The following is a 48174-nucleotide window of genomic DNA, read 5'->3' on the forward strand; positions in this document are numbered from 1 at the left end:
TCGTCCGGAGTCAGCCGCACCGGCAGGGTCGCGGTGCCACCGGACGAGGCCCGGCGCCGGACCGCGTTACCGATGGTGCGGACCACGTCGAGCGGCTGCTCGTCGCCGTACTCCCAGCGGCGGGACGAGCCGATCAGGTCGCCGGCCGCGCCGGCGTCGCGCAGGTCGTGCTGGCCCTGCCGCTTGCCGGACAGCTCGTCGAAGACCTTGGCCAGGGCGGTGCGGCCGAGCCGGCGCAACGCCTTGGGCGAAAGCGTCAGGCCGTCCTCGTCGCGGCTGACCCAGCCCTGCCGGGACAGTTCGCGTTCGAGGTCGCGCAGCCGGCGCACGTCGTCGGCGGCACCGCGGCCGAGCTGCCGCTCCACCATCTCGACGTCGATGTCGTCGAGGGTCGCCCCGGGATGCTCCTGGCTCAGCTGTTCGAGCAGTTCGTCGAGGTCACCGATCTCGCCGAGAGCGGCGGCCGCGTCGCCGTAGCCCAGGTCGTTCGGGCCGCGTACCCGTTCGCCGCGGCCCCAGTTGAGCTGGGGGCGCAGTGCGCGCAGGTTGTCGGTCATCTCGCCGAGCTGCCCGCGCAGCCCACTGTCGCCGAGGGCCTGGTCCATCAGCCGGGAGAGCTCTTCCTGCTGCTGCGGGGAGAGCGAGCGCATCAGCCGCTCGGCCGCCGCTGCCCGCCGGGCCAGGGAGTCGATCAGTTCCTCGACGTTGGCCGGGTTCTCGGGGAAGAACTGGCCGTGCTTGGACATGAACTGCTGAAAGGCGTCGTTGGTGTCCTCGCCCCGGGCGTGTCGCCGCAGCAGGTCGTTGAGGTCCTCGACCATTTCCGAGACGCCGTCGAAGTTGCCGTTCTCCAGGGCCTGCTTCATCCCGGCGAACCGCTGCTCGACCACCTCGCGCTTAAGGCCATCGAGAATCTGCTGGTAGAGCCCCCGAGCTTCGTCCGATGTCCAGTTATATTCGGACAATTCCTCGACGGCTCGGGACGTCGAGCGGGGCAGGTTGTCCAGCACCGCCTCGGCGAACCGCGCGTCGTCGTCGTTCGAGGCCCGCAGAGCGTCCCGCTCGGCCGCGAGGGCCTGGTCGAGGAGCTGCTGGGCCCGGGTCACCGCGCCGTCGAGATTGCCCCGGCGCAGCGCCTCCCGGCGCATCCGCCGGGCCCGGTCGCGCAGCTCGTCGAGCCCGCGGCCGTCCTGCGGGCCGCGCCGGACCAGCTCGCGCAGCACGTCACGCAGGCTGTCGCCGGCCAGCACCCGCTCGCCCACCTCGTCGACGGCCGCGCGCACGTCGTAGGGCGGCGCGAGCGGATCGGGCCCGTCGCGCCACGCCCCGTATCGGAAGGTATTGCCCGCCACGCTGTCAGCTCCCGTAGAGAGTGCGTCCGTCGTCGGTGAGTTCCTTGGCGAGCCGCCGGGTCAGGTGCAGCCCCTCCAGGACGAACTCGATGCCCGACGCTGCCTGCCCCGGGCTGGGCGCGTCGCCGAGCCCGAGCCGGTCGAGCACCTTGGCCAGCCCCGGAACCGTGCCGATCTGCCCCAGCAGTTCCTCGGCCGAGACCAGGTCACCGGTCTCGACGATGGCCCCCTCGGCGACCAGGTCGGTGAACCCGGACAGGTCGAGCCCGCCCAGCCGGTCGCGGAACGTCTCGGCGGTGGCGACCCGCAGCAGGTGCGCGAGGACCTCGGTCTCCCGGCCCTCCTCACCGCTCTCGAACTCGACCTTGCCGCGCAGCGTGGAGGTGACCGAGACGGTGTCGCAGACCCGGGCGACCGCCTCTCGCTCGCCGCGCAGGCCGGCCCGGCGCAGCGCCGAGGCGGCCACGGTCTCGGCGGCCGCGATCGCGAACCGGGCCGAGATGCCCGACCGCGAGTCGACCGACGGCGATTCGCGCACCGCCCGGGTGTAGCGGGCCAGCACGTCGACCAGGTGGTCGGGCACGCTGGCGACCAGACCCGCTTCCTGCCGGATCAGCGCCGTCTCGAGGGCCAGGTCGACCGGGTAGTGGGTGCGGATCTCGGCGCCGAAGCGGTCCTTGAGCGGGGTGATGATGCGGCCGCGGTTGGTGTAGTCCTCCGGGTTGGCCGACGCCACCAGCAGCAGGTCGAGCGGCAGCCGCAGCTGGTAGCCGCGCACCTGGATGTCGCGCTCCTCCAGCACGTTGAGCAGCGAGACCTGGATGCGCTCGGCCAGGTCGGGAAGCTCGTTGACCGCGAAGATGCCCCGGTTGGTGCGCGGCACCAGCCCGAAGTGGATGGTCTCCGGGTCGCCGAGCGCGCGGCCCTCGGCCACCTTGATCGGGTCGACGTCACCGATCAGGTCACCCACGCTGGTGTCGGGGGTGGCGAGTTTCTCGCCGTAGCGCTCCGACCGGTGCAGCCAGGACACCGGCAGCAGATCGCCGGTCTCGCCGGCCAGCCGCCGGGACGCCGGGGTGATCGGCGCATAGGGGTGTTCGTGCAGCTCGGAGCCGGTGATGAACGGGGTCCACTCGTCGAGCAGGTCGACCAGGCCGCGGATGAGCCGGGTCTTGCCCTGCCCCCGCTCCCCCAGCAGCACCATGTCGTGCCCGGCCAGCAGCGCCCGCTCGACCTCCGGGAGCACCGTGTCGTCATAACCGACGATGCCCGGGAACCGCGGCGCGCCCGCCCGCAGCCGCTCCAGCAGATTGCCCCGGAGCTCTTCCTTGACCGTGCGGTATTCATGCCCCGCGGCCCGCAACTCGCCCACCGTGCGCGGCAGGTCAGCGGGCGGAACCGGAGTGATCGCGATAACAGCGTCTGTCACGGCAGGAACGCTACTCCGCCGGTGTGACAGGAAAATGAGATCAACGTGGCACTCCGAATCGGGAATAACGGCGCGCCGGTCGGAGCTGGTGTGACACGCGTCGGTCTGGCGCCCGGGCGGCCGGTGCGGGCAGGCTGTCAGCATGGCGGACATCCAGCGGTACGCGGCGTTCACGGACGACCCCAAAGGCGGCAACCCGGCGGGTGTCGTGCTCGACGCCTCGGGTCTCGGTGACGACGAGATGCTGGCCATCGCGGCCGAGGTCGGCTACTCGGAGACCGCGTTCCGGGTCTCGGTCGACGGTGATCGGCACCGGGTCCGCTACTTCGCGCCGCTGGCCGAGGTGCCGTTCTGCGGGCACGCGACGGTGGCCACCGCGGTCGCGCTCGGGCCGGGCGAGCACGTCTTCGTGACCAACGCCGGCGAGGTGCCGGTGACCGTCGACGACGCCGGCCGGGCCACCCTGACCAGCGTGCCGGCCACCGTCGCCGACCTGCCCGAGGCCGATCTCGCGGCGCTGCTGGCCGCGCTGCGCTGGAACGCCTTCGACCTCGACGAGTCACTGCCGCCGCGGGTCGCCTACGCCGGGGCGTACCACCCGATCCTCGCCGTCGGCAGCCGGCAGCGCCTCGCCGACCTGGACTACGACGTGCCGGCGTTGAAAGCGCTGATGGAGGCGCGCGGCTGGACCACCGTGCAGCTGGTCTTCCGGGCCACCGACGACACCTACGACGTGCGGGACCCGTTCCCGGTCGGCGGCGTCTACGAAGATCCGGCCACCGGGGCGGCCGCCGCTGCCTTCGGCGCCTACCTGCGCGAACTGTGGATCGCCTCGGACGACGACACCCTGCTGCTGCGCCAGGGCGACGACATGGGCCGGCCCAGCCGGATCACCGTGCGGCTGCACCCGGGCGAGGCCGGCGTGCGGGTCAGCGGCACCGCGGTCCCGATCCCCGGCTGAGTCGGGCGGGGCCATAGGATTCGTGGCGATATGAGCGCCACGATGATCGGCCGGGAACTCGCCGCAGGCCACGGCGACCGCGTTCTCTTCTCGGGGCTCGACCTGGTGGTCGCCCCGGGAGACGTGATCGGGCTGGTGGGGGTGAACGGGGCCGGGAAGACGACGCTGCTGCGCACCCTGGCCGGACTCGTACCCCTCGAGGGCGGAACCGTCACGCTCAGCCCGCCCACCGCGAACGTCGGATATCTGCCGCAGGAGCGGGAGCGGCGCGCCGGGGAGACCGTGCGTGACTTCCTCGCCCGCCGCACCGGGGTCGGGCCGGCCCAGGAGGCCATGGACGCCGCCGCCGAACGGCTCGGCGAGGGAGCGGCCGGGGCCGACGACGAGTACGCGGTCGCGCTCGAGCGCTGGCTCGACCTCGGCGGGGCCGACCTGGACGAACGCGCGGCCCAGGTGGCCGGGGAGCTCGGGCTCACCGTGGCCCTCGACCATCCGATGACAGCGCTGTCCGGTGGGCAGGCGGCTCGGGCGGGGATGGCGTCGCTGCTGCTCAGCCGGTACGACATCTTTCTGCTCGACGAGCCCACCAACGACCTCGACCTGGACGGGCTGCGGCGGCTCGAGGAGTTCGTCCGCGGGCTGCGGGCGGGGACGGTGCTGGTCAGCCACGATCGGGAGTTTCTTACCCGTACGGTCAGCAAGGTCTTGGAATTGGATCTTGCGCAGCAGCAGGTGAATTTGTTCGGTGGCGGGTACGGGGCCTACCTCGAAGAGCGCGAGCGGGCGCGGCGGCATGCGCGGGAGCAGTTCGACGAGTACGCGGGGAAGAAGGACGATCTGCTCGAACGGGCTCGGATGCAGCGGGCCTGGATGGAGAAAGGGGTCCGGAACGCGCGCCGCAAGGTTCCGGACAACGACAAGATCGGCAAGAACCTCCGCGGGGAGAGCAGCGAGAAGCAAGCCGCCAAAGCCCGGCAGACGGAGCGGATGATCGAGCGGCTTGACGTGGTTGAGGAACCCCGCAAGGAGTGGGAACTGCGGATGGAGATCGCCGCGGCTCCTCGGGCCGGGGCGGTGGTGGCTACGCTGCGGGACGCCGTCGTGCGGCGCGGTTCCTTCACTCTCGGGCCGGTCACGCTGCAGATCGACTGGGCCGATCGGGTGGCGATCACCGGGGCCAACGGGTCGGGGAAGTCCACTCTCCTGGGGGCGCTGCTCGGGCGGATTCCGCTCTCCTCGGGGAGTGCCAGCCTGGGGTCGGGGGTGGTGGTCGGGGAGATCGACCAAGCTCGGGGGCTGTTTCTCGGGGAGCAGTCGCTGATGACGGCGTTCGGGGCTGAGGTTCCGTCGTGGGCGGACGCGGACGTGCGGACTCTGCTGGCCAAGTTCGGGCTGCGGTCCGCGCATGTGCCTAGGCCGGCTGCCTCGCTCTCGCCTGGGGAACGGACACGGGCCGCACTTGCCCTGTTGCAGGCCCGTGGGGTCAATCTGCTCGTGTTGGACGAGCCCACCAACCATCTCGACCTGGCCGCCATCGAGCAGCTCGAATCGGCGCTGTCCTCCTATACCGGCACACTGCTGCTGGTCACCCACGACCGGCGGATGCTGGACGCAGTGGACACCAACCGGCATGTCGAGGTCACCGACGGGAAAGTTGCCGGCTGACCAGCCCTCGGTCCCACCCGGGCGACGGGACCGAAGAGCTACCTGTCCATCACCTTGTGCTACCTTTATTTTTCCCTCGCCCGATCCCCGCCTTGGCCCCTCCGCCTGGAGCTGCGGGAGCATGCAATGCCTGATCCGAAGCCTGATCCGAAGCGACGTGGAATTCTCGAGATCGTGGTTGTCGACGTCGATCGACGGCCGGTCCCGGACGCCCTGATCCGCATCGCCGGAGTGCGGCCGGAGAACGCGGGACCGGGTCACTTCCTCGCCCATGACATGCCGCCGGGCACGGTCGAGATCGTGGTCGAGGCCGCCGAAATGGCCTTTTACCAGCGCGTGGTCGAGGTCCTACCGGGCCGCAACAGGATCGACGTCGTGCTGGCGACGCCGGACCTGCCCTCGTTCAAGCGGCGCGGCGGCCGGGTGCCGTTCCGCAGCCCGGACGACGTCCTCGCGGTCGCCACGCGCGGGCAGGACGGGGCCCGGGAACTGGCGGTGTGGGCGGCCCAGCGCGATCTCCGGGTTGATCACCCGCATGGCCCGACGCTCGCCGTCGTCCACGTGGATCCGAGCGCCCTGGTGGAGTTGTCGGCGGCCATCCGTGCCCTCAGCGGAGTCCGGAACGTCGGGCGGCTGGTCAACCCCGGGCCGCGGGGCACGGGCATGCTTACCGATCGGGTCGTCGTACAGAGCGTTCCGGACGCGAAGGAGGAGACGGTGCGCGCCGCGGTCGACGCGGCCGGAGCCTCGCTGTCGCGCAGACTCGTTCTCCAGGACCGCTGGGTGGTCACCGTTCGCCACCCCGACGGGTTCGGTGTGCTCGAAGCCGCCGAGCGGCTCGAACTACAGAAGGCAATCGTCTCGGCCGAGCCGGACATCGCCTTCACCTACGAGACGGACGCGATCAATCCGACCGACCGGTTGTACGCCTCCCAATGGCACCTCGCGCGAGTCGGCGCGCCCGGGGCCTGGCAGCGACTGCGCGACGCCAACCCGGTGGGCGTCAATCCCGGCGATCCGGCGGACCGCACGTTCGGCGCCGCCGACACCGTGATCGGCGTCATGGACACCGGTGTGGAATCCGTGACGGGCGCCGGTGGCGTCGTGACTGCGGCGCATCCGGAATTCCAGGGCACCGTCACCGACGGGCAGAGCAAGGTCGTGCAGTTCTTCGACTTCGGAGCGATGGTCGCCAACAACGACGATCCGGCGGCTGCCTTCGGCGACGGCTATCACGGCACGGCCTGCGCCGGCGTCGCCGCCGCCAAGGCAAACAACGCCTCGGTGACGCCCGGTGAGCAGGAGGGTGGATCGGGCGCCGCGCCCAACTGCCGCATCCTCGCCGTGCAGGGGGTCAACCCGATCGCCGAGACCGAGTTCTCGGACATATATCTGTGGATGGCAGGTATCGATCCGGGCAGCCCCGACCCCGCCTTTCCCGCTCAGCTCGCCCACGGCGCCGACGTCATCACGAACAGTTGGGGCGGCTACAACCCCGCCACGTGGCCGATCTCGGCTCTGATGGACAGCACGTTCACGCAGGTCGCCGATGACGGCCGCGGTGGACTCGGCACGCTCATGTTCTTCTCGACCGGCAACGGTTCCAGCGACGACTTCTGGACCCTGCGCCCGTTCGCCGCGCACGCGCGGACATTCGGGATCGCCGCGGTGACGAACGGCGACGTCAAGGCCGGCTATTCCAACTGGGGCGACGGCGTTGACCTGGCCGCGCCGTCGAGCGGCGGAACCGTCGGCATCACGACCACCACCCTGCTGGGCGCGGGCACACTGGCGGGACACACCGGGGGCGGCCTCGAGTACATCGACAACTTCGGCGGGACCTCGTCGGCCACCCCACTGGTGAGCGGCGTCGCCGCGCTGCTGCTCTCGATGGATCCCACGCTCACCGAGGCAGAAGCGCGGACGATCCTCACCCGAACGGCCGAGCGCGTCGACTACTCGAACACCGACACCGACGGACGGTGGCGCGACAACGACGGCGACGGGGTCAACGAGTACAGCTGGTGGTACGGCTTCGGGATGATCAACGCCGAGCGGGCTGTGTGCGTGACCCGCAATACGATCAGCGTCGATCCCACCGTCGCGTTCATCGACGTGCCCGAGCACGAACCGACGCTGATGCCGGTGACCATCCGCGTGCACGGCTGGCGACCTCGGACCTTCACCGTGACGAACGGTCCCACCACGACCACGGGTCCGGCCGGCTCGTTCGTCCTGCACCTCGGGCCCTCGGCGACCTGGCCGGGGAGTTTCGAATGCGCCGAGGACCAGCTCCATATCTGGCTGCGCTACACGGGTACGGTCGCCGGCGACGCCGCACTCGGCAATGTCACGATCACCTGCGTCGAGACCGGCGAGCAGTTCGTGGTGAGCCTGTCCGCGAACACCGTGGCTCGCGTGAAGACCGCTCTCGTCCTGTCGCTGGACCGGTCCGGCAGCATGAACGACCCGGCCGGCGACGGCCGGCTGAAGATCCAACTTGTCCGCGACAGCGCGGCGGTCGTCCCCCTCCTCGCCGATCACGGCACTGGTCTCGGCGCGGTCCGCTGGGACACCGATGCCGATCTCGCCGGGGCGATGGCCGTCCAAGACGCCGGACCGGAGGTCGGCGGCACCGGGCGTTTCGACCTCGCCTCGTTCGTGGCCAACCATGCCACCAACGTGTTCGGGCTGACCGCGATCGGAGATGCGGTGGAGGCTGCACAGACGCTGCTCGACGGGTCCGCCGGCTATGACGCGCAGGCGATGGTCGTACTGACCGACGGCAACGAGACCGCGTCGAAGTATCTCAGCCAGCTGACCCCCGACCAGTTGCACTCTCGCATCTACGCCATCGGGGTCGGTACCGCGGAGAACATCCAGCCCGCGAGTCTCGCCACACTCACCGGGCAGCGGAACGGCTACCTCCTGATGACCGGCGCGATGGACACCGACGACTGGTTCCTGCTCACGAAGTACTTCCAGCAGATCCTCGCCGGTGTCACGAACACCGAGATCGTCGTCGACCCGCAGGGTGTCCTCGCTCCCGGGACCATCGTGCGCATTCCGTTTCCGGTCAACGAGACCGACCGCGAGATCGACGTCATCCTGCACTCGCCGGCGCCGTTCCTGGTCGACCTCCGGGTGCAGGCACCGGACGGGCAGATAATCAGCTCCGGGCTCGCAAACGGGCCGGGAGCCCGGTTCGTCTCGGGCCCGGGAACCTCGTTCTACCGCCTCGTGCTCCCGTCGCCGATCGTCGGACCGCAGGACCCCACGCAGTCCTGGCACGCCCTGCTCGAGCTCAACCGTAAACGCTGGCTGGAATGGCTCAAGGAAACCGAGCAGACCGGCGTGGGCAGCATCGTGCACGGCCTGCGCTACGCGGTCACGACGCAGGCACGCTCGTCGCTGCGGATGGATGCCGCCGTCACGCAGTCCGGGCGTGAGCCGGGGGCGACGGCTTGGCTGCGCGCGTCGCTGACGGAGTACGGCCGCCCCCTGACCGGGCCGGCCCGAGTCATCGCCGAGGTCACGCGCCCGGACGGGTCGGGCTTCGGCGTACCGCTGGCGAGCAGTCCCGGCGCCCAGTTCGACGGCAGCTTCCTCGTCACCACCTCCGGCGTCTGGCGGATCGCGATCCGCGCCACCGGCGATACCTCGTACGGCGCGCCGTTCGCGCGCGAAGCGCTGCGCACGGTAGTCGCCTGGCCCGGCGGAAACCGGCCGGGACCGACAAACGATCCCGTGGGCGACCTGGTGGAGTGCGTTTGCCGGGGCGGCGTGCTCGACCCCGGCCGCGCCCGGGAATGGGGCCTAGACCTCGAGGCGCTCTGCCGGTGCCTGCGCCACGCCGCGGGGCGGGACAAACATGATCACTGACGTCGTGGGCGGGCTCGGGGCCGGCGTCGGGGTGGATCTGGCACCGGACGGATCGATCGCGTATGTCGTGGAGTGGTCCAACGGCGAGCTCATCCGCGTCGAGATCCGCACCGGCGAGGTCGAGACAGTGCTGACCGGGCTGTCCTTTCCGCAGGACGTGATCCGGCACTGGGACAGCGGGCGGATGTTCGTCTCGGAGCGGACCGGTTCGATCCGAGAGGTCTTCGGCCCGAACGAGTCCACCACGATCGACAACTCCGGCGGTGCGCCGCACCAGCTCGCCCTCTCGCCCAAGGCGGACCGGCTGTACGTGGTGTGCTACGACTCCGGCGAACTGCGCATGATCGACCTGGCCACCAAGGTGTCCACCGTCCTGTACTCCGGACTCGGGCATCCGGTCGGGCTGCTGGTGGACGATGCAGAGCGGACGGCCTGGGTCACCGAGCAGGACACCGCCCGGATCAGCGTCATCGATCTCGCCGCCCCGGCCATCGTGGAGACGATCGGCGGCCGCACCGCACCCTTCTTCCTCGCCTTCGATGCGGCACGGGCCGGCCTCCACTGCGTACAGCGGGACCCGTCGAACAGCCTGCAGGGACTCACCTTCGGGCCACTGGTGCCGGCGAGCGTGACGACCGGCCTGGCGTGGCGCCCCTCCGGCGTCGGCCCCAACCAGGACGACAGCCTCATCGCGATCGCCACCGACCAGAAGCTGCAGGTGATCAGCGCGGGCCCGCTGCCGCCGATCGTCCCGCCCCCGGCACCGTTCAGCGTCGAGACAGTTCGTTTCGACGACGACCGGAGGACGGCGATCCCGCTGAGCCTCGACGCGACGACGCCGGTCAGTACCCCCGAATGGGTGGCCGGGGTCCGGTCCCATCCGGCGGCCTACGAAATGGGCACGCTGGTCCGGGTCCAGGTGACGCTGCGCCGCGGCCTGGGGTGGACCCCCGGCGCCGCCTACGCACTCGGGGCGGTCGGTACCCTCGGCGGGGTGCGCCGGGCAACCGTGACACCGGTGTTCGGGCCGTCCGGCATCAGCGCGCCGATCGACATGGAGTTCATGTACCCACTGCCGAGATCGGTGCAGGCACTGTCGATCTCGCTCGACTGGTACGCCCGCGACACCCCTGGGGCGGGCGTGCCGGTCACGGTCGGGTCGAGCTGGCATCGAATCTTCACGGTGCTGCGCCGCCCGGTGGCCGAGCCGTGGATCAGCCGACGGCCATGGGCGTCCGCACTCGACCGCGCGTGCGGCTACGCTTCCGGGGCCGTGGACGAGGTCACCGCCGCAGCCGCGGTCACCCAGGCCTACAACGCCAGCGGCGTAATCAGCTACGACACGGTCAGCGGTAACACCATGTACGGCTGGGCACCCTTCCAGCTCACCGAGATGCTGGAGCGGCTTGCCGGCGGCGTCGGCCTGGGCGGCAAGGTGAACTGCACCGACAGCGCCAACACCGTGTCCACCCTGGCTAACGTGCTCGGCTGCGAGCTCTGGCAGTCGCGGATGGCGAGCTCCTTCGATCTGAACCCGCTGCTGGCCATCGGCACCGGAGCTTGGGCGGTACCGTTCAACGGCGGCTTCAGCTATCACGAGGTCGCCTGGACCAACGGTGCGACCGACACCGATCTGGTCTACGACGGCTGCCTGCACGTGGACGGCGACGCCGATCCGGGCACGGCACCGCACACGCCGCTGCTGCCGATCAACATGGTGTTCGGCGACTGCACGTCGCTGACCTACCGGCGGCGGCTCTGCCCACCGACACCCAGCGGATGCGCCCAGTGCCAGCCACAGCCCGGCACCCGGCAACGCCGGTCGATCGCCTGAAACCATTGCGGCAGAGCAGAGGGAGCTGGGAATGACCGATCCGAACGCAGGCGATACCCGGCGGCGCCCGGTCTTCAACGCCGGCGTCCGGTTGCACCCGGTCGACCTCGCCGGTTGGCATTCGCTCAAGCTGGTACCGATGGGCGAGACCGGCGAGACGGCCTCGGTCTGGGAGCGCGGCGCGGCGTGGGTCCGCGTCTCGCTGGCCGAGTTGCCCAGCGATCGGGAAGCGCTCGGCCAGCTGCAGACCACTCTCGAGCACGTCATGCGCCCCGACCTGCCGCCGGCCGTGGAACATGGCCTCGACGTGGGCGACATCAGCCGGGCCGTGGTCGACGACGCCGGAGTCGGCGGCGCCGTCTGGTTCGTGCGCGGTAACAGTTGCGTCGCGGTCAACCGGGCCAACGACGCACCCGCGGACACCTTCGCGGTGGCAAAGGCAATCGATCTGTTCCTCGTCGTGCCGCCATTCCGGCGATCGCAGCTCATTGAGCATCTGGGCGCCGGGCCGGCGATCGTCGTCGAAAGCCTGGCCCGGCTCGCGGGGCGTCGCCTGCACGTCACCGCTCCCGCCGGCCGCTTCGTGACCGAGGCGGATGCCGTCCTGTACTACCCGCCGGTCGACGATTCGCGCATGGACGCCACCTTGCCCATCCCGGTCGCGGTCACCATCGGTGACTACTAGGTCCGGCCCTAGCTGACGGCCCAAAGACGGACGTCGCCGTCCCACGCTCCCGAGGCCAGCAGACGTCCGTCGGGCGAGAAGGCGACCGAGGAAACGCCGGCGGTATGGCCGGTCAGAACCTGCAGCGCCGCGCCCGTCGAGCTGTGCCACAGCCGTACGGTGTGATCGTCGGCGCCGGAGGCCAGCACCGAGCCGTCCGGTGAGTAACCCACCGCGCGGACGCCGCCCATCATCGGCACCTGTTCACCAAGACCGAGTCCCCTCGCAAGCCGCAGAGCCGACATGACGTCGCGATCGTGCCCCTCGATCGCCAGGACAGCGGCGCCGTCGCCGGCCCGCCAGACGCGGACGAACCCGTTGCCCGAGGCGGTGGCAAGGAACCGGCCGTCGGGTGAGAATCGGACGGCGCTGACCGCCCAGGACGGTCCGAGGTGGTGGGCAACCTCGATGCCCGGCCGCGGATCGGGCAGACCCGGGTCGGTGAGCTTCAGCACGGTAGAGCCGTCGCCGACACTACGGATCAGCACCGTGCCGTCCCAGCTCGCCGAGGCCAGCAGCCGGCCGTCCGGGGAGAAATCCAGGCCGGTGACGCGGTCGTGGTGACCGGATCGTTTACGGAACTCGTCGTTGCCCAGCCACCAGAGGCGCACGGCACCGTCACCCTGGCCGGACGCGATGACATCCCCGGCGGGAGAGACGGCCAGCGCGAACACCACCTCCAGGACGCCGCCGGCGAACTTGCGGTGGGCCCAGGCGACCCACTTCGGGCTGCCGTCGAGTTGCCGCCGCGCCGCTCCGTTCCCGGCGTTCCAGATGCGCACCATCGGATCGGTCGAGGCCGTGGCGACGGTCAGCCCGTCCCGGGCGATCGCGAGAGCGGAGATCCGGTCGGAGTGGGCGTGGATGGAACGGCTCACCGTCCCGTCGTTGATCCGCATGACACGGACGGTTCCGTCGAAGCCTCCGGCCAACACGGTCTGACCGTCGGGCCCGAAGGCGAGCGAGGTCACCGCGGGCCCACCGGTCGGGATCCGGCGGGCGAGGCGAACCCGGCCGCCGTTCGCCGCCGCGATCGCCGGACGGTCCGCCGTCAGGCCCGCCAAGATCTCGGCCAGGTGGTCGAGGTCCCTCGTCCACGCCTCCTCCCGGAGGATCTCGTGATTGCGGCCCGCCAGTGGCGCGAGCTCGTCGGGGAGGTCGCCCGCCGATGGCATGGTGGCGCCCTGCACCAGCACCGGAATCACCCGGACGCCGCGCCTCAGGGCGGTCGCCACCTCGGTGCGCACGGGATCCGCCCATGCGGTCCAGCCGCGGTCGACGAGCACGATCATCGCATCGCAGTGGGGCAGATCCGCAGGGCCGTCGTCGTCCCGCAGTTGCACGTGGCTGTCGCCGAGTCGCTCACGAAACGCGTCCAGCAGTGGATAGGCGTATCCCGAGGCCCCGGACCAGTGACTGATATAGACATCGGTCATGGGGGTGGCTCCGCTCGCAGAAGGTAGGCGTTGGTGTTCCACACCGCGGCGGCGAGAGTGCTGCCGTCCGCCGAGAAGGCGAGCCGATCGATCTGCCCGCCGATGTCCAGAATCCGCAACGGCTCGTCCGACGCGGACGGCCACAGCCGCAGAGTGCCGGTGCTGGAGCCGGAGGCGAGCAGGCCACCGTCCGGGGTGTATGCCAAGCTGCAGGCCCAGCCGGCCGGGTGTCTCAGGGCGGGCAGATCGCTGCCGTCGTTCACCCGCCACCTGCGGATCTGTCCGTCCTCGCAGGCAGCGGCCAGGACGCTGCCGTCCGGCGCGAAGGTGACGTCGCGGACGGCGGCGGAAGCGTGCAACTTCCTGGACCGGGCCCAGTCCGGTGATCGCCGCACGCGGACAACCCGGTCTCTCGAACCCGAGGCCAGCGTCGCGCCGTCCACGGCGAAGGCAAGTGAGGTCACCGCTTCGCGGTGTTCCGTGCTGGTGTGCAACACGGCGTCGTCAGGCACCCGCCGGATGGTCACCGCGCCGTCGCCGTGGCCGGCGGCGAGCAGACCACCTCCCGGTGCGAAGGCCAGGGCCGTGCACCGGCCCGGGAACGTGCGTTTCCGGGTTCCGGCCCGCAGATCCCACAGCCGCGTTGACTCGCCGTCGCCGGTGGCCAGCGTCGCCCCGTCCGGCGCGACGGCGACCGCGACGGCCCAGCCGTCGTGGCCGAGCATGTGGACCACGCCGCCGTCGGCGATCCGCCAGACCCGCACGTTGCGGTCACCCAGGGAGGGAACGTCGTCCGCGTCCCGGAGACGGCCGAACGATGACATCGACGGACCGCCACCGGCCGTGACGACCCATCGGCCATCAGCGGTGAACGCGACATCGCTCACACCACCGGTATGACCGCCCAGGCGCCTCACCACGGTGAGGTAGTTGACCGTTTGCGGCCCGATCCGCCCCAGCTGACGGCGCACTCCGAGGCCCTCCAGCGTGGCGACGAGTGCTTCCATGTCGTCGGGCCACCGGTCCGCCCGCAACCGGACCGGTGGCTTTCCGGCGAGTTCCTGCAGGTCTTCCGGGAGAACGGAGCGCGATGGCATCGCCGCGCCGGGCATCAGGACCGGTATCACCGGGATGTCGCCGGACAGAGCCAGGGAGATCTCCGCGCGAACGAAATCCTGCGGATCCATCAACCGTCGGCGGCCGCTGCCGTCGGTCAGGTCCGCCCAGTTCGGTCCGATGATGGCGAGCAGGGCGTCGGCGCTGCTGACGGCCGCGCGGAGCCGGCGGGCGAAGTCGTCGCCCGGCCGGAGGCTGTCGGTGTCCTTGAACGGCTGCGAGCCGAAGTGCGTGCGGAGCCACTGGTACAGCCGCCGCGCGTAGCCGCCGGGATCGGCCCGGCGATAGCTCATGAATATTCCCGCCGTCGTCTTCGGCATCCTCGCAGCGTGGTCCGCCCCGACCGGACAGTTACAGGCTTGTGCTGGTTTCCGACAACGGTTGGCATCCGCGGTCCTCATGGACCTCGACCCCCACGGTCGGCAGCAACCGTACGGGGTGAGCGTTAGCCCAGTTCAGATCCGGGCCGCCGGCTCAGTCAGCGGCGGCCGGTCGCCAGGGCCACCAAGAACTGGCCGCCGCCGGCGTCCACGGTTGCGGTCACCGGCAGGCCGGGGGCCAGGCGGGAGAAGCGGTCTACCAGCCAGTCCGCCGCCTCTTGGGCGTCCTTCTTGCTGGGGCAGCGGGCTACCAGCTCGCGGCCGCCCTTGCGTTCCAGGCGGTCGGCTACCGCGATCAGCGGGGCCGGCTCGATCACGTGTAGGCGGTCGGGCCAGGCGATGACCACCTTGACCGCGCCCTTGCGGGTGTTGCAGGCGCGGTGCGCGAGCCGCTCGGCGACCTTGGCCTTCTTGTCGGCAGTGCGGCTGTCGACGCTGGGGCCACGCGGGTCGTTCACCGACATGTCGGCGTCGACCGGCTCGTCGCACACCCAGCATCGCCAGCCGTCACGCTTCGCCACGTCATCGAGAAGACTCATCCGAGCAAAGTAGCCTCTCCGCCGGCCGGCTCGGCGACGACGGGCCGCTCAGCGCTTGCCGATGGCGGTGGGACGCACCACGAAGACCATGCGGTCGGCGGCGGCGATCAGGTCGGCGAGATGGGCGATCAGCCGGTGGACAAGCGGCGAGCTGGCACCGCCCTGGACCAGCAGAACGGGTGGGCGCAAGTGCGCGAGGGCGGCCGGTTCCGGTGCCCAGGCGCTGATGGCTGCAGCTGACCGACCTGTGCGAGTGGACCCCAGCCGAGTGGGAGAAGCGAATCACCGGCGTCCTGGCCGCGGCACTTCTGGCCCCAGCGCACGCTCGAGCAGCGCGTTGAGTTTGGCGGCGCGGGAGGGGTGGGCCTGGGACATCCAGGCGACTCGGCCGGCCAGGTGGGCGGCGAAGTCGGGGTGGCCGTCCCGGTTTGCGTCGGCCAGGCCGTGGGTGGCCGCGTTGTGCAGGATGGCACGCAGGCGGTCGTAGTCCTCTCGGGGCACCGCGGGGTTTGCGTTGACCACCAGGCCGGTCAGGGACTGGCGCTGGGAGCTGGTGCGGACCCGGGTCTTGCCTGGGTGGGTGCGGAAGCCCTCCTCGTGGACGATCTGGGTGGCCAGCGTGACCAGCCGGTCGATGCGGGTGCGGCTCAGCGTGCCGGAGAAGGCCAGGTCGTCGGCGTAGCGCGCGTAGGTCAGGCCGAAGCGGTCGGCCAGGCCGGTCAGGCGGCGGTCCAGGCGGAAGGCGCACAGGTTGGCCAGCGCGGGGGACGTCGGCGCGCCCTGCGGCAGGTGCGGGCGGCGCAGCAGGGCGGCCAGGTACGGGTCGGGCGCCGCTCGCAGCACGCGGGCCGGTGTTCGGGTGGTGGTCAGGGCGGTCAGGGCGTGCGCTGCCGGCTCGGGGTAGCCGATGCCACGGAACAGGCCGTAGATACGGGCCGCGGTGATGCTGGAGAAGAACGCGCGCAGGTCCATGCTCACCAGCACGGGGGCGCCGGCATGCAGCTGGGCGAAGGTGTGTGTTCCGCGGCCGGGCACGAAACCGTGCACGCGGTCGTGGACCGGCACCGCCGACAGGATCCGGTCGAGCAGACGTCGTTGCAGGGCGCGCAGGCGGGGCTTCGGGGCCTCGATCAGGCGGTGCGGAAGCCACCCGTACCGGTAATGGCGCAGTTTTTGGTCGTTGGCCTTGCGGTTTATCTCGCGGCGGTCGGCGAACCAGTCCAAGGCGTCGCCGTCCAGGCCGAAAAAATCGGCCAGGTCGGCCAGGTCGCTCAGGGCGGGAGCATTCCACCGCAGGTGTACGACCTGGGTCGGCACCGCCAGCCGATGGCGGATGACGGCTCGGCGCACCGTCGTGCGCGGCTTGGTGGGCAGGGCGGCCAGGAACCGGCGCAGTTCCCGGGGGCGGTCGGCGGGGGCGCGCGGATAGGCCTGCAGCACCGCCTCGACCAGGCGCCGGGCCCGGATCGGACGGCCGCCGGCCACCGACCGGACCACCGCGACCATGTCGTCGGGCTGCCAGCTCGTGGTGAGCAGGGCGTCGGCCAGAGCGCCCGCGACCTGGGCGGCGGGAGCAGCGTGCCCCGACGATTCCCGGTCGTGCCTGCGCCGAGCCGCGCGAAGCGCGGACGTGCGCCGGCGATGCGGTGCGGTAGTCAAACCTGCTTCCTCGGGGTTACCCCGAAGAGCCACCGGAGTGCGGCGGCCAGCTCGGGACACGCTGCCACCCGGCCAGCATAGATACCCCGATCTAGGCCGGTCGGCGGTATTCGCGGGGGGACTGGCCGGTGACCCGCTTGAACGCGGTGCTCAGGGCGCTCTCCGAGCCGTACCCGACGGCTCTGGCGATGGCCGCTACCGTGCCGTCGCCGCGCCGCAAGCGGGCGGCGGCCAGTTCGATGCGCCAACCCGTCAGGTAGTCGAGTGGGCCCTGGCCGACCGCCTGTTTGAAGCGGGCGGCCAGGGTGGAGCGGGACACCGCGGCGACCGCGGCCAGGTCGGCTACCGTCCAGGCGCGGGCCGGGTCGGCGTGCAGGGCGCGCAGCGCGGGGGCCACCACCGGGTCGGCCAGGCCGCCCAGCCAGCCGGGGCCGGCCCCGGGAGCCTCGGCCAGGTGCAGCCGCAGCATGTGGATCAGCATGACCAGGGCCAGGTGCTCGGCGACCAGGCCGGACGCTACCGGGCGGTCGCGCAGTTCGGCCTCGATCTGGGTCAGGGACCAGCTCAAGGCGGCAGCGGCCGGCGACGAAGCGGGCACGTGCAGGACCGGGGGCAGGGCGTCCAGGAGCAGCTCGCGGGCTCGGGCGCCGAAGTCGAAGCGGCCGCCCAGCAGGAACACGTCGTCGCCGGTGCCGGTGCGGGCGAAGCCATCGGGGCCGGCGGCGGCGAAGACCGGGCCGGCCGGGGCGGGTGGCACGTCGGGGCCGCTGGCCAGCACGAACCGCTGGGAGCGGGTGAGCAGGAAGCAGTCGCCGGTGGCCAGCGGATAGACGACCCCGTCGACGATCAGCAGGCAGTGGCCGCGCCGCACGGCGTTGAACTTCACGGCCGGCGGCGGGTCGAAGTCGAGGGCCCAGGCGCCGCCGGCGATCAGGCCGGTGGAGAGGCTGCTGCTGGTGCCGACGAGGGCGAGCACGTCTTCGAGCGGGTCCTGGACGTTCACGCAACTATCCTGGACTCAGAACCATTCCGCGTCCAGCGCAAATCCATAAGCTGAGCATATGACACGAGTAACCACCCCTTACACCGTCCGCACTACCGCCGCCGAGGTCCTGGCCGGCGTCGATCTGACCGGGAAGCGGTTCCTGGTCACCGGCGGCGGTTCGGGGCTCGGCGCGGCGGCCGGTAAAGCGCTCGCCGACGTCGGAGCCGAGGTCGTCGCGACCACCCGCAAGCAGCTCGACCTCAGTGACCTGGCGAGCATCAAAGCCTTCACGGACGCCTGGCGCGGGCCGCTGCACGGGATCGTCGCGAACGCCGGGATCATGGCGCTGCCCGAGCTGACCCTCGCCGCCAACGGCTGGGAGATGCAGCTGGCGACCAACTTCCTCGGGCACTTCGCGCTGATCACCGGCCTGCACGGCCACCTGCACAACAGTGCCCGAATTGTCCTGGTCAGCTCCGGCGCCCAGATGGGGTCGCCCGTCCACTTCGACGACCCCCACTTCGAGCACCGCCCCTATGACCCGTGGGCCGCGTACAGCCAGTCCAAGACCGCCGACGTGCTGCTCGCGGTGGCGATCGGGAACCGCTGGGCCGCCGACGGGATCACCGCGAACGCGATGGCCCCGGGCCGCATCCACACCGCCCTGCAGCGGCACCTCGACACCGGCACGATGCGGTCGATGGGCGCGATGGCCGACGACGGCACGCTGCTGCACCCGGACAACTTCAAGACCGTCGAGCAGGGTGCCGCCACCGAGGTGCTGCTGGCCGCGTCGCCGCTGCTCGACGGGGTGACCGGCCGCTACTTCGACGAGGACAACCAGGAGGCGGTCGTCGGGCAGAACGTGGCCGCCTGGTCGCTCGACCCGGAGGCCGCCGACCGGCTGTGGGACCTCGCCGCTCAGGCCGTGAACGGCGCGCTGGCCGGCCCCTCGTTGCCGGACCGGTCGAGCCCGGTCAGGCAGTAGGTGGCCTTCGCCACCGGAGCCGGATCGGCGACCTGCGCGCCGGTGTGCCCAGTGGCGACCAATGCGGCCGCGCCGCCCGAGACCCGGTAGAGCGCCCAGCTGGAGGCCGGCGGGCCGGCGGCGGCCTGCGCGTCGAGCTTCAGCACCGAACCGGACCGCTGGGCGCCGGTCAGCGCCGGCGCTCCGGGCGGTGCGGACGGCAACTGCTTCATCACCGGGACCAGGGCGGGTGCGGCGTAGTGGGCGTCGAAATAACGCTTGGTCGCGCCGAGCCGATTCGTCCGCACCGATTTCGCGCTGAAGTGGACCTCGCCCTGCACCCCGGCCTTCTCGTCGAGGTCGAGGTGCCGGTCGAGCTCGGCCGGGTTGCTCCAGGCGCCCGTCTCCCCCACCCGGTAGTCGCCCTGCCCGATCCACAGCTGCACCTTGCTGCCCTTGACCAGGTTGGTCCACCAGGGCAGCAACTTCGCGTAGTCTGCCTTGGCGAAACCGATGTTCCAGTACAGCTGCGGGACGATGTAGTCGAGCCAGCCCTCGCGCACCCACTTGCGGGTGTCGGCGTAGATCGCGTCGTACGCCTCAAGGCCGTGGGAATTTGATCCGGCCGGGTCGGTCTCGGCGTTGCGCCAGATGCCGAACGGGCTGATCCCGAACTTGACCCACGGCTTGAGCTGCTTGATTTTGGTGTTCATCTCGCGGACCAGGGTGTCCACGTTGGCCCGCCGCCAGTCGCCGCGCGACTTGCCCTTGCCGTACTTGGCGTAGCTGGCGCCGTCCGGGAAGTCCTGGCCGGCCTCCGGATAGGGGTAGAAGAAGTCGTCGAAGTGCACGCCGTCGATGTCGTACTTCCGGACGGCCTCGAGCATCGCGTCCTCGACGAAGGCGCGCGCGGCCGGGTTGCCCGGGTCGAAGTAGAGCCGGCCGGTCTTGCCCTTGGGGTAGGCGATCGCCCAGTCGCGATGCGCGAGAAGCGGATGGTTGGGGGCGAGCTTGGCGAAATCGGCGCCGGGCCCGTCCGGGCCGGGCTGCGTCCCCCGGTACGGGTTGAGCCAGGCGTGGAACTCCAGATTCCGGGCGTGCGCCCGCTCGATCATGTACGCCATCGGGTCCCAGCCGGGCGATTTCCCGTCCCGCTTGCCGGTGAGCCACTCCGACCAGGGCGCGTAGTCGGACTGCCAGAACGCGTCGCCGCTGGGCCGCACGTGCACGAAGATCGCGTTGTGGTTTTGCGCCACGGCCACGTCGAGCCAGCCGTCATATTCGGCCTTGACCTGCGCCTGGGACAGCCCGGGCCGGCTCGGGAAGTCGATGTTCATGACCGTGGTGAGCCAGAAGCCTCGGACCTGCCGGGTCGCCTTCAGCGGCAAGCCGCCGCATTTGCCGGCGACGACCGGGCCGTCGGTCGGGACCGCGATCGGCGCCGCCGACACCCGGCTGTCCACCGGGTCGGGCTGGTAGATCGCGGCGCGGAGCAGGCCGAGGCCGAGAACCGAGACCGCGAAGAACACCGACACCAGCGTGAGGGTCAGCCGAACGGGGGGACGACGGCGGTGGCGCATGGGGAACAGTCTGCCTCGCCGGTGCGAACGGCCCGGCCGCCGTAAGTTCTCAGGCATGACCGTCGTTGTCGTCGGAGCCGGGATCGCCGGTCTCGCCTGTGCCCGTGAGCTGGTCGATGCCGGACTTCCGGCCCGGGTGATCGAACGAAGTGACCTTGTCGGCGGCCGTTTGGCCAGTGAGCACCTGGACGGCCGCTGGGTGGACACCGGCGCCGCCTACCTGACCGCCGACGACCCGGCCTTCCTCGGCCGGCTCCAATCCTGGCGGATCGCCGGTCTGGCCCATCCGTGGACCGACACGCTGCGTGGCCAGCAGGGGCCGCCGACGACCCGCTGGGCGGCCCCCGGCGGCCTGAACAGCCTGGCCCGGGACCTGGCCCGGGGACTCGAGATCACGCTGAACACCGAGGTCACCGAGCTGCCGGACGCCGCCACGGTGGTCCTGGCGATGCCCGGCCCGCAGGCCGCCGCGATCTTCCCCGAAACAGCGGAACAGACCTGGTCACCGGTGGTGACGGCGATCCTGACGTACGCCGAGCGCACCTGGCCGGATTTCGCCGGGGCGTTCGTCAACGACGATCCGGTGCTGGCCACCGTGATCGACGACGGCGACCGCCGCGGTGACCGGGCCCCGGTGCTTGTCGCGCACTCGACCGCCGGTTACGCCCGCGAGCACCGGACCGGCCAGAAGCTGGCCGAGGCCGTCGGCGACCTGCTGAACATCAAGGACAACCCGGAGATCAAGACCCGCTTCTGGCCGTACGCCCAACCGCGCCCGGGAAGTGGCGACTTCGCCCGGTACGGCAACGTGTACGTCTGTGGTGACGCCTTCGGCCGGCCCCGCGTGCAGACCGCCTGGCTCAGCGGCCGGGCGGCCGCCCGGGCCATCTTGGGTGAACAGAGCGTTCAGAGCACCGAGTTGTAGACCTCGAGGGTGTCCACCGCGATCCGGGACCAGCTGAACTTCTCCACCGCCCGGCGCCGGCCGGCCAGCCCCATCGTGGCGGCCCGCTGCGGATCCCGGATCAGTGTGGTCATCGCCGAGGCCAGGTCGGCCACGAATTTCTCGGGCGACACCGGCGTACCCGTACCGTCGGAAAGTTGTTCGATCGGCACCAGCAGGCCCGTCTCGCCGTCCGCGACCACCTCGGGGATTCCGCCCGTCGCGGTAGCGACGACGGCGGTCTCGCAGGCCATCGCCTCGAGATTGACGATGCCCATCGGCTCGTAGATGGACGGGCAGACGAACACGGTCGCGTGCGTGAGCACCTGGACAACCTCGTGCTTGGGCAGCATCTCCTGCACCCAGATCACGCCCTGCGGGTCGCGGGCCTTGCGCAGCTCGTCGGCCAGCCCGGCCACCTCGGCGGCGATCTCCGGGGTGTCGGGGGCGCCGGCCAGCAGCACGATCTGGGTCTCCGGCGGCAGGTCGTGGCAGGCCCGCATCAGATAGGGCAGGCCCTTCTGCCGGGTGATCCGGCCGACGAACACGACGCTGGGCCGGTTGAGGTCGATGCCGAGCCGCTCGATCACGTCGGTGCCACGGTCCGGCGCGTACTGCGTGGTGTCGATGCCGTTGTAGACGACGCGTACCTTGTCCGGGTTGACCGAGGGATAGGCGGTGAGCACGTCGCGCCGCATGCCGCCGGAGACCGCGATGATCGCGTCGGCGTGCTCGATCGCGACCCGCTCGCAGAACGAGGACAGCGCGTAACCGCCGCCGAGCTGCTCGGCCTTCCACGGGCGCAGCGGTTCGAGGCTGTGCGTGGTGACCACGTGCGGGACGCCGTGCAGGAGCTTGGCGGTGTGCCCGGCGAAGTTCGCGTACCAGGTGTGACTGTGCACGATGTTCGTGCCCTCGCAGCCGGCCGCCATCGCCAGGTCGACCCCCATCGTGCGCAGCGCCGCGTTGGCCCCGGACAGTTCGCCGAGGTCGGGGTAGGCGGTCACGCCCGGCTCGGTGCGCGGCGCGCCGAAGCAGTGCACCCGGACGTCGGCCAGGGGCCGCAGGTCACGCGCGAGATATTCCAGGTGGACACCGGCCCCGCCGTACACCTCCGGCGGGTATTCCCTGGTGATGAGGTCGACGCGCAGCGATGTGGTCACGCCTGCGAGCCTAGTGCGTAACCAAGGAACCGGCGCGCCGCCGCGCAAGATCAGGTAGCCTGTCACTCGCCGAGTTGCCTTCTTCGGCTGGCATTAGTGCTGGCGGAAAGTTAGCGTCCTTCCATGGCTGTCAAGGTGCTTGCGATCGTTCTGGCCGGTGGTGAGGGTAAGCGCCTGATGCCCCTGACGGCGGACCGGGCCAAACCCGGTGTGCCCTTCGGCGGCATCTACCGCATGATCGACTTCGTGCTGTCGAATCTGGCGAACGGCGGCTATCTCAAGATCGTCGTGCTGACCCAGTACAAGTCGCATTCCCTCGACCGGCACATCACCAAAACGTGGCGGATGTCCACGCTGCTCGGCAACTACGTCACCCCGGTGCCGGCCCAGCAGCGTCTCGGTCCGCGTTGGTTCGCCGGGTCGGCCGACGCGATCTACCAGAGCCTCAACCTGATCAACGACGAGTCGCCCGACTACGTGATCGTGTTCGGCGCCGACCACATCTACCGCATGGACCCGAAGCAGATGGTCGAGGACCACATCGCCTCGGGCGCCGCGGTCACGGTGGCAGGCATCCGGCAGCCCAAGTCGGACGCCTGGCAGTTCGGCGTGATCGACGTGGATTCCGACGGTAAGAAGATTCGCGCCTTCCGGGAGAAGCCGCGCGACGCCGAGGGCCTGCCCGACTCCCCCGACGAGGTGTACGCCTCGATGGGCAACTATGTGTTCACCACCCGCGCCCTGTGCGAGGCGGTGACCAAGGACGCGCAGAACCCCGACAGCAAGCACGACATGGGCGGCAACATCATCCCGATGCTGGTCGAGCGGGGCGAGGCCAACGTCTACGACTTCCGCGACAACAACGTGCCCGGCAGCAGCGAGCGCGACCTCGGCTACTGGCGCGACGTGGGCACGCTCGACTCGTTCTACGAGGCCCACATGGACCTCATCGCCACGCTGCCGATCTTCAACCTCTACAACCACGAGTGGCCGATCTTCACCAACTACGGCTCATGGCCGCCGGCCAAGTTCGTGCACGGCTTCGACGACCGCCAGGGCCGCGCCATCGAATCGATGATCTCCCCCGGCGTCGTGGTCTCCGGCTCCCTGGTGGAACGCTCGGTGGTCTCCCCCAACGTGCGCATCAATTCCTGGGCGCACGTCGAGGGCTCGGTGCTGATGGAGGGCGTCTCGGTGGGCCGCCGAGCCATCCTGCGCAACACCATCATCGACAAGAACGTGGTCATCCCCGAGGGCGCCCAGATCGGCGTAGACCTGGATCGGGACCGCAAGCTCTACACCGTCTCCGACAACGGCATCGTCGTGATAGGCAAGGGCCAAAAAGTAGAACTCTGACCCGGCTTCCCGACGGCCCTCCTTTCAGGACGGGTGAAGCGGTGGCGGGAACGTACGCATTTGTGCGTTCCCGGGTGTGCATCCGGCCGGCGATGACGGCAAACTACCGTGGTGAACGCAGAACCTGAGGACGACGGGTTCGGCCGGTACCACCATCCGACCTGGACGCCGGTCGAAGGCGACCTGCTCGGCGGGCGTTACCGCATGGTCCGCCCGGCCGGTGAGGGCGGCATGGCCGTCGTCTGGGAGGCCCGCGACGAGGTGCTCGCCCGTACCGTTGCGATCAAGGTGCTGGCGCCGGAATGGGCCGGCGATCCGGAGTTCCGCGACCGGGTCCGGCTCGAGGCGCGGGCGGCCGCCGCGATCACCCACCCGAACATCGCGCAGGTGCATGACTACGGCGAGGCGAACGACGTGCCGTACGTCGTGATGGAGTTCGTGCCCGGCGGGACGTTGCTGGGGCGTCTCAGCCAAGGCCTGCCGCAACCCCGGTTCGCCATGCGGGTCGGTGCGGAGGTGGCGGCCGCGCTCGCGGCCGCCCACGCCGAGGGCCTCGTGCACCGCGACGTCAAACCCGCCAACGTGATGCTCTCGGCGACCGGGGCCAAGGTGGTCGACTTCGGCATCGCGGCGGCGATCGCCCCCGCCGGGGTCGGCACCGAGGACGAGATGATCTACGGAACCGCGGCCTATCTGGCCCCGGAGCGTCTCCGCGACGACGCCGTCGAGCCGGCGTCCGACGTGTACGCCCTCGGGCTGTTGCTCCATCTCATGCTGATCGGGCGCTCACCGTGGACGATCGAGGACACCACCGAGATGCTGTCGGAGCACACCTACTTCGAGCCGCCGCTGCTGCCGTCCGTGCCCGGCGTCCCCGACTACGTCATCAAGCTGGGCAACCGGTGCTTGCAGACGGACCCTTCGATGCGGCCGAGCGCGCGGGAGGCCGCCGCGCTACTGGCCCGGGGCGCCGGCAGACACATGGCGACCGGCGAGCCCGACCGCTTACCCGCGTCTGCAACGGCCGGCGGCGAGGCCACCGGGCAGGGCCTTTCCGCGTCCGTCCGGCCGACGAAGGTCGCCGCGCCGGCCGGACGCCGGTGGCTTCTGATCGCCGGGGTCACCGCCGCGCTCCTCGGCGCCGCCGGCACGGCATGGCTCCTTCAGCGGGACGGACAGGCTGCCGTTCCACAGGTGCTGCCCTCGGGGGCGACGTCCACGCCGGCGTCCGCGACACCCACGTTCACGGCGTCCGCGGCGTCCGCCGCCGGCGAACCGGCCGCGACCAGCGGCGCGGCGGTCGCGGTCGCGGCGCTGGGCGCGGCGGCCGAGCCGGCTACGTCGCCTCCGCGCGGGGCGGCGGCCGGGCCTGCGGCAGATTCTGCCACCGCTGATGCGGAGCCGACCGCCACACCGACGGCCACCTCCGCTCCCGAGGAGCGCACGTTCACCTCCGACGCCGGCTGGATACGCGCGATCTGTCCGGAACCGTCGACCGCCGAGATCCTCTCCTGGGGCACCACCAAGCCCTACAAAGTCGACGACACCGATATCGGCCCGGCCGAAGAACCGTCGGTCACCTTCCGGCACGGAAACACTTTCGTCAAAATGACGGTGAGCTGCGCCGGGAGCGAACCCACAGTGGCTACCGGCTGACGGGCCTCAGCGTCGTTCGCGCAGGGTCTGGGACGGGGAGACGCCGTAGCGGTCGCGGTAGGCGCCGGCGAAGCGGCCCAGGTGGGTGAAGCCCCAGCGGTAGGCGACCTCGCTGACGTTCACCTGCCAGGCGTCCGAGCGGGACAACTCGGCGTGCACGCCGTCCAGGCGCACCCGCCGCAGGTAGGCCAGTGGGGACATGCCGACGTGCTGGCGGAACGCCTCCTGCAGCACCCGCACCCCGACCCCGGCCGACGAGGCCAGGTCGCCGGCGGTGAACTGCCGCCACGGCTCGGCGTGGATGGCGTCGAGGGCGCGTTTCACGGTGCGGGGGCGGCGCGGGCCCTGCAGGCCGGCCGGTTCGTCGACGCCGTAGGGGTGCTCGACGGTCAGGGCCAGGCCGCTCACCACCATGTCGCGCCAGCGGGCTGCCATCCGGGGCTGCCGGATCAGGCCGTCGTCGGCGCACAGCTCGGAGTGCAGCAGTCGCACCAGCGCCGCCCAGGTGCGGCCCGGCCCGTCGACCATGTCGAAGCTCTCGCCCAGCAGCAACGGCGACACGATCCGCTGGTCGAGGGTGGCGTCGAGTTCCCGTTCCAGGGCGGCCCGGTCCACCTTGACCGACATCAGCCGGCAGTCGCCGGGCCAGTCCAGGTCGATCGCGCCGACCGGGCGGTAGACGGCGGCGCGGGTCGCGTCGGCCAGTACCGTGGTGCCGCGGTGCCGGGAGCGCAGCGTGCCGGTCAGCGGGGCGAGCACGTGGTAGGCGGTCTCGAGGTCGGCGATGTTGACGTGGATGTCGGAGCCGTAGCTGATCTTGCCGACGGTGACCGAGCCCAGCATCACCACGTCGCCGTCAAAAGCAAACCCGCTGAGGTCACCGACGGGGGTGACCTCAAGCGGGCCGTAGAACAACTTGCGGCAGAACGCTCGGGCTTCGTCCACGTCGCTCGTGTGCAGCGCGACGTGGACCGGCGTGTCCGGGGCCGCGGCTGAGCCGACCATGCCGTCCACCCTAGACCGAAGTCGGGTGGACGGCGGGGGTCAGGCGGCCGCGACCTCGGCGGGCCAGGAGAACTCGGCGACCCCGGCGTCGGGCACGTCAACCTCGGCGAGCGCGGTCACCGGGTCCTGCCAAACCGTGTACCGGCCGGCCGGGAGGCTGTCGATGACGACGCTCCAGATCACCCCGGAACGCACGTACCGAGCTCGAACCGCAGCGTGCGTACGGTGTGCCGGGTCGTTGACCGGGCTGACCTCGATCTCGTGTCCGTGCAGGCGGCCGGGGGTGTGAATCACCAGGGCCCCGATGCCGGCACCGATGTTGAGGACGACCGTGCCCTGTCCGGACGGGGCCATCGTGTGATGGTGGTGGTGATCGTGACTGATCATGGATTGTTGAACCCATCGAACGGCGTACCCAGGAAGGGGAATTTCTTCAGCAGGGGGGCACTGGCGTCCTTGATGCTCAGGCCCTGCTCGACCAGACCCGACGCGGCGTCCGGCTTGAACGTGTCGTCGACCAGCGCGAAGGTCGCTCCGGCCACCGCCTTGATCGAGATCGACACCACGTCGTCCTCGATCCGGCGCCCGTTCGGGAAACCGGCCAGGTCGCCGTCGAGGATGCCGAACTTCTTCGGCGCCTTCACCGGCGGGATCGCGGTGTTCAGCCGCAGCATGTCGGCCTTGGTGTCGCCGGTCGCGTTCTGGAAGCCGTCGATCAGCCCGTCCGGGATGCCGGTGAGCAGGATCGCGACCAGGTCGGCGCGGGGCGTCTTGGCCTTGTTGAGCGCGGCCAGGTTGTCGAACAGGCCCGGGTAGAGCACCGGCAGCAGCCCGGCGAGCTCCGGCTGCTCGACGAACTTGGAGAACCGCTTGTCCTCCTTGGGCTCCAGGCTGTTGAACAGGTCCTTCTGCGCCATCGGGATGACGACCTCGTTGACCAGCGGGTTGCCCAGCCGGGAGACCTGCACCTGGGGGCCGACCTCGACGTCCGCGTTCTTCTTGTCGCCCTGGCGCACCTGCACCTGGCGGCGGCTCGCCGACGTCCACACGCCGATCACGGCGCCCGGGTCGCTCGCGCGGACCTTCTTCTTGCCGTCCCGGCGCACCATGTGCAGCGGGATCTGCAGGGCGATCGAGTGCACGTTCAGCTTGTCCAGGGCGTTGACCGCCTTGCCCGCGTAGTTGAACAGGCTCGCGCCGACCAGGTGCTTGTCCTGGAACGGGCGCAGGGTGCCGAGGTCGAAGATCGAGCCCAGGTCGACGAAGAAGGCGTCGGCGCGCTGGCCGGCGAAGACCTTCTCACCGGTCTTCAGGCTGGCCACCGCGTCGGAGGCGAGCTTCGCGTAGTCCGGGATCGAGATCTTGCCGACGTTGCAGGGCGGGCAGGGCAGCTTCGAGTGCAGCACCGTGCTCTTGCCGTGCGCGTCGACCTTGGTCACCGAGAAGAACTGCCGGCGGTTCCAGTTCTCGTCGTCGAGCGACTTGATCTGGCCGGTGTTGTACAGGAACGTGTTGTTGTTGCGCAGCTCGGTGCGGAACCGGAACTGGTACGTGATGTCCGGTCGCGCGTCACCGTTGGCGTCGATGTGAATCTCGTACAGAACGTCGTCACCGAACTCGAAGAAGTTCGGGCCACTGGCCGGCAGCTGCATCGGAACGTAGTTCGCGATGATCGTCACAGTGTCCGGGTCGTCCGGGCTGACGAACGCGTAGAGGTCCGACGAGTCGGCAACCGGGTCCTTGCTGATTTCCGGAGCTTCACGGTGCGAAGACATTTAGTAAAGCTCCCCTTCAGGCTTTCGCGGCTTTGACGAGTTCGGCGGCAAGCTTCTTGTTCGTGACCGTCTTTTTCGATCCGCCCTTGAAAATGTCGATGGTGCCCTTCGACGCATCCCGCACCGAGATCACCAACGCCTGGCCATCGTCCTTCGCCTCGCTCTCACCTGCGAGGCTGAGCCCGGCAACACCGGCAACCGAGACGCCCACGCCGGCTGTTGCGGCGATGGTGAGAACCTTGCGGCGGGACAGGCGGCTTTGCGCCCGGCTGCCGTAACGAACACGACTCATGGTCGGCCTTTCGTCATTTCGCTTCGGTTGGACTGGAACGGCTTACAGCGTCGACGACCATCAGTACGAAGGCCGAGCCGTTGCGGTTCAACGGTTTTCGCGACGCCTGCGCAGAAGTCCTCCGATGACCGCCCAGGCGAGGAATCCGCCGCCCAGCAGGACGGCGCCCAGGATGATCTGATGACCCAGGGTGACCTGCTTGTCCTCACTCACGGTGGTGATGGCCTGGGGTGCCGCTGAGGTCGTCTCCACCGTTTCCGGAATTTCCGAAGTTTCCGCCGGGGCCGGCGCGGCTGTGGTGGTGACAGCCGGCTTGGCGGTCGGCTTCGCGGTCGCCTTCACCACGGCCGGGGACGGCGACGCGGCCACGGTCTTGAACACCAGATCCGAACAGGAGTAGTAGGTGTCCGCCGTGCTGGAGGTCTGCCAGACGATGTAGAGGATCTGCCGCCCGGTCCGGTCCTTGGGCAGCTTGACGCTCATCGAGTAGGACCCGCTGGTCAGCGGCGGATCCTTGATCTCGGTGAGTTCGCTCAGGGCGCCCCAGGTGAGCTTCTGGGTGGGAGTGAACCCCTGCTTGGTCAGATAGATCCGGAAACTCCCCTGGTGCGGCAGCGTCGCCCGGTACTTGATCGGCAAAGTCTTCCCACCGGTCACCGTGGTCGACGGAAAGTCGTCCCGGGCGATGTCGAGCCCCTTGAACTGCGACAACCCGCCACTGCACAGCTCCCCGTCGGGCACGAACTTCTTGTCGTTCCCGTTCACGTTCGCCACCCGAAGGTTGTCGAACGTGCCGAACGCCCCGCCGTTGGCCTTCAGCGCCGCCTTGCAAGCCGCCGTATCGGTAGCCGTCCCACCGCCGGCCGCACAGGCCGCGGTCCGGCTGATCGGCGAGGTGGGTGCGCCGTGTGCGAACGCGGGCAGCGCGGGCATCAATGGCACGAGCGCCGCAACAGCGGCGACGGCGGCGAGTCGGCGGATCATGACGTACTCCAGAATCTCGGCGGCGGGGCCGGGCAGGCTCCGCACGGAGAAGTACGCAGATGCCCGGTCAGCCGTTCACCTTTCAACCCGGTGTGATTGCATGGCGAGGTTCGTATCCAACCCGGAGGAGAGTTATGGAAAAGCCCGAGATCGGCCCGATCCAGGGCGACCCGCCCGCCGACCTGGTCATCGAGGACATCACGGTTGGCGACGGCCCCGAGGCGTCCGCCGGCCAGACGGTGATCGTGCACTACGTGGGCGTCTCCCACTCGACCGGCGCCCAGTTCGACGCCTCGTGGGACCGCGGTGACACGTTCGACTTCCCGCTGGGTGCCGGCCACGTCATCGGCGGCTGGGACCAGGGCGTCCAGGGCATGAAGGTGGGCGGCCGCCGCAAGCTGACCATCCCGCCGCACCTGGGCTACGGCGCCCGCGGCGCCGGCGGCGTCATCAAGCCCAACGAGACGCTGATCTTCGTAGTCGACCTGATCGGCGTGAAGTAGGTCTCAGGCAGGACGGGAGGGAGGCGGGCTCAGCGGCCCGCCTCCCTCCGGCGTTCCGGCATGGTTGACGTGTTGATCGTCAATGTTGATGCAGTCGAGTCAACATGACCGCGTCAACACGTCAACATGACGCGTTCCGCGCTTCGCACAGCCCGCGTCGGCACTCAACCTGGCCAGCGCATCGACCGGCCGCCGCCACAGGCCGTACCGCCCGGTCGCTGGCGCAGGCCGCACCACCAGGTGGCCGGCGCAGGGCCGGGCGGCCGCCGCAGGCCGCACCGCCAGGTGGCCGCCGCAAGCCGCACCGGCGGGTGGGTGGCGCCGGTCGTCAGCTGAACAGGCGCAGGTCGATTGAGTCGGCCATGGCGCGCTGGCCGGCGATGTTCGGGTGCAGGTGGTCGGCCTGGTAGGCCGGTAGCACCTGGGCCGGGTTCTCCGGATCGCGGATCGCCGCGTCGAAGTCGGCCACCCCGTCAAAGCTGCGGCTGGTCCGCACCCAGGCGTTGACCTGCTGGCGGACCGCCTCCTGCGCCGGGCTGAAGCAGCCGGAATCGCAGCCGTAGGGCGTAATGGTCGCCCCGATCACCCGGATCCCCGCCGCCCGCGAACGCTGAGCGATCGTCCGCAGCCCGGCGATCAGGTCCTCGGCCGTAGCGTTGTAGCCGATGTCGTTGATCCCGTCGGCCAGGATCAGATAGCGCGCCCCGGTCTGCAGCCGAACGTCCGCCTTCTCCCGCGCGAGCCCCGAGATGCTGGTCCCGGCCCCGCAGCAGTCGGTCCGGTCGGTGAGCACCTGATTGCCACCGATCCCCTGGTTGAGCACCCCGTACCGCCCATCGAGCCGCCCGGCCAGCACGTCGGTCCAGCGGTCGTTGCCGTTCCAGGTCGTGTAGGCCCCGTCGGTGATCGAGTCGCCGAGCGCCACGATGCTCCCGCGCACCGCCCGCCCCGCCCGCACGTCGACCCCGTCCAGCCAGAACCACGAACTGAGATAGCCGGTGAACGCCGCGGCGTCCCCGCGTACCTGGTTCCCGGCCGCCACGAACTGCGTCCCCTGGGCGGCGTCATGTCCGGTGATCGCGGCCGCATCACCGCCGGCCGTGACGTAGACGTCGACCGCGAGATCCTGTCCGTAGGCGACGCTCAAGTCGACCGGATCGCTCACCACCGAGGCGCCGACCGGGATCGTGACCGAGCCGCGCCCGCGGAAGGTGACCGCGCGCGAGGTGCCGGGCACGAGGCCGGCCGACCCGGAGGCCGCCGCCCGGGCCACGCCGACGGTGCCGAACGTCACGTCGGCGGCGCCGAAGGTGTTGGACAACCGCACCCGCAGCGATGAGCCACCTACGGTGGGATGAACGAGCATGCGCAGCGTCTGCTCGTGGAAGGCCGGGCCGGCCTCACGTTGCGGGCTGGTCGCCCACCCGCCGGTCCAGGACGGCGAGGCCTCGGCGGCGGGTGCGGACAGCACGGTCAGGACGGCGGCCAGGGCCAACCCCAAGGCGACGGCACGACGGCGCGGCCTCATGAGGTCAGATCCATAAGTATCAATGTTTTGGGCATGTTGCCGATAGTTGTCGAATCGCTTCGACGAAGCAACCCCGTCCCACCCCGGTCTTCACCCCCGGAGGGATCAGCCGGACTCCAGCAGCGCGGCCAGCGACTCGGGCTCCAGGCGGGCCACCGCGGACAGGTACAGCCACCAGGCCTCGGACGTCAACGCCTCGCCGAGCAGATGACGGGCGGGCGGCTCCCGGCCGGCCCGGCACAGGACGTCGGCGATGCGCAGGCGCACGTCCGCGTGCTGGCTCGATCCGTATCCGGCGAGCGGTTCGGTGGCCAAGGCCAGCACCCGATCCACCCGCTCGCCGTCGTGCCCCGCCGCGATCAGGGCGAGGGCCAGGCCGGCGGCGGCCAAGGCCCGCTCGCGCACACTGCCGATGACCTGGATATCGGCCTCGGCCTTCTCGAACGCGACCGCGGCGCAGCGGGTGCCAGGCGGGCACGTCGTCGGGGATCGGCGGGTTCGGGCGGCCGGCCACGACGACCCGCATTCCGTCCGGCGGGTTGGCCGGGAGCAGCGCGGCGATGCTGTAGGAGTTCGGGCCGGCGGTCACGCCCCGGTCCTCGTCCAGCCCGTCGACCAGCAGGATCAGCCGCCGGTCGGAGGCTCGGCAGAGCTTGGCGGCGCGGTCGAGCAGGCCCAGCACGTGGGCGTCCCGGGTGGCCTCGGTCAGCAGCGGCGGGAGGTCGTCGTCGAGCAGCGCGGTGAGCTGTTCCAGCAGCACGTCGGTGAAAGCGTGCCGGTCGTCCTGGGCGGCGAGCCGGGCGGTGATGAAGAACGGCACGACCACCATGCCGGCCGGTGGGTGCAGGGCGAACGTCGACATCAGCGCCGACTTGCCCGCCCACGCGGCGGCCCGCCACCACACGTAGGCGGGACCGTCGGGGCGCAGGCAGAAGTCGGCCAGCTCGGCGAGTTCCGCCTCCCGGCCGACCAGTTCGGGTGGCGCGATGCGCGCGATCTGCTGCCGGTAGGCGGACCGCACGGCCACCCGGCCGGCACCGAGCTGGATCACGTTCATCAGCCCGGCGGCGACGCCACCCCGGTCGGCGGAGATCGTCGCGGCGGCGGAACCGGGGTCGGAGCCGGCCGCGGGGTCCGGTGGCGAGTTCATCGTCACCGAGCCGATGGACCAACCTGCCACCGCACCGTTGCGGGCGCTGATGCTGACACCACCGGCGCTGAGCAGCGCGGCGAGCTTCACCGCGAAGTCGTGGTCGGACTCGGCGGCGTCCTCCAGGGACAGCGCGGCCCGCCGCCGGGTGCGCTCGCCGGCCACTCCGGCCGTAGCCTCGGCTCGCAGGGCGGCCAGCGCGGAGTCGTCACCGAGTTTCGTCGCTACCAGATCGTGCAACTGCCCGGCCGTACCGTCCGCGGGCCGGCCCGAAGCGAGCCAGGCGGCGAGGAAACCCGATGGCCGCATCGGTTTCCGCCGACACCGCGTCACCTCGCAATCCACGCCGTGCGATCGAGTTTCGCACGGCGTGGCGAAGCCGCAAGCACGGCGTGGCGAAGCCGCAAAAGACGGGTCAGCGGCGCGGGTAACCGGATCCCAGGCTGCCTACCGACGGGCGGCAGGGCGGACGGGCCGTAACCGGGTGGTCCAGTTGCGGCCCGTCCTCCTCACCCCCGGTGCGTTGCTCGAACCGGTCGTCCTCTCCCGGTTCGAGCGGCTCCCCGATCGGCGTCACTGCGCTCCCTTCAAGGCGGCGCAGCTCTTCTCCTCGGGAAGCAGCGGGCGGAAGGTGATCGACCACTTCGCGTTGCCGCTCGTCCACGGGGTGATCGCGGTGGCGGTCTTGGCGGCGGTCAGCACCTTCGCGGTGTCGGCTCCGGTCACGTCCACGCAGCCGATGCCCAGGCCGGGGTTCATCGACGTGCCGGGCAGCGCGGGGCCGGGCCAGGCCGTTTCGGGGCTCTTCGGCTGGTCGGCGGTCGGCTCCACGTAGACGCGGGCCAGGGCGGCGATCGCGGTCGGCTGGTAGGCGACGGCCTGGGCCACGCCGGGGGCGGCCGACAACTCGCGCAGCGTTTTCACGTACGCCGCAAGTTTTGTCCGGGCTGTTCGTTGTGCCGCCGTCAGGCGGGGGTCGTTGGTCTGGGCCTCGCTCAGCGCGACCACGCTCACCGACTGGTCGCCGGCGATGACCCTGGTCGAGGGGGCGTCGGCGATGTTGGGGAAGCCGAAGTCGGCACCGTTCGTCACCCCGGCCGCTTTGCCCTTGGTGACCAGGTCCTGCACCAGTTCCGGAGTCAGCAGCTGTTCCTGCAGGTTGGGCAGGGCCGGGCCCGGATAGATCATGGTGGTCGGGCCTTCGGAGATCATCCGGCCGTCGGCATAGATGCTCACCGCGGGGATGCGGCCGATGTTCTGCTCGGCCGGCACGAAGCCGCCGAACGACTCGACACGCAACACGAGCTCGTCCGCTCCGCCGTAGGGGGCGGGGCTGCTCGAACGGCTGTCGGGGGAAGCCGCCGCGCTGTTACCGGCGGTCTGCGCGCATGCACTGATCAGGAACAGGGGAACGGCGGCGGCCAACAGGGTGCCGCGGAGACGAGTCATGCCCTGTTCGACGATCCGAACGGGCCATCGGTTCCGGCCGAAATGCGGATTTCCATAGAAAAGGTGGCCGACCTCGACGGGGGGCGAGGCCGGCCACCTTCATTTCGGGGGCGGGGCGGAAAGCTTTTTACTTCACCGAACCCAGGGACAAGCCCTGGACCAGTTTGTCCTGGGCGGCGAAGCCGGCGGTCAGGACGGGCAGGGAGACCACGAACGCGGCTGCGCACAGTTGGGCGAGGAACAGGCCTTGGCTGGTGACGAAGCTGGTCAGGAACACCGGGGCGGTCTCGGCGACCGTCGCGGTGAGGACCCGGGCGAACAGCAGTTCGTTCCAGCTGAAGATGAAACAGATCAGCGCGGTGGCGGCGATGCCGGGGGTGACCACCGGCGCTATCACCGAGCGCAGCGTCTTGACCAGGTTGGCGCCGTCCATCTGGGCTGCTTCCAGCATCTCCACCGGCACCTCGGACAGGAACGAGCGCATCATCCAGACCGCGATCGGCAGGTTCATCGAGGTGTAGAAGAGGATCAGCAGCCAGATGTTGTCGAGCAGGCCGGTGTACTGGGCGAACAGATAGAGCGGGAGCAGGCCGGCCACGACCGGCAACATCTTGGTGGAGAGGAAGAAGAACAGCGTGTCGGTCCACTTGCGGACCGGTTTGATGCTCAGGGCGTACGCGGCGGGCAGCGACAACAACAGCACGATGATCGTGGACACCACGCTGGCGGTGAGGGAGTTGAGCAGTGGCGGCCAGGGACTCGCTCCGCCGGAGAAGAACTCGCGGTAGCCGTCCAGGGTGAGTGGCGCGAAGACGGCGGGCGGGTTGGTGGCGGCGTCGGCCTCGGAATGCAGCGAGGTCAGCACCATCCACACCACCGGCAGCACGAACAGCAGGCCGACCACCCAGGCGAGCAGGGACAGCCAGACGTTGGCGCCCTCTTTGCGTTTCTTGACCGGGCGGCCGGCGTCGTCGCGGGTCGCTGGGACGGGCGCGGTGTCGGTGATCGAGCTGCTCATCGGCCGGCCTCCTCTTTGAACAGCGACGACACTGTCCGTAGCGCGAATGTCGCGATGATGATGGTGCCGATCACCACGATGACCGCCGCGGCGGAGGCCCGGCCGTAGTCGTGGGCCTGGTAGAAGATCTGGTAGATCGTGTACGGCAGGTTGGCGGTGCCCAGCCCGCCGGAGGTGATGGTGAAGACCGCGTCGAAGTTCTGCACGATGTAGATCGAGCCCAGCAGCGCACCCAGCTCCAGGTATTGCCGCAGGTGCGGGAGCGTCATGCTGCGGAAGATCTGCCAGCTGTTGGCGCCGTCGATGCGGGCCGCCTCGATCACGTCCAGCGGCCGCCCCTGCAGCCCGGCCAGCAGGATCAGCATCATGAACGGGGTCCACTGCCAGACCAGCGAGAAGATCACCGCCCACAACGGCATGTTGCTGATCCAATCCGGCTGCGGTGGATGGTCCGAACCGAACAGACCCCACACCCAGGTCAGCGCGCCGTTGAACAGGCCGTACTCAGGGTTGTAGAGCGCGTGCTTCCAGATCAGCGCGGCCGCCACCGGCACCACCAGGAACGGCGCGATCATCATGGTGCGGACCGCGCCGCGGCCCCGGAACTTGCGATCGAGCAGAAGAGCAATGCCCAAACCCAACAACAGGCTGATGAGTACGACTCCGGCGGTGAGCAGAATCGTCGTCCAGACCGCGTCGCGCATGTTCACGTCGGTGAAGACCCGGACGAAGTTGTCGAACCCGGCGAACCCGCGCTCGTCGGGGTAGTAGGCGTTCCAGTCCATGAACGAGATGACCAGGGTGGCCACGAACGGCAGCTGGGTCACGATGATCATGAAGATCAGGGCGGGCAGCAGCGGTGCCCGGCGGGCCCAGGCGGAGGCCCGGCGCGCGGTGGCAGGCGGCTCGGGTGCGGTCTCGGCGGTGGTCTTCTCGGCGACGGACGTCATCTCGGCCTCCTCATTGCTGCCGGGACTGGTAGCGCTCGGCGACGTCCTCGGCCAGTCGCTGGCCGCGTTTCAGCGCTTCGTCGACGCTCATCTGCCCGGCGATGGCGGAGCTGACGTACTGCGACACCTGGGTGCCCAGATCCGTGAACTCGGGGATGTCGATGAACTGGATGCCGATCGCCGGCCGGGGCTGCACGCCCGGGTTGCGCGGGTCGGCGCTGGAGATGGCCTTCTCGGTGGGCTCGGCGAACGCCGACGCGACCTGCAGATACTGCTGGTTCTCATACGTCGAGGCGCGCTTGCCGGCCGGGACGCTGGACCAGCCGACCTGACTGCCGACCAGCTCCTCGTACTGCTTCGAGGAGGCCCAGGAGATGAACTTCCAGGAGTTGTCCTTGCGCTCGCTGGCCTGCTGGATGCTCCACGACCACGCGTACAGCCAGCCGGAGCTCTTGGTCTTGTCGACCGGCGCCGCGACGTAACCCATCTTGCCCTTGACCGGGGAGTCGTCCGCCTCCAGAGAACCAGCCGCGCTCGTCGCGTCGTACCACATCGCGGTGTTGCCTTGAATGGTGTTGTTCAGGCATTCGGTGAAGCCGGCCTGCGGCGCGCCGTTCTCGCCATGAGCGCGCACCAGGTCGACGTAGAACTTGACCGCCGCGGTGAACTCCGGCGAGTCGACCTTGGGGGTCCAGTCCTTCTCGAACCAGGTGCCACCGAACGTGTTGACCACGGTGGTGAGCGGGGCGAAGACCTGGCCCCAGCCGGGCTGGCCGCGCAGGCAGATGCCGCGCATGCCGGGCTGTTTGTTGTCGACCTTGGCGGCGATGTCGGCCACCTGCTGCCAGGTCGGGTTGGCCGGCATGGTGAGACCGGCCTGCTGCAGCACATCTTTGCGGTACATCAGGAACGACGACTCGCCGTAGAACGGCTCGCCGTACAGCTTGCCGTCGTCGGCGGTCAGCGACTGGGTCATCGGCGGCAGGATGTCGGCCTGGTCGAACTGGGTGTCGGCCTTCGTGTAATCATCCAGCGGCGCGATCCACTTCGACTTCGCATAGATCGGGATCTCGAAGTTGCTCAGCGACGCCACGTCGTACTGACCGGCCTGGCTGGAGAACTCCTGGCTGATCTTGTCGCGGACGTCGTTCTCCGGCAGCACCGTGAAATTGACGTGGATACCGGTCTGCTTGGTGAAGTTGGCCTCAGTGAGCCGCTGCAGGTCGATCATCTGCGGGTTGTTCACCATCAGGACGTTGATGGTGTCCGGTCCCCCGCCGCCGGGCCCTCCACCCCATCCCGCACAACCGGCGCTGACCACGGCTAATGCAGCGATCAAGGCGGCGGCGAGAGTGGATCGGATGTGCACGCGCGACATGTGACCTCCCCGGCGAGGCATGCGTCGTCACCGGCGAAAATGTGACGCCGGTAACACACCGGCCCCAGTACATGCCTGAGATCACACGATGTCAACCGCTCGTCACGCAGAGAGGCACATATGGCCGTCGATGTGCCGGTCAGGGCACCACGCGGGCCGAACGGCCCAGCACCTCCACCACATCGCCGGGGTGCAACTGCCGGCCCCGCCGGGTGTCCACCTCGCCGTTCACCGAGACGTCACCGGAGGCGATCAGGACCTTGCCCTCGCCGCCGGTCTCGATGAGATCCGCCAGCTTGAGGAACTGTCCGAGTCTGATCATGTCGCTGCCGATCTCCACCTCACGCATGACGACATCATCTCCGAAGTATTTCCGAAAGATGTTTGTGGGTGGTTGAACCATTGAGCGACGGGATCCGAACTACCCCTCGTGAGGCACTTCCTGATGGCCCGCCGAGCGGGCGTTCCCGCGGCAGTCGCGGTAGCCGGCGTACTTATCGCCGCACCCGCGTTCGCCGACGTGACGGTCTCCCCCACCACCGCCGTACAGGGCAGTGGGGAGAACTTGACCTTCCACGTCATCAACACGGGCACCGCGCCGCTGGGCACGATCAGCCTGCGGATCCCGGACGATACGCCGGTGGCCGAGGTCTACCCGCTGTCGGTCGACGACTGGGCTCCGAAGATCGAGATGAAGCCCCTCGCGACGCCGCTCGCCACCATCCACGGTGGCACCCCGGCGACCGAGAGTGCCAAGTCGATCACCTGGCTGGCCATGCCCGGGCACCAGCTCGCTCCGGGCACGGCGACCGACCTGTCGATCGCCATCGGGCCGCTGCCCACGCTGAGCACGATGCAGTTCACGCTCGCTACGACGTACACGGATGGGAAGCCCGGCCCGTCGCTGCCGGCGCAGATCTCCCTGACGCCGGCGGCCGCAGGCCAGACGGCGACGCACGCGCACGGCGGGACCGCGACCGACGGCACCGGCACCGCCGCGGATCCGGAGGAGGCCGCGTTCGCGGCGGCCGTGGCCGACGCGACCCGCGGGCCGTCGATCCTGTCGATCGGTGGCTGGGTGATCGCCGGACTGGCCCTGCTGGGCGGCGCGATCTACTTCATCCGCAACCGGCACCGGGCCGAGGACGACGAGCCGGAGGACGAGGACGACTCGCCCGCCAAGGCCGAGAAGGTCGCCGAGCCGGACTGGTCCGGCAAGGGCAGTGACGCCGAGAAGACCGAGGAACCGGTCGCGGCCGGCAAGTGGAGCCTGCGCTCCTGACAGAAGACTCCCGCGCTGGTGGACGCGGGATTGTGTCGTGATGATGCGCGTGGGGCGCGGAACACGACCGGCGGGTGGGGCCAATTGGGCATGGCCCGCGACCTGCGGACGGCGGGGTGGAGGGAGTTCGGTCCTTCCGCCCCGCCGCACTATTTCTAGACCGAGACCGTCCTCGGGGTCTTGAGCGCCTCGACGATCTCGCCCTGCACCCGGTCGGACTCGTCGTGCGGGACCTGGCAGGTGCCGGCAGCCAGGTGACCGCCGCCGCCGTAGCGCAGCATCACCTCGCCGATGTCCACCGGTGAGGTGCGGTCGAGGATCGACTTGCCGCAGGCGAAGACGGTGTTGAGCTTGGCCCGGCCCCAGATCACGTGCACCGACACCCGGGACTCCGGGAACAGCGCGTAGACCATGAACCGGTTGCCGGCGTGGATGACCTCCTCGTCGCGCAGGTCGACCACGACCACGTCGCCCTCGAGGTGGCTCACCCGCTTCAGCTGCTCGACGAACAGGTCGTACTGGCTGCGGAACAGGTCGGCCCGCTCGGCCACGTCGGGCAGCGCCAGGATCTCGTCGACGTGCGGTATCTCCAGGCAGGCGTCGATCAGCTGCATCATCAGCTGGTAGTTGGAGATCCGGAAGTCGCGGAACCGGCCCAGCCCGGTGCGGCTGTCCATCAGGAAGTTCAGCAGCGTCCAGCCCTCCGGGTGCAGGACGTCGTCCAGCGAGTACTGCGCCGAGTCGGCCTGGTCGACCGCCTGCATCAGGTCGTCGGAGATCTTCGGGAAGCGCGCCTTGCCGCCGAAGTGCTCGAAGATCACCCGGGCGGCCGAGGGCGCGTCGGGGTCGATCACGTGGTTCTCGAGGTTGCCCTCGTTCCGCATGGTCTCCGAGTGGTGGTGGTCGAACACCATGTAGGCGCCCGGGGCGTACGGCAGGTTGGTCAGGATGTCGTTCTGGGTGACTTCGACCTCGCCGTCCTGAACGTCCTTCGGATGCACGAATTTGATCTCGTCGATCATGTCCAGGTGGCGCAGCAGCACGGCACAGACCAAGCCGTCGAAATCGCTCCGGGTCACGAGCCGGTACTTCACGAGGCCTCCTCGATGCGGCTTTCCCCTAGTTTGCCACTTTTGTCGCGGTGGGCCTGCTCGCATCGAGAGATGGATCTGAACTAGGGGCATGGACACTGCGTAAGGTTTCCTCGGACGGTCGAAACGGTCGGAGGACTCGAAGACGATGGACAACGCCCCCCAGCTCATTCAGGAGCGCAGCGCACCACCAGCCACTCTGGTGATCTTCGGCGCGTCGGGTGACCTGACCCGCCGTAAGCTGCTGCCCGCCGTGGAGAGCCTGGCCCGGCACAACCGGCTGCCCGGCCAGTTCGCCCTGGTCGGGGTCGCGCGCACGCCGATGGCCGACGAGCAGTTCGCGGCCTCCGCGCTCGGCGGCCGCAACCTCAACGACAAAACCCAGCTCAACGGCGGCATCCGGTACGTCTCCGGCGGTTACGACGACCCCGAGACGTACAAGCGGCTGGCCGAGACGCTCGACCAGCTGGACGCCGAACGCGGCACCTCCGGCAACCGGATCTTCTACCTCTCCACGCCCGCCGAGGCGTTCGAGCCGGTCATCAACGGCCTGGCCGGGGCCGGGCTCAACCACGCCCGGGAGGGCTCCTTCTCCCGCCTGGTGATCGAGAAGCCGTACGGGCGGGACCTGGCCACCGCGCACGAGCTGGACGGCATCGTGCACGCCGCCTTCGACGAGCCCAGCGTCTTCCGGATCGACCACTACCTGGGCAAGGACACCGTGCAGAACGTCCTCGCCCTGCGCTTCGCCAACTCGATCTTCCAGCCGATCTGGGACCGCTCCTGGGTCGACCACGTGCAGATCACGGTGGCCGAGACGCTCGGCGTCGGCACCCGCGGCGGTTTCTACGAGCACGCCGGCGCGATGCGCGACATCGTGCAGAACCACGTGCTGCAGGTCCTCGCGCTGGCCCTGATGGAGCCGCCCGCCTCGTTCGACGCCGAAGGGCTGCGCAACGAGAAGGTGAAGCTGCTGCAGGCCATCCGGCTGCCCACCAACCGGGACATCGCCGACCTGGCGGTGCGCGGTCAGTACACCCGCGGTGGCACCCGGGCCGACCTGATGGCCGGTTACCGCGAAGAGGTGGGCGTCGACCCGCTGTCGCGCACCGAGACCTACGCGGCGATGCGGCTCAACGTCGACAACTGGCGCTGGGCCGGGGTGCCGTTCTACGTGCGCACCGGTAAGCGCCTGCCGGCCCGGGTCACCGAGGTGGCCCTGACCTTCCAGCGCCCGCCGCACCTGCCGATCCCGCAGGACCAGCTGACCGGCCTGGAGGCGGACGCGCTGATCCTGCGCATCCAGCCGAACGAGGGCATCTCGCTGCGCTTCGGCGCGAAGGTCCCCGGTCACTCGTTCCGGGTACGCACGGCGAGCATGGACTTCTCCTACGAGCAGACGTTCCCCGAGGAGTCCCCCGAGGCCTACGAGCGCTTGCTGCTGGACGCCCTGCTGGGCGACCCGACCCTGTTCATCCGCGCCGACGAGGTCCAGCAGTGCTGGCGCATCGTCGACCCGATCATCGAACACTGGGCCGACGACCAGTCCCCGATCCCGACGTACGAGGCGGCCTCCTGGGGCCCGACCGACGCCGAGCGCCTGATCGGCCGAAGCGGCCGCCACTGGCGCAACTCGATGTGATTTTTTGGTCCCGCCGGCCCCGTGGCCGGCGGGACCGGGTCACCGCTGGGCGAGGCTTTCGGCGGCGATTTCCATCAGGCCGGAGACGCCCCCGGCGGGGGCTGCCGGGAACGGCTCCGGGTCCAGGCAGCGGTCGAGCAGCAGCTCGACCAGCGCGGCGCGATTGACGATCTCGTCGGCGGTGATCGCGCCGGGCAGAATGCGGATTTCGAGGGTGTCCCGGAGCGGCTTGTCCTTGAACAGCTGCGTCAGGTTGACGTCGAAATACTTGGTCAGCTCGCCCGCGTCGGCCGCCTTGCGCAGGCCCTCGAACGTCGGGTCCTCGGCCGCGGCCACCAGCTGATCGGGGAGCGGGGCCAGGCGGCGGCAGGCCGGGTTGGTCTGCAGCAGCTCGCGCAGCGGCTCGCGCCAGTGCGCGAACAGCCGCACCACGTTGGCCAGCGCGCGCGGATCGTGGAACGGGGCGCCGTCGAGGTGCAGGTGCACGGCTGCTTCGTTCGGCACCGTGAAGCCGAGGTCGCGGGCCGGTTCGAGCAGCTCTTCGAGGGCGGCGTGGTGGTCGCTCTCCAGCGGCGGGGTGACGATCTCGCAGGGGCGCTCGCGTTCGGCGCCGTGCGGTGCGGCCAGCGCGATGGTGGAGCCGGTCGGGTCGTCCAGGCGGAGCACGTCGGCGACCTGCTCGGTCTCGGTGCCCCACAGCGCGGCGACCGGGTCGAGCACCGCGCTCAGCGGCGCGCCGGGGTCGCAGCGCGCGGCCAGCAGCGAGAGCAGGCGCTGGTCGTCGCTGAGAATGCGGTACCAACCGGGCGGCGGCGCGGTGCGCGGTTCCAGGCCGTCCCGCAGCGTGATGTCGTCGACAAGCGTGCACATCGGCGAGCCGTCGGCCCTGGTCACCGCGAAGCCCTGGGTCAGATGCAGGAACCGCCCCAGGCCCGGGACCAGGGACGGCTCGCTGTCTTGATGCCAGATCGGCCGGATCCGTCCGCCATGGCGGCCGGCCAGGTCGTAGGCAAGGCTGCGCCGGCTGCGGCCCCGGGGGGCCATCAGCTCGATCTCGAATCCGATCCGCCGGCGCAGCGTGGGGGTCACGGCTGGATCGGCAGCGTCTGACCGGCGAGGATGCGCTTTCCGCCCTCGATCTTGGCCTGGTAAGCGGTCTTCAGGTGCCAGGTCTTGGCCAGCTTGACCGCGTCGTCGACGTCGTAGCCCTTGTTGAAGAAGGCCTCGACCCGCTTGTTCTCCAGGGCCGCCTTCACCCCGGCCGGGGTGGGCTTGACCGGCAGTTTCTCTCCGGCGAGCAGCTTCTTGCCGGCCGCGTACTTCGCGTCCGACGGGTCGCTGAGGTGCCAGAGCTTGGCCAGCTTGACCGCTTCGTCCCAGGTGTAGCCGGCGCCGAAGAACGCGGCGAGCTGCGCCTCGGCGGCCGGGTCGACCGACACGGTCGGCTCGGGGTCGTTCGGCGTCGCCGGGAACGGCAGCGCCTCCCCGGCCAGCAGCCGCAGACCGGCGGCGGCCTTGATGTTGCCGACGTTGTTGGCCGGCACGTTCCACAACTCGGCGATGCGCAGGGCGTCGTCGTAGTCGTAGCCGGCGGCGAAGTAGGCCGCCCAGCCCCGCTCCAGGTCGGCCGGGCTCAGCGACGGGACCGTCGACGGCGCGGCGGACGTGGGGACGGCACCGGCCGGGTAGCTGACGGTCGACGTGTTACGGGCGTTACCGGGAAGCAGGTTGGGCAGGGTTACCACCCCGGCCACCGCGACGGCGGCCAGCGCCGCGCCACCGGCAACCTGGAAGCTCCGACGGCGGCGCTTGTATTTACCGGACAGCTCCACGACCCGGGCGTAGACCGCCGAAGGATCGGGAGTGTCGTTCTCATGGGTCTCGAAGGCCTCGCGCAGCTGATCTGCGTGCTCGGTCACGACTTCTCCTCGGCATGGATCCGTTCCTGGCGCTCCGACGACAGTCGGAGCGTCTTGAGCGCCCTCGAGGCATGGCTGCGCACCGTGGCGGGGGCGCAACCGAGCACGTCCGCGATGGCCTCGTCCTCCATCTGCTCGTAGTAGCGCAGGACGAGAACGGCCCGTTGCTTGCGGCCCAGCGTCGACAACCGGGACCACAGCGCATCGGCCTCGACGACACCGTCGGCGTGGTCGCGACTCCCACCACGGGCGTCGTCGAGATCGATGAGGCGCTCCCCCACGGCGTGCACGTTCCGGAACTGCCAGCTGCGCCGCCACGACAGGTACTCATTGAGCACCATGCGTCGCACGTACGCCTCGGGCACATCCGACTCGCTGATCCGCCGCCACCGGACCTGCGCCCGGGCCAGCACCTCCTGGACTACGTCCTGAGCGAGATCACGGTCGCCGGTGAGGACGACCGCGTACCGCAGGAGACTGGGGAGCCGGGCCATCGCGAATTCCTCGAAGGTCACACCCTCAGAGACGCGCGGCGGCTTCCGGTTGTGCAGTGGCATCCACGAATTTTTTCACTCGGCCGCGGGCTTGCGGGCGGCAAGTGTCTCCAAGGCCTTCGCGGCGTGCTCCTGCATGTTGGTCTCCGAGTGGATGACCTCGAGAACGGTGCGGTCGGTATCGATGACGAACGTGATCCGCTTGGTGCTCAGCGGCCCCAGCGGCAGCTTGCGCTTCACGCCGAGCGCCGCCGCGACCGAGCTGTCCGGGTCGCTGAGCAGCGGGTAGTCGAAGCCGTTGAGCTCGGACCACTGCTTCTGCTTGGCCGGCTTGTCCCGGCTGATGCCGACCCGCTGGGCGCCCGCCTCGCGGAACTCGGCGGCCAGGTCACGGAAGGAGCAGGCCTCGGCGGTGCAGCCGGAGCTCATCGCGGCCGGGTAGAAGAACAGCACGACCGGGCCGCCGGCGAGCAGTTCGGTGAGGCGGCGGGGGGTGCCGTCCTGGTCGGGAAGCTCGAAGTCGTCGACCTTGTCACCCTGGTTGATTGCCATGGCAAACAACCTACCCGCCGCCTACCTGTGAGTAACAGGGCTGCCTGGTCACCCCGGCGGGATGAGCCGGGCCACATCCGCCAACCGCGAGTCTGTTTTCCATGGCGAAGACCGACACCGCCCTCGAGGTACGCACACCGCAGAGCCTGACCTTCATGACCATGACGGCGATGGTCGTCGGGTCGATGGTCGGCGCCGGGGTGTTCTCGCTGCCCCGGCGGTTCGCGCAGGAGACCGGGGTGATCGGTGCGCTGATCGCCTGGGTGGTGGCCGGCGCCGGGATGCTGATGCTCGCCTTCGTCTTCCAGATGCTCGCCGTCCGCCGCCCCGACCTCGACGCCGGCGTGTACGCGTACGCCAAGGCCGGCTTCGGTGAGTACCTCGGCTTCTTCTCCGCGTTCGGCTACTGGGCCAGCGCCTGCGTGGGCAACGTGACCTACTGGGTGCTGATCATGAGCACGATCGGCGCGATCGCTCCCGCTCTCGGCGAGGGCGACACGCTGCTCTCGATCGCCCTGTCCACGGTCGGCATCTGGGTGTTCTTCTACCTGGTCCAGCGGGGTATCAAGGACGCGGCGGTGATCAACCGGATCGTCACGGTCGCGAAGCTCGTACCCATCGTGGTCTTTGTCTTCCTTGCTCTTTTCGCCCTTGACCCTCAGGTGTTCGCCGACAACCTGACCGGCACCGGGGACTACGGCTCGCTGTTCGACCAGGTCCGCGGCACCATGCTGGTCACCGTCTTCGTCTTCCTCGGCGTCGAGGGGGCCAGCGTGTACTCCCGGCACGCGCAACGGCGCGAGGACGTCGGCCGGGCCACCGTGCTGGGTTTCCTCAGCGTCTTCGCGGTCTTCGCCTCGGTCACCATCGTCTCGTACGGGGTGCTGCCCTACGCCGAGATCGCCCAGTTGCGCCAGCCGTCGATGGGCGGCGTGCTCGAGGCCGCGTACGGGACCTGGGGCAACGTGTTCGTCAGCATCGGGCTGATCGTGTCGGTGCTTGGCGCGTACCTGGCCTGGACGCTGATGGCGGCCGAGGTGCTGTACGTGGCGGCCCAGGACCGGGACATGCCGCGCTTCCTGGGCACCACCCGGCGCGGCGACGTGCCGTACGCGTCGCTGCTGCTCACCACGATCCTGATCCAGGTCGTGCTGGTGGTCACCTATTTCTCGGCCGACGCGTTCAACTTCGCGCTCGACCTGACCAGCGCGCTCAGCCTGATCCCGTTCCTGCTCGCGGCCCTGTACGCCGCCAAGATCACTCGCGGCCGTTCCCTCGTGGTGCCGGCGCTGGCCACCGCGTACACCCTCTTCCTGCTCTTTGCGGCCGGGCCGAAATTCCTCCTTGTCTCCTTCATCGTCTACGCCCCGGCGACGGTGTTGTTCGTGATGGCCCGGCGTGAGCAGGGCCGACGGCTGTTCTCCCCGCGCGAGGCGGTGATCCTCGCCGTCTCGGTGGCCGGCGCGCTCGCCGGCATCGTCGCGCTGGCCGCGGGTTGGATCTCTATCTAGAAGGACGGTGCCCCAATGCCCCAGCACGGCGTCTACTCCGAGGTCGGCACGCTCCGCAAGGTGCTCGTCTGCGCGCCCGGCCTGGCCCATCGCCGACTGACCCCGACCAACGCCGACGACCTGCTCTTCGACGACGTGATGTGGGTGGAGAGCGCCCAGCGCGACCACGCCGACTTCGTCAACAAGCTGCGCGAACGCGGCGTCGAGGTGGTCGAGCTGCACGACCTGCTGGCCCAGACCCTGGCGGTGCCGGGGGCGCGGGAATGGCTGCTGACCCGGAAGATCACGCCGAACGAGGTGGGGTGGGGGCTTGTCGACGACACCCTGGACTTCCTGTCCTCGCTGGGCGACCGGCCGCTCGCCGAGTTCCTGATCGGCGGGCTGGCCACCTCCGACGTGCCCTTCCGGTCGAACTACGTGTCCCTCGCCCGGGAGTCGACCGGCGCCCGTGAATATCTGATGCCGCCGCTGCCCAACACCCTTTACACCCGGGACACCACCTGCTGGCTGTACGGCGGACTCACACTCAATCCGCTGTACTGGCCGGCCCGGCACGACGAGACGCTGCTGATGAAGGCGATCTACCAGTTCCACCCCGACTTCACCGGGGCGACGGTCTGGTGGGGCGACCCGGAACTGCCCTGGGGTCAGGCCACCTTCGAGGGTGGCGACGTGATGCCGGTCGGCAACGGCGTGGTGCTCGTCGGGATGAGCGAACGTACCTCCCGGCAAGCCATCACCCAGGTCGCGTCGGCGCTGTTCGCGGCCGGGGCGGCCGAGCAGGTGGTGGTCGCCGGCATGCCGAAACTGCGGGCCGCCATGCACCTGGACACCGTGTTCACCTTCGCCGACCTCGACGTGGTCACCCTCTACCCCGGGATCGTCGACGGCATCCATTCGTTCACGCTGCGCCCCGGCTCGTCTTCCGGCCTCGACGTCACCGATGAGGGCTCGCGGCCGTTCGTCGACGTGGTCGCCTCCTCGCTGGGGCTGTCCTCGCTGCGGGTCATCGAAACCGGTGGCGACGTGTACGCCTCCGAACGGCAGCAGTGGGACAGCGGCAACAACGCGGTCGCGCTCGAACCCGGGGTGGTCTTCACCTACGACCGCAACACCAAGACCAACACACTGCTGCGCAAGGCCGGCATGGAGGTCATCACGATCGTCGGGGCCGAACTGGGCCGGGGCCGGGGCGGTGGGCACTGCATGACCTGCCCGCTCATCCGGGACGCAGTGAAGTTCTAGAACCATGTCCATCACGTACGAGGCGCTGGCCCTGTTCCTGGCGCTGGTCGGCCTGTACAGCCCGGTGGCCGCGCTGTCGTCGTACCTGCCGGTGGTCCGGCCGTTCGGCCACGCCGAGCAGGTGCGGCTGGCGGCCGGGCTGACGCTGAACGTGGCGATCTTCGTCCTGGCCGCGATCTGGGTCGGGGATCCGCTGCTGGAGTTGCTCGGGATCAGTCCCGCGGCGCTTACCGCCACCGGGGGTATCGCCCTGATTCTGGCCGCGGTGCCGATGATGCGCGGCAGCCAGCCGGAACCCTCACCGGCCGTCGAACCGCCGCCAACCGCCGGGCCGCCGCCGGCCTCCGGACGAGAGCCGCCCGCGAGCGTCGCGGTCACGGCGCCGCCGGCCCGGAAGGTGCTGTTCACGCCGCTCACGTTCCCGCTGACGGTCGGCGGGGCGACCTTCGCGATCGGGGCGGCGACGTCGGCCGACGTCGGCGACAACAGCGGGCGGTTGCTGCTGTCGATCGCGGCCGTCGCTTACGGCGTGGTGACCGGCCTGACGGTGTACGCGGCCGGGCACGTCGAACGCCGCATCTCGCCGGCCGCGAGCCAGTTCCTCGACCGGCTGGCCGGAATCCTGCTCACCTGCATAGCCGTGATCCTGCTGGCAAACGGCTTCACCGACCTGGTCCTAGCCCGAGCCGGCCATGGCTGACCCGCCGGAGGCGACCAGCCCCAACGTTGGCCCGCCTAACGTTGGCCCGCCTAACGTTGGCCCGCCTAACGTTAGTGAG

The 48174-nt window shown here is 69.9% G+C and carries 42 protein-coding genes (1 of these 42 only partly in view); 15 read left to right on the forward strand and 27 right to left on the reverse strand.

Annotated features, from left to right (window positions below):
* Positions 1–1352, reverse strand: the 5' portion of a protein-coding gene (locus tag Ate02nite_RS42515; RefSeq protein ID WP_203813636.1) for a vWA domain-containing protein. It extends 601 nt beyond the left edge of the window; 1352 of the gene's 1953 nt are visible here — the first part of the coding sequence; its start codon is at positions 1350–1352; its stop codon lies beyond the left edge, outside the window.
* Between the two features lie 4 nt (positions 1353–1356).
* Positions 1357–2781 carry a sigma 54-interacting transcriptional regulator gene (locus Ate02nite_RS42520; RefSeq protein ID WP_203813637.1) on the reverse strand — a complete coding sequence of 475 codons (1425 nt, stop codon included), beginning with the start codon at positions 2779–2781 and terminating at the stop codon, positions 1357–1359.
* 142 nt (positions 2782–2923) lie between these two features.
* Between Ate02nite_RS42520 and Ate02nite_RS42525 the strand changes: the two genes are divergently transcribed.
* From Ate02nite_RS42525 to Ate02nite_RS42545, 5 genes are all read left to right on the forward strand, one after another.
* On the forward strand, positions 2924–3742 hold the full coding sequence (locus Ate02nite_RS42525; RefSeq protein WP_203813638.1) for a PhzF family phenazine biosynthesis protein: 819 nt from the start codon (positions 2924–2926) through the stop codon (positions 3740–3742).
* 30 nt (positions 3743–3772) lie between these two features.
* Entirely contained in the window at positions 3773–5407 is a 1635-nt protein-coding gene (locus tag Ate02nite_RS42530) for an ABC-F family ATP-binding cassette domain-containing protein (RefSeq protein WP_203813639.1), read from the forward strand.
* 126 nt (positions 5408–5533) lie between these two features.
* The gene (locus Ate02nite_RS49615) at positions 5534–9289 is read left to right on the forward strand and encodes a S8 family serine peptidase (RefSeq protein ID WP_203813640.1); all 3756 of its coding nucleotides are present in this window, start codon (positions 5534–5536) and stop codon (positions 9287–9289) included.
* Positions 9279–11123 (forward strand): YncE family protein, encoded by a 1845-nt coding sequence (locus Ate02nite_RS42540; RefSeq protein ID WP_203813641.1) that lies wholly within the window; start codon positions 9279–9281, stop codon positions 11121–11123. Before Ate02nite_RS49615 ends, Ate02nite_RS42540 begins: the two co-directional genes overlap by 11 nt.
* Before the next feature lie 31 nt (positions 11124–11154).
* Complete coding sequence (locus Ate02nite_RS42545) at positions 11155–11808, forward strand: hypothetical protein (RefSeq protein ID WP_203813642.1); 654 nt, start codon at positions 11155–11157, stop codon at positions 11806–11808.
* An 8-nt stretch (positions 11809–11816) separates the two neighbouring features.
* Here the strand turns inward: Ate02nite_RS42545 and Ate02nite_RS42550 are convergent, their stop codons facing one another.
* From Ate02nite_RS42550 to Ate02nite_RS42575, 6 genes are all read right to left on the reverse strand, one after another.
* Positions 11817–13283: a WD40 repeat domain-containing protein gene (locus Ate02nite_RS42550; RefSeq protein WP_203813643.1), complete on the reverse strand. Its 1467-nt coding sequence runs from the start codon at positions 13281–13283 to the stop codon at positions 11817–11819.
* Entirely contained in the window at positions 13280–14719 is a 1440-nt protein-coding gene (locus Ate02nite_RS42555) for a toll/interleukin-1 receptor domain-containing protein (RefSeq protein WP_203813644.1), read from the reverse strand. Before Ate02nite_RS42555 ends, Ate02nite_RS42550 begins: the two co-directional genes overlap by 4 nt.
* Positions 14720–14877: 158 nt before the next feature.
* Positions 14878–15318: a hypothetical protein gene (locus Ate02nite_RS42560; protein WP_203813645.1), complete on the reverse strand. Its 441-nt coding sequence runs from the start codon at positions 15316–15318 to the stop codon at positions 14878–14880.
* Between the two features lie 48 nt (positions 15319–15366).
* On the reverse strand, positions 15367–15507 hold the full coding sequence (locus tag Ate02nite_RS42565) for a hypothetical protein (protein WP_203813646.1): 141 nt from the start codon (positions 15505–15507) through the stop codon (positions 15367–15369).
* A 93-nt stretch (positions 15508–15600) separates the two neighbouring features.
* On the reverse strand, positions 15601–16977 hold the full coding sequence (locus Ate02nite_RS42570) for a reverse transcriptase family protein (RefSeq protein ID WP_203813647.1): 1377 nt from the start codon (positions 16975–16977) through the stop codon (positions 15601–15603).
* Between the two features lie 91 nt (positions 16978–17068).
* A complete protein-coding gene (locus tag Ate02nite_RS42575; RefSeq protein ID WP_203813648.1) occupies positions 17069–17980 on the reverse strand; it encodes an AraC family transcriptional regulator in 912 nt (303 codons plus the stop codon).
* Between the two features lie 58 nt (positions 17981–18038).
* Between Ate02nite_RS42575 and Ate02nite_RS42580 the strand changes: the two genes are divergently transcribed.
* Entirely contained in the window at positions 18039–18950 is a 912-nt protein-coding gene (locus tag Ate02nite_RS42580) for an SDR family NAD(P)-dependent oxidoreductase (RefSeq protein WP_203813649.1), read from the forward strand.
* Here the strand turns inward: Ate02nite_RS42580 and Ate02nite_RS42585 are convergent.
* On the reverse strand, positions 18884–20509 hold the full coding sequence (locus Ate02nite_RS42585; RefSeq protein ID WP_203813650.1) for a glycoside hydrolase family 10-like protein: 1626 nt from the start codon (positions 20507–20509) through the stop codon (positions 18884–18886). The genes Ate02nite_RS42580 and Ate02nite_RS42585 overlap by 67 nt on opposite strands.
* A gap of 55 nt (positions 20510–20564) precedes the next feature.
* Between Ate02nite_RS42585 and Ate02nite_RS42590 the strand changes: the two genes are divergently transcribed.
* A complete protein-coding gene (locus Ate02nite_RS42590; RefSeq protein WP_203813651.1) occupies positions 20565–21434 on the forward strand; it encodes an NAD(P)/FAD-dependent oxidoreductase in 870 nt (289 codons plus the stop codon).
* On the opposite strand, the gene glgA is transcribed toward Ate02nite_RS42590, so the two are convergent.
* Entirely contained in the window at positions 21416–22615 is a 1200-nt protein-coding gene (gene glgA / locus Ate02nite_RS42595) for a glycogen synthase (RefSeq protein ID WP_239148115.1), read from the reverse strand. The two genes, Ate02nite_RS42590 and glgA, sit on opposite strands and share 19 nt — an antisense overlap.
* Positions 22616–22738: 123 nt before the next feature.
* Here glgA and glgC point away from each other — a divergent pair, with 123 nt between their 5' ends.
* Complete coding sequence (glgC, locus tag Ate02nite_RS42600; protein ID WP_203813652.1) at positions 22739–23971, forward strand: glucose-1-phosphate adenylyltransferase; 1233 nt, start codon at positions 22739–22741, stop codon at positions 23969–23971.
* A gap of 111 nt (positions 23972–24082) precedes the next feature.
* Positions 24083–25627 (forward strand): serine/threonine-protein kinase, encoded by a 1545-nt coding sequence (locus Ate02nite_RS42605; RefSeq protein ID WP_203813653.1) that lies wholly within the window; start codon positions 24083–24085, stop codon positions 25625–25627.
* Positions 25628–25633: 6 nt separating this feature from the next.
* On the opposite strand, the gene Ate02nite_RS42610 is transcribed toward Ate02nite_RS42605, so the two are convergent.
* The 5 genes from Ate02nite_RS42610 to Ate02nite_RS42630 all read right to left on the reverse strand — a co-directional run bounded on the left by Ate02nite_RS42610 (position 25634) and on the right by Ate02nite_RS42630 (position 29728).
* The gene (locus Ate02nite_RS42610; RefSeq protein WP_203813654.1) at positions 25634–26632 is read right to left on the reverse strand and encodes an AraC family transcriptional regulator; all 999 of its coding nucleotides are present in this window, start codon (positions 26630–26632) and stop codon (positions 25634–25636) included.
* 39 nt (positions 26633–26671) lie between these two features.
* Positions 26672–26986 carry a phospholipase gene (locus Ate02nite_RS42615; RefSeq protein WP_239148116.1) on the reverse strand — a complete coding sequence of 105 codons (315 nt, stop codon included), beginning with the start codon at positions 26984–26986 and terminating at the stop codon, positions 26672–26674.
* 29 nt (positions 26987–27015) lie between these two features.
* Entirely contained in the window at positions 27016–28407 is a 1392-nt protein-coding gene (locus Ate02nite_RS42620; RefSeq protein WP_203813656.1) for a DUF4331 domain-containing protein, read from the reverse strand.
* Positions 28408–28423: 16 nt separating this feature from the next.
* Positions 28424–28699 carry a hypothetical protein gene (locus tag Ate02nite_RS42625; RefSeq protein WP_203813657.1) on the reverse strand — a complete coding sequence of 92 codons (276 nt, stop codon included), beginning with the start codon at positions 28697–28699 and terminating at the stop codon, positions 28424–28426.
* A gap of 87 nt (positions 28700–28786) precedes the next feature.
* A complete protein-coding gene (locus tag Ate02nite_RS42630) occupies positions 28787–29728 on the reverse strand; it encodes a lytic polysaccharide monooxygenase auxiliary activity family 9 protein (RefSeq protein WP_239148117.1) in 942 nt (313 codons plus the stop codon).
* Between the two features lie 89 nt (positions 29729–29817).
* On the opposite strand from Ate02nite_RS42630, the gene Ate02nite_RS42635 reads away from it, so the two are divergent.
* A complete protein-coding gene (locus Ate02nite_RS42635) occupies positions 29818–30186 on the forward strand; it encodes an FKBP-type peptidyl-prolyl cis-trans isomerase (RefSeq protein ID WP_203813658.1) in 369 nt (122 codons plus the stop codon).
* 328 nt (positions 30187–30514) lie between these two features.
* Here the strand turns inward: Ate02nite_RS42635 and Ate02nite_RS42640 are convergent, their stop codons facing one another.
* The 7 genes from Ate02nite_RS42640 to Ate02nite_RS42670 form a co-directional block, all read right to left on the reverse strand.
* Positions 30515–31714 carry an SGNH/GDSL hydrolase family protein gene (locus Ate02nite_RS42640; RefSeq protein WP_203813659.1) on the reverse strand — a complete coding sequence of 400 codons (1200 nt, stop codon included), beginning with the start codon at positions 31712–31714 and terminating at the stop codon, positions 30515–30517.
* A gap of 19 nt (positions 31715–31733) precedes the next feature.
* Positions 31734–33173: a hypothetical protein gene (locus tag Ate02nite_RS42645; protein WP_203813660.1), complete on the reverse strand. Its 1440-nt coding sequence runs from the start codon at positions 33171–33173 to the stop codon at positions 31734–31736.
* A 264-nt stretch (positions 33174–33437) separates the two neighbouring features.
* Entirely contained in the window at positions 33438–34313 is an 876-nt protein-coding gene (locus Ate02nite_RS42650) for a hypothetical protein (RefSeq protein WP_203813661.1), read from the reverse strand.
* Positions 34314–34440: 127 nt separating this feature from the next.
* Positions 34441–35331: a carbohydrate ABC transporter permease gene (locus Ate02nite_RS42655; RefSeq protein WP_239148118.1), complete on the reverse strand. Its 891-nt coding sequence runs from the start codon at positions 35329–35331 to the stop codon at positions 34441–34443.
* Positions 35328–36281 (reverse strand): carbohydrate ABC transporter permease, encoded by a 954-nt coding sequence (locus tag Ate02nite_RS42660; protein ID WP_203813662.1) that lies wholly within the window; start codon positions 36279–36281, stop codon positions 35328–35330. The genes Ate02nite_RS42655 and Ate02nite_RS42660 overlap by 4 nt, the downstream gene beginning before the upstream one ends.
* Before the next feature lie 10 nt (positions 36282–36291).
* The gene (locus Ate02nite_RS42665) at positions 36292–37659 is read right to left on the reverse strand and encodes an ABC transporter substrate-binding protein (protein WP_203813663.1); all 1368 of its coding nucleotides are present in this window, start codon (positions 37657–37659) and stop codon (positions 36292–36294) included.
* A 139-nt stretch (positions 37660–37798) separates the two neighbouring features.
* Positions 37799–38008 carry an RNA-binding S4 domain-containing protein gene (locus Ate02nite_RS42670; RefSeq protein WP_203813664.1) on the reverse strand — a complete coding sequence of 70 codons (210 nt, stop codon included), beginning with the start codon at positions 38006–38008 and terminating at the stop codon, positions 37799–37801.
* 81 nt (positions 38009–38089) lie between these two features.
* On the opposite strand from Ate02nite_RS42670, the gene Ate02nite_RS42675 reads away from it, so the two are divergent.
* Positions 38090–38941 (forward strand): DUF1775 domain-containing protein, encoded by an 852-nt coding sequence (locus Ate02nite_RS42675; protein ID WP_203813665.1) that lies wholly within the window; start codon positions 38090–38092, stop codon positions 38939–38941.
* A 155-nt stretch (positions 38942–39096) separates the two neighbouring features.
* Here the strand turns inward: Ate02nite_RS42675 and Ate02nite_RS42680 are convergent, their stop codons facing one another.
* The gene (locus Ate02nite_RS42680; protein WP_203813666.1) at positions 39097–40035 is read right to left on the reverse strand and encodes an exopolyphosphatase; all 939 of its coding nucleotides are present in this window, start codon (positions 40033–40035) and stop codon (positions 39097–39099) included.
* Between the two features lie 145 nt (positions 40036–40180).
* Here Ate02nite_RS42680 and zwf point away from each other — a divergent pair, with 145 nt between their 5' ends.
* Complete coding sequence (gene zwf / locus Ate02nite_RS42685) at positions 40181–41674, forward strand: glucose-6-phosphate dehydrogenase (RefSeq protein WP_203813667.1); 1494 nt, start codon at positions 40181–40183, stop codon at positions 41672–41674.
* Between the two features lie 39 nt (positions 41675–41713).
* Here the strand turns inward: zwf and Ate02nite_RS42690 are convergent, their stop codons facing one another.
* The 4 genes from Ate02nite_RS42690 to Ate02nite_RS42705 are packed head-to-tail and all read right to left on the reverse strand — an operon-like array spanning position 41714 to position 44639.
* The gene (locus Ate02nite_RS42690; RefSeq protein ID WP_203813668.1) at positions 41714–42763 is read right to left on the reverse strand and encodes an amidoligase family protein; all 1050 of its coding nucleotides are present in this window, start codon (positions 42761–42763) and stop codon (positions 41714–41716) included.
* Positions 42760–43593 (reverse strand): hypothetical protein, encoded by an 834-nt coding sequence (locus Ate02nite_RS42695; RefSeq protein ID WP_203813669.1) that lies wholly within the window; start codon positions 43591–43593, stop codon positions 42760–42762. Before Ate02nite_RS42695 ends, Ate02nite_RS42690 begins: the two co-directional genes overlap by 4 nt.
* Entirely contained in the window at positions 43590–44150 is a 561-nt protein-coding gene (locus Ate02nite_RS42700) for a SigE family RNA polymerase sigma factor (protein WP_239148119.1), read from the reverse strand. Before Ate02nite_RS42700 ends, Ate02nite_RS42695 begins: the two co-directional genes overlap by 4 nt.
* Before the next feature lie 12 nt (positions 44151–44162).
* Positions 44163–44639 carry a peroxiredoxin gene (locus Ate02nite_RS42705; protein ID WP_275422999.1) on the reverse strand — a complete coding sequence of 159 codons (477 nt, stop codon included), beginning with the start codon at positions 44637–44639 and terminating at the stop codon, positions 44163–44165.
* 101 nt (positions 44640–44740) lie between these two features.
* On the opposite strand from Ate02nite_RS42705, the gene Ate02nite_RS42710 reads away from it, so the two are divergent.
* From Ate02nite_RS42710 to Ate02nite_RS42720, 3 genes are read left to right on the forward strand one after another with little or no spacing between them, the layout of a single operon-like run.
* Entirely contained in the window at positions 44741–46150 is a 1410-nt protein-coding gene (locus Ate02nite_RS42710) for a basic amino acid/polyamine antiporter (RefSeq protein WP_203813670.1), read from the forward strand.
* Between the two features lie 15 nt (positions 46151–46165).
* On the forward strand, positions 46166–47395 hold the full coding sequence (locus Ate02nite_RS42715) for an arginine deiminase (protein WP_203813671.1): 1230 nt from the start codon (positions 46166–46168) through the stop codon (positions 47393–47395).
* A gap of 4 nt (positions 47396–47399) precedes the next feature.
* Positions 47400–48095: a MarC family protein gene (locus tag Ate02nite_RS42720; protein WP_203813672.1), complete on the forward strand. Its 696-nt coding sequence runs from the start codon at positions 47400–47402 to the stop codon at positions 48093–48095.
* Positions 48096–48174 lie beyond the last annotated feature (79 nt).

Source organism: Paractinoplanes tereljensis (assembly GCF_016862435.1).
Classification (GTDB): domain Bacteria; phylum Actinomycetota; class Actinomycetes; order Mycobacteriales; family Micromonosporaceae; genus Actinoplanes; species Actinoplanes tereljensis.

Excerpts from the sequence above, each read along its gene's own strand:
- Ate02nite_RS42525 (WP_203813638.1), top strand. The coding sequence starts at position 2,924 with ATGGCGGACATCCAGCGGTACGCGGCGTTCACGGACGACCCCAAAGGC.
- Ate02nite_RS42530 (WP_203813639.1), top strand. The coding sequence starts at position 3,773 with ATGAGCGCCACGATGATCGGCCGGGAACTCGCCGCAGGCCACGGCGAC.
- Ate02nite_RS49615 (WP_203813640.1), top strand. The coding sequence starts at position 5,534 with ATGCCTGATCCGAAGCCTGATCCGAAGCGACGTGGAATTCTCGAGATC.
- Ate02nite_RS42540 (WP_203813641.1), top strand. The coding sequence starts at position 9,279 with ATGATCACTGACGTCGTGGGCGGGCTCGGGGCCGGCGTCGGGGTGGAT.
- Ate02nite_RS42545 (WP_203813642.1), top strand. The coding sequence starts at position 11,155 with ATGACCGATCCGAACGCAGGCGATACCCGGCGGCGCCCGGTCTTCAAC.
- Ate02nite_RS42550 (WP_203813643.1), bottom strand. The coding sequence starts at position 13,283 with ATGACCGATGTCTATATCAGTCACTGGTCCGGGGCCTCGGGATACGCC.
- Ate02nite_RS42555 (WP_203813644.1), bottom strand. The coding sequence starts at position 14,719 with ATGCCGAAGACGACGGCGGGAATATTCATGAGCTATCGCCGGGCCGAT.
- Ate02nite_RS42560 (WP_203813645.1), bottom strand. The coding sequence starts at position 15,318 with ATGAGTCTTCTCGATGACGTGGCGAAGCGTGACGGCTGGCGATGCTGG.
- Ate02nite_RS42580 (WP_203813649.1), top strand. The coding sequence starts at position 18,039 with ATGACACGAGTAACCACCCCTTACACCGTCCGCACTACCGCCGCCGAG.
- Ate02nite_RS42585 (WP_203813650.1), bottom strand. The coding sequence starts at position 20,509 with ATGCGCCACCGCCGTCGTCCCCCCGTTCGGCTGACCCTCACGCTGGTG.
- Ate02nite_RS42590 (WP_203813651.1), top strand. The coding sequence starts at position 20,565 with ATGACCGTCGTTGTCGTCGGAGCCGGGATCGCCGGTCTCGCCTGTGCC.
- glgC (WP_203813652.1), top strand. The coding sequence starts at position 22,739 with ATGGCTGTCAAGGTGCTTGCGATCGTTCTGGCCGGTGGTGAGGGTAAG.
- Ate02nite_RS42610 (WP_203813654.1), bottom strand. The coding sequence starts at position 26,632 with ATGGTCGGCTCAGCCGCGGCCCCGGACACGCCGGTCCACGTCGCGCTG.
- Ate02nite_RS42615 (WP_239148116.1), bottom strand. The coding sequence starts at position 26,986 with ATGGCCCCGTCCGGACAGGGCACGGTCGTCCTCAACATCGGTGCCGGC.
- Ate02nite_RS42620 (WP_203813656.1), bottom strand. The coding sequence starts at position 28,407 with ATGTCTTCGCACCGTGAAGCTCCGGAAATCAGCAAGGACCCGGTTGCC.
- Ate02nite_RS42625 (WP_203813657.1), bottom strand. The coding sequence starts at position 28,699 with ATGAGTCGTGTTCGTTACGGCAGCCGGGCGCAAAGCCGCCTGTCCCGC.
- Ate02nite_RS42635 (WP_203813658.1), top strand. The coding sequence starts at position 29,818 with ATGGAAAAGCCCGAGATCGGCCCGATCCAGGGCGACCCGCCCGCCGAC.
- Ate02nite_RS42640 (WP_203813659.1), bottom strand. The coding sequence starts at position 31,714 with ATGAGGCCGCGCCGTCGTGCCGTCGCCTTGGGGTTGGCCCTGGCCGCC.
- Ate02nite_RS42645 (WP_203813660.1), bottom strand. The coding sequence starts at position 33,173 with ATGCGGCCATCGGGTTTCCTCGCCGCCTGGCTCGCTTCGGGCCGGCCC.
- Ate02nite_RS42650 (WP_203813661.1), bottom strand. The coding sequence starts at position 34,313 with ATGACTCGTCTCCGCGGCACCCTGTTGGCCGCCGCCGTTCCCCTGTTC.
- Ate02nite_RS42655 (WP_239148118.1), bottom strand. The coding sequence starts at position 35,331 with ATGAGCAGCTCGATCACCGACACCGCGCCCGTCCCAGCGACCCGCGAC.
- Ate02nite_RS42660 (WP_203813662.1), bottom strand. The coding sequence starts at position 36,281 with ATGACGTCCGTCGCCGAGAAGACCACCGCCGAGACCGCACCCGAGCCG.
- Ate02nite_RS42665 (WP_203813663.1), bottom strand. The coding sequence starts at position 37,659 with ATGTCGCGCGTGCACATCCGATCCACTCTCGCCGCCGCCTTGATCGCT.
- Ate02nite_RS42670 (WP_203813664.1), bottom strand. The coding sequence starts at position 38,008 with ATGCGTGAGGTGGAGATCGGCAGCGACATGATCAGACTCGGACAGTTC.
- zwf (WP_203813667.1), top strand. The coding sequence starts at position 40,181 with ATGGACAACGCCCCCCAGCTCATTCAGGAGCGCAGCGCACCACCAGCC.
- Ate02nite_RS42700 (WP_239148119.1), bottom strand. The coding sequence starts at position 44,150 with ATGCCACTGCACAACCGGAAGCCGCCGCGCGTCTCTGAGGGTGTGACC.
- Ate02nite_RS42705 (WP_275422999.1), bottom strand. The coding sequence starts at position 44,639 with ATGGCAATCAACCAGGGTGACAAGGTCGACGACTTCGAGCTTCCCGAC.
- Ate02nite_RS42710 (WP_203813670.1), top strand. The coding sequence starts at position 44,741 with ATGGCGAAGACCGACACCGCCCTCGAGGTACGCACACCGCAGAGCCTG.
- Ate02nite_RS42715 (WP_203813671.1), top strand. The coding sequence starts at position 46,166 with ATGCCCCAGCACGGCGTCTACTCCGAGGTCGGCACGCTCCGCAAGGTG.
- Ate02nite_RS42720 (WP_203813672.1), top strand. The coding sequence starts at position 47,400 with ATGTCCATCACGTACGAGGCGCTGGCCCTGTTCCTGGCGCTGGTCGGC.